This window comes from Comamonas sediminis, assembly GCF_041107495.1.
Taxonomy (GTDB): Bacteria; Pseudomonadota; Gammaproteobacteria; order Burkholderiales; family Burkholderiaceae_C; genus Comamonas; species Comamonas sediminis.
In genome coordinates, this window is record NZ_JBGBDC010000001.1 from 459559 (window position 1) to 514666 (window position 55108).

Consider the following 55108-nt stretch of genomic DNA (forward strand, 5'->3'; position numbering starts at 1 on the left):
CGCAGTACCTGGCCGACTACCTGGCCGCCATCCGCCAGGCCTACCCGGCGCTGCCCAGCGGTACGGTGCTGCTGCCCTTCCCCCGGATCTTTATCGTCGCCACCCGCTAGGGATCCTCTGCACAACTCCCTGCCGTGGTCTGAACGCGGTCTCGGGCGATCCGCTGCGTTGTCTTCCTTGTCAATAGCTACGGCTCGACTGCAAAAGACGCCTTGCGTCTCATCCCGATCCACGTCCATCCCATTGGGCGAGGGTCATGCAGAGGACCCCTGTCCACGTCTTGGCCATCAAGCCTTGGGCAGTTGCGGCGGTGTGACCAGGTCTTCCAGGCTCAGGCCTTTCTCGCGCAGCAGGGCTTCGAGCAGGGGCTTGAGTTGGCCCAGGCTCTCGTCCACTGCCTCGCGCACGGTGTCCACCACCACCTGGGTACTGCGCTCGATCTCGATGTTCAGGCGGTCACCGGCGCGCTTGTCACCAAACACGGTCATGCGCAAGGTCTCGGGGATGAGCCAGACCTCGAACCAGCCTTCCTGGCGGTTGACCTCGGCAACAGTCAGGCTGGCGCCATTGATGGCGATATAGCCCTTGGCGAATACATAGCGGCGAAAGGCCTCGGGCACTGCGACCCGCATCACATGGTTGTTGTCGAACTGGCGCACCTGCATCAAGGTGCCGGTAAAGTCCACATGGCCCGAGAGCGGGTGGCCGCCAATCTCGGCGCCATCCTTGGCCGCGCGCTCCACATTCACTGGTGAGCCCAGCGCCAGCGCACCCAGGGTGGTGATGTTCAGGCTCTGCTGCATCACATCAAAGCGCGCGTGCGTGGGGTCCAGCAGCTCGGTCACCGTCAGGCATACGCCGTCGTGCGACACACTGGCCCCTATCGCCAGGTCATCGCAAAAGCCATCGGGAAAGGCCACGGTAAAGCTCCGCAGCCCCGGTTGGTCGTCAATCGCGCTGATGCGCGCCACAGCCTGAATAATGCCGGTAAACACAGCCCACTCCTTACAGCGCCGGCCCGCTTTGGCCGGCTGCCCAGTCAAAAAATAAAACCCGCCCGCCGCCCCTGGATTGGATGGCTCTGAGCGGGCTGGATGCCATTGAGCGGCGAGGGATCAGGACCCTGCCACCTTCATGCGGTTGATCAGGATACTGCCCAAGGTCTTGGAGCCGGCGTTGTAGGCATCGGCGCCCACGGCCTCGATGCCCTTGAACATGTCCTTGAGGTTGCCGGCGATCGTGATCTCTTCGACCGGAAAGGCGATCTGGCCGTTTTCCACCCAGAAACCACTGGCGCCGCGTGAATAATCGCCGGTGACCGGGTTCACGCCCTGGCCCATCAGCTCGATGACGAACAGACCCGTGCCCAGCTTTTGCAGCATGGCGTTGAGGTCGTCCGATGGGCGGGTCTTGGTCGAGTAGAAATGCAGGTTGTGGGCGCCGCCGGCATTGCCGGTGGTGCGCATACTCAGCTTGCGGGCCGAATAGGTGGACAGGAAATAGCCGGCCACCTTGCCGTCTTCGATCACCGAACGCCTGGACACGCGCACGCCTTCGTCGTCATAAGGCGCACTGCCCTTGCCGCCGATGATGAAGGGGTCTTCGACCAGCTGGATGTGCTTGGGGAACACCTTCTTGCCCAGCGAATGCAGCAAAAAGGAGCTTCGGCGGTAGAGCGCGCCGCCGCTGATGGCCTGCACCAGCGAGCCCACCAGGCCGGCGGCCAGCGGGGCATCGAACAGCACCGGGCATTCGGTCGTGGCAATCTTGCGGGCGCCCAGGCGCGATAGTGCGCGCTCGGCAGCATACCGGCCTACCACGGCAGGATCGGCCAAGTCGCTGGCGCGGCGCATGCTGCTGTACCAGGCATCGCGCTGCATGTCGGCGCCTTTGCCGGCAATCGGCGCCACCGACAGGCTGTGGCGCGAGCTGGCATAACCGCCGGCGAAACCGTTGGTGTGGGCGCTGTAGAAATGGCTTTGCTGGGCCGACACACCGGCGCCTTCGCTGTTGGTGATGCGCTTGTCGGTGGCAAAGGCCGCCGCCTCGCACTGCAGGGCCAATTGGGCCGCCGCTCCGCTGTCAATGGCCCAAGGATGGAATAGCTCCAGTTCGCGGTGCTCGGCTGCTGGCACAATATCGGCTGCGTCGGGCAGACCTGCGATAGGGTCCTCGGCGGTGAAGCGTGCAATGTCATAGGCCGCCTGCACGGTGCGCTGCACTGCTTCGGCAGAGAAGTCGGACGTGCTGGCATTGCCACGGCGCTTGCCCAGATACACCGTCACTCCCAGTGATTTGTCCCGGTTGCGCTCCACCGTCTCCAGCTCGCCCTTGCGCACACTCACCGACAGACCGGAGCCTTCGGAGGCATCGGCCCCGGCATCGGTCGCACCGAGTTTTTTGGCATGCGAGAGCGCCTGCTCGACGAGATCTTTGAAAAATGCGCGGCTGTAACTGAAGCCGGACTCAGCCTTGGCATCGCCTTGGCTGTTGGAGCTGGATACGGATTTATTCATACTGCCCGCTATGATACTGATAACCGCCATCGCCCAGGCACTGCGCCGGGCGATGGCCTTTTGAACAAAAGCATTTAACCATGTCACGCAAACCCAAAAAAGGCTATTTCGTTCGCGGCAAGTTCGTGGCCGAAGGCAGCGAGCTCGATATCGAACTCAAGGCCGAGCTCAAAGGCACCACCGAGTCGAGCAAGTCCGACCTGAAAAAGGAAATGGATGACCTGCAAGACCTGGGCAAGGAACTGCTGACCCTGCGCAGCGACCTCTTCAAGCGCCTGGAATTGCCTGAAATCCTGAGCAATGCGCTGGCCGAGGCCAAGCGCATCACCAATTTCGAAGGCAAGCGCCGCCAGATGCAGTACATCGGCAAGCTGATGCGCAAGCTCGAAGACAGCGAAATCGCCGCGGTCAAGGCAGCCCTGTCCGAGCAAAAGGAAGGCTCCAGCCTGGAAAAGGCCCTGCTGCATGCCGCCGAGCAGTGGCGCGACCGCATGATCGTCAGCGACGATGCGGTGGCCCAGTGGATCAACGAAGCCCCCGATACCGACATCCAGCAACTGCGCTCCCTGGTGCGCCAGGCCCGCAAGGACATGCCAGGCGCCCACGAAGCCCACGTGCAGGAATCCACCGGCCAGGCGCCCCGCAAGGGCCGTGCCTACCGCGAGCTGTTCCAGCTGGTGCGTGACCATGTGATGGCCGCCCACAGCGCCAGCCGCAGCAGCAGCGATACGGCTGCAGACGGCGAAGACGACGATGACCAGGCCTGATGGCAGCGCAACAGGGCAAGCGATGAGCAGCACGTACGACACCGTCAAGATAGGCCTCGTTTCGATCAGCGACCGCGCCAGCACCGGCGTCTATGAAGACAAGGGCCTGCCTGCCTTGCAGGACTGGCTGGGCCGCGCGCTGCGCAACCCGCTGCAGTACGAGACCCGGCTGATTGCCGACGACGAGGCACTGATCAGCCAGACCCTCATCGAGCTGGTGGACCTTGGCTGCGCGCTGGTGCTGACCACCGGCGGCACCGGCCCTGCACCGCGCGATGTGACGCCCGAAGCAACTCTGGCCATCGCAGATAAGGTAATGCCCGGCTTTGGCGAACAGATGCGCCAGATCAGCCTGCAGTTTGTACCGACCGCGATTCTGTCGCGCCAGGTGGCCGTCATCCGGGGCCGCAGCCTGGTCATCAACCTGCCCGGCCAGCCCAAGGCGATTGCCCAGACCCTGGAAGGCCTGAAGGACGCCGAAGGCCAGCAGCAGGTGCCGGGCATCTTTGCCGCGGTACCCTACTGCGTGGACCTGATCGGCGGCCCCTATCTGCAAACCGACGAAGCCGTTTGCAAGGCATTTCGCCCCAAGGGCGCCGAGCGGCCCAGCGCGGGCTAGGCGTTCCACACCGCTGATAACCGCCCAGAGCGCGAAATGTGTACACAGTTTCGCGCTCTTTGCATTGCGGGCAGCCAATGTCCCAGCGCGTTTTGGCGGCGCGGGCCGTTGGCACAGGCAGCGGCAATTTTTGGTTAAATGCCTGCTTGCCGCCTAGCCTCAGCCATCTTCAGAGGGGCGGTGGTTCTTCATTTCGGCGCCCTCGCCCCCACCCGCTTCTTCCTCCATCCAAGCCATGGGCCCGCAGGGCCTAGCAGCGCTTGGTGATCGCGGCCCGGGCAGCGCGCCCAGCGTCCCATGCAAAAGTCACCCGTTACGCTCACCCTGCTGTTTGCCCTGTGCACCATGATTGGTCCGCTGGGCATCGATACCTACCTGCCTTCATTCCATGCCATCGGGCAGGAGTTTGGCGCCTCACCCATTGCAGTTCAGCAAACCCTGAGCGTCTACGTGTTTGCGATGGCCAGCACCATGCTGTTCTACGGCACGCTCAGCGATACCTTCGGCCGCCGCCGCGTGTTGATGGTCTCGGCCATCGGCTACGGCATCACCTCGCTGGCAGCGGCCTTTGCCGGCTCGATTGAATCGCTGGTGCTGATGCGCCTGGTGCAGGGCCTGTGCGCCGGCTCGGGCATGGTCATCGTGCGCGCGATGGTGCAAGACCAGCACCAGGGTGCCGAGGCGCAGCGCATGATGGCGCTGGTGATGATGGTGTTTGGCCTGGCCCCTGCGCTGGCGCCCGTGCTGGGCGGCTGGCTGCAAAGCCATGGCGGCTGGCGCTACAGCTTCTATTTCCTGTCGGGCTTTGGCGTCTTGCTGGCGCTGCTGATCTGGCGCCAGTTGCCCGAAACCCTGCCGCCCGAGCGCCGCACGCCGCTGAAGCTGCGCATCATTGCCGGCAACTACCTGCAGGCACTGCGCAACCGCAAGTTCCGCACCATGCTGATCGGCCTGGCGCTGATGGCCGGTGCCAACTCGATCTACATCAGCTCAGCCGCCGAGTTTGTGATGACCATCCTCGGCATGGACGAAACCGCGCTGGGCTGGCTGTTCATCCCGCTGATCGCCGGCACCATGCTGGGCTCAGCCATCTCCAGCGTGTTTGCCCGCCGCATTCCGTCCGCCGTGCAAAAACGCATCGGCTACGCCTGCCTGCTGGTCGCCTGCGCCTGCAACCTGCTCTACAACAGCCTGACCCAGCAACCCACCGTCCCCTGGGCCGTCCTGCCGATCACGCTCTACACCTTTGGCATCTCGCAGCTGATGCCCATCCTGACGCTGGAAGCCATGGGCCAGTTCCCCCAGATGCGCGGCCTGGCTTCTTCGTTGCAGGGCTTTAGCCAGATGATGGTCTTCACCATCATCTCCGGCCTCGTGGCGCCGCAGCTCTTCCACAGTGGCCTGCTGCTGGCGCTGGGCCTGGCGGTGACGGTGCTGCTGGGGATGGCGGTGTTCGCCTGGGCATCGCGCATGCCGGATGCACGGGGGGTGGGGCAGGTGGCTTGAGGGGTGGAGTCGGAACCCCATTCCTGCTGAAGTAGCTTCAGCTGCTTCAACTTATGGGATTCACATGAAGATCTACAACTTGCACCACTTCCAGGCTTCCCACCTTCCGTCCGCCCTCCATAAAATAGCCACGCGTACCGATCTTGATGCGTCCTTGATGGACCGATGCTCTCATCTCTGGAGACAAAATAAACATCGATGCCCTTCCGTCTAAACAGACAGGGATTCCTTCTTTGATCGGTTGGCCATCCTTTCCGAGAAATTCGGGATAGATCATGAAAATGCCATCAGTAGCGATGTCATATCCGTCGTAGCTGAAGTCGCAGCGAAGGTGCTGAAAAGTGACCTTTCTGCCGCCCTCAGAAGGTGCGTAGAGGTGATAGCTAACGATGAAGTCTGCTGGGTGCCCCTTGAGTTCCTCGTAAGTACGCATAGGATTAAAACGTTTCCCAAAAAATTAAGCCGCCCAACAAGGCGCCATGCGGCGCCTGGCTTTCACCAGCCTGTCGAATGAAATGGGAGCGAGACGCTTCTCACCATACAAGCAAACCGCTTTGTAATCAAAAAAACCGCCAGGGCACCCCAAGGCACCACTGGCGGTCAACTACCTATCCAAGACTACAGCACTAGATCAAACCTGCCCCTCGCGCTTGCGGCGCCAGGCCAGCAGGCCCATGCCGCCCGACAGCAGCGCGAGTGCTGCATGGCCCAAGGTAGGCACGGGGGTGGCGGTAGCGCCAGGGGTGCCAGGTGTGCCTGGGTCATCGGCCAGCACGGCCACACCGCCCGGATCGCGGATGACGCCGTTGGCCTGCAGGTCGTCATCGCCGGTCTGGCCGTCGGTCAGGGTCAGGACCACCTTGTTGCCGCTGATGCTGGCATTCGGGTAGACATACCAGTGGGGCTGGTTGTTGTCGGCGGTCTTGCCGTACTTGTAGTACTTGGCGTTGGCGGGCAAGGCTTGCGGGTAGGTCATCTCCACCGTGGCGCTCTGCCCTGCCTGGCCGCCGGTCAGCTGCAGGCTGACGACGCCAAACGGAAAGCTCACGCCGCTGGGCGCCGCTGCTGCAGGGCTCACGGCCACCGCTTGCGCGGCATCGAAAGCCCAGAGACCGGTGCCGCCGCCGCGCACGGTGGCTTGCATCTCGCCTTGCTTGCCGACAGGCGCCAAGGATGCGCTGGCGGGCTTGGCTTCAAAGTCAAAGCGTAGCTGGCATTGCGCGGAGATCGTGCCGGTGGTGTAGGCCGTTTGATCGGCATTCCATTGGCCTGCCGGGCAGCTGCTGTCTGCAGCCAGGCCCACCAGCTGGTAGCCGGGTTGGGGCACGACCGCGCAGGTGCTGGTCTGGCCGGGCACCGCGCTGCTGCAGCTCACCTGGCCGGCTGCCGGTGCATTGGGGGTGCCTACCACGCCGTCGCTGCCATCGCCCACCACCAGGGTCACCGGTTGGCCCATGATCACGTAGCTGTAGGTGGCATCCATCTGGTGGCGGTAGCCGGGCATGACGATGGCGGTGCCGGCACTGCTGAAGCTGAGCGCCCCATTGCTACCGGGTACCGCGGTCGCAGTGCCGCCCAGGTAGACCAGCTCCGTGGCAACGGCATCGCGCTGTGCGCGCAGTTGGGTGGTCAGTGTCACACCCAGGCTCAGTGGCACATTCAAAGCCAGCGCAGCAGTTTGCGGCTTGGCCGCAATCTCTACGGGGAAGTTGCTGGCCAGGTAGGCATCGTTGGTGGTGATGCCATGGGTTCCCCAGCTGTAGTACTTGTAGAAGGTGGCCGGGTCGTTCACCGTCCAGGGCCAGAAGGTCACGCCACGGTGCTTGGCTGCTTCCATCGTGCTTTGGCGAATGGCGCCGTAGCTGGGATTGAAGGTGGAGGAGTTGGCCTGTGTGGCCTCCAGCACATTGCGCACGCTGGCGGGCACATCGGCGCTGTCGGCGATGCTGTTGAGGAAGCCCCCTGTCAGCTCGGGCATCTGCTCGCCGCTGCGCTTGAGCTGGTCGGCAATGAAGGAGATGGCCACAGACTGGTCCGCCACGCCCTCTTCGGCCATTTCCTTCTTGAGCTGGGCAATGATGCGCGGGTTGCTGCTCTTGAGCTCGATCACATGGGTGATGGGATCGTTCTTGAACGCCTGGAAGTACTCACGCATCGTGGGCACCTTGTAGCCCTTGGTCTTGCTGGCGAGGGCCTTGACCTGTGCCAGGGTCATGCTCTCGATGGTGCCGGTGCCATTGGTGGTGCGGTCCACGGTGTCGTCATGCATGATGACCAGATGGTCGTCTGTGGTGATGTAGATGTCGTTCTCCACGGCATCGGCTCCCACCGCCACCGCCGCCTTGGCGCTCTCCAGCGTGTTCTCGTCCTCGCGGCTGGGCATGCCCCGGTGGCCGATCACCAGCGGCTTGCGCAGCAAGGTGTTGGCAGGCAGCTTGCGCAGCAACTCGGCATAGGCCGCGCTGTTGGCAGAGACGACGCCGTTGACACCGCTGACCAGCACCTTCGCCGCTTGCTCAGGCGTTGCAGCCTCGGCATTGGTCCACACCGTGATCAGCAGGCGCTGCAGATGGGCCACAAACGCGCGGTCGGTCAGGCGCTCGGGCAGGATGGCGATCTTGGCGCCTGCCCGGTTGGTATCGCCCACAATGGTCAGCAGATCGGCCTTGGACGTGGTCAGATTGCGCTCGCTGAAATCCACCGCAGTGCGCAGCTTGGGCAACGCGGCACGGGCTTGCTTGAGCAGCGCCACATCGCTGGACAACAAGGTCAGGTCGGCCAGATTGTGCACCTGGTCGGAGAAGGTCACCAACGCGTTCAAGGTGGCCTCGTCCTGGATGCGCAGCAGCGGAATGGTATTGCGCTTGGGCTGGGCAAAGTAGGCGGCGAGCGTGCCCACGTCGGCCCCGCTGGCATCGCGCAGATGCAGGCTGCTATCCAGCGTCCACAGTGCATTGCTGGCGCCGCTGCCGTCCAGCGATTGCAGGCCTTCTGCGGCCTGCACCAGTGTAGGTGCCATTGCAGCAGGGCTGCCAGCGTCCTGCACCACCACGGGCATGTCCAACTCGGGCAGCGGCGTGATCTGCTCGGTCACCTTGATGCTTTTGACGCGCATGATCAGGCCTGCGGTCTGCATGCCGATCCCGCCCTTGGCCAGGTCTGCGCTCAGCAGGGCATCGTGCAACAGCACGCCATCGAGGTATTGGCGCACACGGTTGCCATGCACCACCACGCTGGCGACGTAGGTCTTGGTGGCACTGATGGCCTCGGTATAGGGCTTGGTGCCCTGCACCGACCAGCCACCGCCACTGCGGTACGCAAACTCCGTGCCGTTGTTGGCAGTGGCGGTCTGGCGGATCGCGAACTGGTAGTAGGGCTCATGCGCCGGCGTGGCGCTGGACGGCGACGTGCGGTACATCACGCTGCCCCAACGGGCCGAGTTGTTCGGCTGCTCGAAGCTGAACGCCATGTCCACACGGTAGTTGGAGAGGTTCTCGAACTCCGCAGGCAGAAGCACGGCAGTCATCGCAGTGCTGTCCGCCTTGCCATTGATCAGCAGATTGCCGGTGCTGGCCTCGATGGAGGCCGTGCCCTTGTTCCATGCAGCGGTGCGCCAGCCCGCAGGCAGGGTGGTCGCAGCCGTGTCGTTGAAGACATGCTCGACGTAGACCTGGCCCTGGGGATCGGCAGCAGCCAGCTTGGCTTCCAGCGCCTGGCGTGCGGGGGTATGGGTGGCCTGGTCGGCCGCCAAGGTGGTGTGTGTCGTGAGGATCAGCAAAGAGGCCATGGCGGCCACAAGGGGTAAGCGTCGCATAGGGTTCCCAAAAGAAAGGCGGAAGTGTTGCAACTGCAGGTGACAGCCTGATGAAAAAACGTGACTTCCCCTCTGCATCTGAGCGTGTCTCCTGGGCCGAAATCTCTGTTTGTTATTTGAAATTTGTTTTTATTTATCTATTTATTAAATGCGCTTCGGCGCCACGGGCTCGGTAACGTGGGTGACAGACGCCGTGTGCTTGGGCGGTTTGCCCGCTGTCGCCCGGCAGCATCTGCTCTTAGCATGGGCTTTGCTGAACTCAGGCAAGCCACATAACAAAGGAGTCAACATGCCCCAGCCCTTTTCCCAGCGCCGCCGCGTACATGCTCTCAGCGCCTGCGCGCTGGCTTGCAGCGCCATTGCCGGCGTTGCCCATGCACAGGCACCCGCCCCCGTGCGCCTGGGTTTTCTGACCGATATGTCCAGCCAGTATTCGGACGGCGATGGCAAGGGCGGTGTGACCGCCATCCAGATGGCCATCGAGGACTTTGGCGGCAAACTGCTGGGCCGGCCGATCGAGCTGCTGTCAGCCGACCACCAGAACAAGGCCGATATCGCCTCGACCAAGTCGCGCGAATGGGTCGACACCCAGGATGTGCAGCTGCTGATTGCCGGCACCAACACCGCGACAGCGCTGGCCATGGGCCAGGTGGCCAATGAGAAAAAACGCGTGCTGCTGATCAACGGCGCCTACTCCTCGAACCTGACGGGCAGCCAGTGCTCGCCGTACTGGGTGCACTACAACAGCGACACCACGGCGATTGCGCGCGGCACGGGCCGGGCGGTGTCCGAGCAAGGCGCCAAGACCTGGGCGCTGCTGGTGGCCGATTACACCTTTGGCCACACCTTGGAGGCCGATGTGACCCAGGTGGTGCAGGCCCAGGGCGGCCAGATCGTCAAATCGGTGCGTGCGCCTTTCCATGCGAATGATTTTTCGTCCTACCTCGTGCAGGTGCAGGCCAGCAAGGCCGAGATCCTGGGCCTGGCCAATGCGGGTGGCGACTTCATGAACTCGCTCAAGGCCGCGCGGGAGTTTGGCGTCACGCCCAAGATGAAGCCGGTGGCGCTGATGGTGTTCGCCAACGAGGTCGAGAGCCTGGGCCTCAAGCTCGCCGGTGGCCTGATGTTCACCGACAGCTGGTACTGGGACCGCTCGCCCGAAGCCCGTGCCTGGACCGACCGCTACTACGCCCGCACCAAGAAGATGCCCACCTCGCTGCAGGCCTCCGACTACTCCTCGGCGATGAGCTACTTCAAGGCCGTGGAAAAGGCGCAGAGCCTGGATGCCGACAAGGTGATGCAGACCCTCAAATCGATGCCGCTGAACGACATGTTCGGCAAGGGCAAGATCGAGCCCAACGGCCGCTATGTGCACGACATGTACCTGCTGCAGGTCAAGACGCCCGAAGAGTCCAAGGGCAAGCATGACGCGTTCAAGCTGATCAAGGCACTGCCGGGCGAGACGCTGTTTGCCAGCAAGCAAGAGGCCCAGTGCCCAATCTGGAAGTGAGCCTCTGAACCGGGGAGGCAGCCCGCAGCCGGGCTGCGCCAATCCTTGGCAAGGTCTGAGGAATAAGGGTTAGCCCTATATTGCAGGGCTATCTCGCCTTTGCCAGGGCCTGGGGCGCATGCACGGCGCCCAAGCTGGCAGGACTCTTGCTTGCCCTTTCCCCATGACCCGATACCGCCTCTCCGCCAGCGCAGGCTTTGCGCGCGTGACCCAACTGACCTCCGGCAAATTCCGCTGGGCACTCAAGACCGGCTCCTCCGGCCATTCCTGGCTGGAGGATGGCATCGCGATGGCGGTCGGCATCTTGCTGATCTCCACCGCCTTGGTGCTGTACAAAAGCGCGGGGCTGCTGACGGGGGGCATTGCCGGTATTGCGCTGCTGGGGCACTACGCCACCGGCACGGATCTGGGCCTGCTGTTCTTCTGCCTGAACCTGCCCTTCTACTGGCTGGCGGCCAAGCGCATGGGCACCGCCTTCGTGGTCAAGACCTTTATCGCGGTGGTGGCCACGTCCTGGCTCACCGGGCTGCTGCCGGCGCTGCTGTCCATCGCTTATGTGTCCCAGCCACTGGCGGCCATTCTCGGCGGTGTGCTGTTGGGCACGGGCTTTTTGATTCTGTTCCGCCACCGGGTCAGCCTGGGCGGCTTCGGTATTCTGGCGCTCTACCTGCAGGAGCGCCGAGGCTGGTCGGCTGGTAAGGTGCAGATGGGGCTGGACTGCACCATTGTGGCCTTTGCGCTGTGGCTGGTGCCGGCCGTGTCGGTCGCCTGGTCGATTGCCGGGGCGGTGATCCTGAACCTGATTGTGGCGATGAACCACCGCAAGGACCGCTATATCGCGGTCTGACCCCGTGGTTGAAAAGCCTTAGTCAAACCCGCGCATCTGCGCCCAGTCGCCAAAGGGCGCGCGGTCGGCACGCAGGCTGTTGATCGGCGCAGACGGGTCTTCGTACCCCAGCGCAATACCATAGGCCACCTTGTAAGGCTCAGGGGCCTTGAGCACCCGCTCCACGGTGTCACCATAGCGGCGCCAGTAGCCCTGGGCACAGGTGGCCAGGCCGCGCTCGGTGGCCAGCAGCATCAGGGACTGCAGGTAAATGCCCAGGTCCACCCACTGCGCATAGCCCATGCGCTCGTCGGCAAACACCAGCAGACCCACCGGCGCACCAAAGAAACGGCCATTCTTGGCCAGCTGCTCCAGGCGCGCGGCCTTGTCCTCGCGCGGAATGTCGATGGTCTTGTACAGGTCCTCGCCATTCTTGAAGCGGCGCGTGCGGTACGGCTCCCAGAGATTGGGCGGGTAGGTGTAGTTGTTGCCGCCCTCGGGCAGCGGCTGCGCGTCCGCGATCGCATCGGTCAGCTCCTGCAAGGCATGGCCCGCCAGCGCCACCACCCGCCAGGGCTGCAGATTACCGCCCGATGCCGCCTGGGCCGCGTCGGCAATCAGGCTGTGGACTGCCTGGGCAGACGGTGTTTTGGGCAAAAAGGCGCGCACAGAGCGGCGCTCTTTCATGGCTTGCGTAACGTTCATGGCAAAGGGCTTTCTGGCGTGGAACGGGGCTGACACATTGCAGCCCGAAGTTTAGTGCAGCGCAGCAAACATCGCTGACACCGACGCGCCAATGCGGCCGCTGGGTGGCGGCCGCATCGTGCGTCAAGCGCTGCCTGCCCTTACCTGGCCGTGGTGTCGCTGGCGATCGGGATGTAGAAATCCCCCCCTGCCCGGTTGAACTCCTCGGCCTTGGCCTGCATGCCCAACGCAATGCCCTGCTCCTCGGCCACGCCCTGGTGCTTGGCGAACTCGCGCACCTCCTGCGTGATCTTCATCGAGCAGAACTTGGGCCCGCACATCGAGCAGAAATGCGCCACCTTGGCACTGTCCTTGGGCAGGGTTTCGTCATGGAAGGCGCGGGCCGTGTCCGGGTCCAGCCCCAGGTTGAACTGGTCCTCCCAGCGGAAATCGAAACGCGCCTGGCTCAATGCATCGTCACGCGCGCGCGCACCGGGGTGGCCCTTGGCCACATCGGCCGCATGCGCGGCAATCTTGTAGGCAATGATGCCCTGCTTGACGTCATCGCGGTCGGGCAGGCCCAGGTGCTCCTTCGGCGTCACATAGCAGAGCATGGCGGTGCCAAACCAGCCGATCATCGCCGCACCAATGGCACTGGCAATATGGTCGTAGCCCGGGGCGATGTCGATGGTCAGTGGGCCCAGGGTGTAGAACGGCGCCTCGTGGCAGTGCTTGAGCTGCTCGGTCATGTTCGCCTGGATCATGTGCATCGGCACATGGCCCGGGCCTTCGATCATGGTCTGCACATCGTGCTTCCAGGCCAGCTGGGTCAGCTCGCCCAGCGTCGCCAGCTCGGCAAACTGGGCTTCGTCATTGGCGTCCGAGGCGCAGCCCGGGCGCAGGCCGTCGCCCAGCGAAAAGCTCACGTCGTACTGCTTCATGATGTCGCAGATGTCTTCGAAATGTTCGTAGAGGAAGCTCTCGCGGTGGTGGGCCATGCACCACTTGGCCATGATGGAGCCGCCGCGCGAGACAATGCCGGTGCGGCGCTGGGCCGTCAGGTGGATATAGGCCAGGCGCACGCCGGCATGGATCGTGAAATAGTCCACGCCCTGCTCGGCCTGCTCCACCAGCGTGTCGCGGAAGATCTCCCAGGTCAGGTCCTCGGCAATGCCGCCCACCTTCTCCAGCGCCTGGTAGATCGGCACGGTGCCAATGGGCACTGGCGAATTGCGCACGATCCAGTCGCGCGTGGTGTGGATGTTCTTGCCGGTGGACAGGTCCATCACATTGTCGGCCCCCCAGCGGATGGCCCAGACCAGTTTCTCGACCTCTTCCTCGATGCTGGAGGTCACCGCCGAGTTGCCGATGTTGGCATTGATCTTGACCTTGAAGTTGCGGCCAATGGCCATCGGCTCGATCTCGGGGTGGTTGATGTTGGCCGGGATGATGGCCCGGCCCCGCGCCACCTCGTCGCGCACAAACTCCGGCGTGATGATCTTGGGGATCGCCGCGCCCAGGCTGTTGCCCGCCAGGCGGGCCTCGCGCGCGGCATCGCGCTGGTACTCGGCCATCCATTCGCGGCGGCCGTTCTCGCGCAGCGCGACGTATTCCATCTCGGGGGTGATGATGCCCTTGCGTGCATAGTGCATCTGGGTCACGTTGGCGCCGCTCTTGGCGCGGCGCGGCTGGCGCTGCAGTGCGGCGGCCTCGGCACGCAGTTGGGCCACGCGCAGGTCTTCTTCGCCGCGCTTGCCGCCATCGTCGAGGGCCACACGCGGGCGCCCCACGTAGTATTCGCTGTCAGTGCGCGCGGCAATCCATTCGGCGCGCAGCGCGGGCAGGCCCTGGCGCACATCGATGGCCACGGCCGGGTCGGTGTAGGGCCCGGAGGTGTCGTAGACGCTGACCCGCTCCCCGTTGGTCAGTGCAATATCGCGCACCGGCACCTGCAGCTGCGGGTGGATGGCACCGGCCAGATAGGATTTGGTCGACGCAGGAAAAGGCTGGCGCGATCGGGCCAGCAGTTCGCTAAAGCGGGCGGCATCGGGGGCATCACCGGTGGCGGGGATGAACAGGGACTCAGGGGCGTTCATGGCAGTCTCCTCAAAGCGGTTGATTTCATCGAACGCTCCGGGACGTGCCGGCCCTGCTCTGTTGCAACACGCCCATCGACTGCACCCCGGCCCGGCCGTGCTGTGCGTTGCGCCAGGGCCGCTGTGGGGTGGCCATGGCGGCACCTGTTGCGCGCTGACAGGTGCCGTCCCCAAAAAAGACAAAACCCCAGTGCGCGAGGCGCCTGGGGTGTGCGTGGCGGAGGGCTGCAAGCGCGTGCCATGCAACGCTGCCTGCCTTCCACCGCTGTGCTTTCAGGGTCCCGCTCTTCTTCCGCCGGCATGAACCGGATCAAGTTCGTCGGGTTCGCTAATCAGCAGTCTTGCCACTACCTTTCGCATCTCAGCGCTTTCGCACACCCCGGAGCTGCGAGCAGTATAGCCGGTTCGTGCCGCGCCTGCAGACGCGTTTTTGCCGCGCTCTGGTGCTTACCCCAGTAGGCGCGCGCGAAGCAGCCTGCAACCATCGGGGCGCAGCCGCCCACCGGTGCGCCGCACCTGGCCGTCACGCTGTACGCCTGTCTATTTGAACAAGGAGACCTCCCGATGCAAGTTCCTGCAATGCCCTCTTTGCGTTCTGCCCGGCCGCACCGGCGACGAGCGATTGCGGCCGCTGCCGCTGGCTGCATGCTGGCCCTGCTCGGCCAAGGCGCGCTGGCGCAAGACAAGGTGCGGATCGGCTTCATCACCGACATGTCCAGCGTCTACGCCGATGTCGATGGCAAGGGCGGGGCCCTGGCCTTGCAGATGGCGATTGACGACTTTGGCGGCAAGCTGCTGGGCAAGCCGGTGGAGCTGATGGTGGCCGACCACCAGAACAAGGCCGACCTGGCCGCATCGAAGGCCCGCGAGTGGTTCGACCAGCGCGATATGCAGATGCTGGTGGGCGGCACCACCTCCAGCACCGGCCTGGCGATGGCCAAGGTGGCCGAGGAGAAAAAGCGCCTCATCATCGTGAACGGCTCGGGCACCTCGGCGCTGACCAACGACCAGTGCAGCCCCTACACCGTGCACTACGCCTACGACACCGTGGCACTGGCCAAGGGCACGGGCGGCGCGATTGTGGGCCTGGGCGACAAGGACTGGTTCTTTCTGACGGCCGACTACGCCTTTGGCCATGCGCTGGAGGCCGATACCACCAAGGTCATCAAGGCCGCCGGCGGCCGCGTGGTGGGCGCCGTGCGCCACCCGATCAATGCCTCGGATTTCTCATCCTTCCTGCTGCAGGCGCAGAACTCCAAGGCGCAGATTCTGGCCATGGCCAACGCGGGCGGCGACACCATCAACACCATCAAGGCTGCGCGCGAGTTTGGTGTCACCAAGACGATGAAACTGGCTGGCCTGCTGCTGTTCAGCTCGGACATCCACAGCCTGGGGCTCAAGCAGACTGAAGGCCTGATGTTCACCGACAGCTGGCATTGGGATTTGAATCCCGAGAGCCGCAAGTTCTCGGACCGCTTCTTCGAAAAGTTCAAGAAGATGCCGACCTCGCTGCAGGCGGCCGATTACTCGGCGATGATGACTTACCTGAAGACAGCGGACCGCATCAAGTCGACCGATTCGGACAAGGTGGTGGCTGCGCTGAAGGCCGAGCCACTGTCCGACTTTTATGCCAAGGGCGTTGTCCGCCCCGATGGCCGGTATGCGCATGAGATGTACCTGATGCAGGTGAAGACCCCGGCCGAATCCAAAGGCGCCTGGGATTATTTCAAGGTGCTCAAGACGCTCAGCCCCGGTGAGGTCTGGACCACCAAGGCCGAAAGCACCTGCAAGCTCTGGAAGTAAATCCTCCCGCTGCTGCCCAAAAAACAAAGGCCTGCGCAATGCAGGCCTTTGACTTGGACGGGTCTGCGACCCTCCGCTATTTCTTCTTACGGTCCATGAAGGCGATCAACTCGCCCATGATGCCGCGGCGGAATGCCAGCACACAGATCACAAAAATCAGGCCGGTCACGATCGTCACCGACTCACCCAAGGTGTTGAACCATTCGACGCCCGTCAAGCGCGACAGCCAGGTGCCGATATCGCCGATCTTGTTCTCCAGCGCGACGATCACCGCCGAGCCGACGATCGGGCCGGACAGCAGGCCCAGGCCGCCCACCAAGGTCATCAGGATGACCTGGCCGGATGCCGTCCAGTGCACGTCCGTCAACGTGGCGAAGCCCAGCACCACCGTCTTGAGCGAGCCCGCCAGGCCCGCCAGCGCGGCCGAGATGACAAAGGCCAGCAGCTTGAAGCGGTTGACGTCGTAGCCCAGCGAGATGGCACGTGGCTCGTTCTCTTTCAGGGCCTTGAGCACCTGGCCGAAAGGCGAATGCACCGTGCGCATGATCAGCAGGAAGGCCAGCACCACGATGACCAGCGCCACGTAGTACATCGTCCAGTCGCTCTCCAGGCTCAGCAGGCCAAACAGCTTGCCGCGCGGCACCGCCTGCAGGCCGTCCTCACCCCCGGTAAAGGGCATTTGCAGGCAGGCGAAGAACAGCATCTGCGCGAGCGCCAACGTGATCATCGAGAAATAAATCCCCTGGCGGCGAATGGCCAGCCAGCCGAACACCACGCCCAGCAATGCGCCGAACACCACACCGAACAAAATGCCCAGCTCCGGCGTCAGGTGCCAGACCTTGATCGCATGGCCGGTCACATAGGCCGCGCCACCAAAAAAGGCGGCATGGCCAAAGGACAGCAGACCGGTGTAGCCCAGCAGCAGATTGAAGGCGCAGGCAAACAGTGCAAAGCACATCAGCTTCATCACGAACACCGGATAGGCCCCCATGAACGGCGCCGCAATCAGGCCGAGCAGCAGCAAGCCGTATCCCAGTTTGGCAAACTTCTTGGAATTCATCCCCTCACCTCACTTCGCTTTGCCAAACAGGCCAGCCGGGCGTACCAGCAGCACGATGACCATGATCACAAACACGACGGTGGCCGAGGCCTCCGGGTAGAAGACCTTGGTCAGCCCTTCGATCACGCCCAGTGCCAGACCGGTGATGATGGCGCCCATGATGGAGCCCATGCCGCCGATCACGACTACCGCGAACACAGTGATGATCAGGTTCTGTCCCATCAGCGGCGTGACCTGGTAGACCGGAGCGGCCAGCACGCCGGCAAAGGCGGCCAGGCCCACGCCAAAGGCATAGGTCAGCATGATCATCAGCGGCACGTTGACACCGAAGGCCTCGACCAGACGGGGGTTCTCGGTGCCGGCGCGCAGGTAGGCACCCAGGCGGGTCTTCTCGATCACGAACCAGGTGGCAAAGCAGACGACCAGCGAGGCTGCGACGACCCACATGCGGTAGTTGGGCAGAAGCATCACGCCGACATTGGTGGCGCCTTCGAGCAGCTCTGGCGTGTCGTAACCCAGGCCGGAGACACCATAGATCGAGCGGAACACACCTTCGATCAGCAACGACAGGCCCAGGGTCAGCAGCAGGCCGTAGAGGTGGTCGAGCTTGTAGATATGGCGCAGCAGGAAGCGCTCTATCAGCACCCCGATGATGCCCACCAGAATCGGTGACAGCAGCAGCATCACCCAGTAGTTGATCTGGAAGTAGGAGGCCGCCATCCAGGTGAACATGGCCCCCAGCATGAACAAAGCGCCGTGGGCGAAATTGATCACGTTGAGCAGGCCGAAGATCACGGCCAATCCCAGACTGAGAATGGCATAGAACGAGCCATTGACCAGACCCAGCAGCAGCTGGCTCATCAAGGCCGGTAATGAGATACCAAAGATTTCCATGAAAGGCTCACGAGTCGGTGAATGAACACAACACGCCTGGCGCCATGCCAATGCTGCTTTTGGCACCCGGCCCATCAGCGATGGACGGGTGCCGCAGCAGGCGGCAAGGACGCAGGTTACGTGTGAGCGGTGCTTACTTCCAGAGCGCGCACTTGGATTCGGCCTTGGTCGTCCAGACCTGGTCTGCAGGCAAGGTGGACAGAACCTTCAGGTAATCCCAGGGCTTCTTGGATTCGGCGGGCGACTTGGCTTCGACCAGGTACATGTCGTGCGCGTAGCGGCCATCGGGACGGATGACACCCTTGCCGTAGAAATCGTTCAGTGGCGTGCTCTTGAGGTACGCCATGACCTTGTCGGCATCGGTGGTCTTGACGGCTTCAACGGCCTTCAGGTAGTTCATCGTGGCCGAGTAGTCCGCCGCATGCAGATCGGTCGGCATGCGCTTGGTCTTGGCAAAGAACTTGTCGGCGAACTTGCGTGTCTCGTCGTTCAGGTCCCAGTACCAGCTGGTGGTGTGCAGCAGGCCTTCGGTGTTCTTCAGGCCCATGCTGTGGATGTCGGACAGGAAGACCAGCAAGCCAGCGGTCTTCATGCTCTTGTTGATGCCGAATTCACGTGCAGCCTTGATGGCATTGATGGTGTCGCCGCCGGCATTGGCCAGACCCAGGATCTGGGCCTTGGAGCTTTGCGCCTGCAGCAGGAAGGACGAGAAGTCGGAAGCGTTGAGCGGATGGCGCACCGAGCCGACAACCTGTCCGCCCTTGGCCTTGATGACGGCCGTGGTATCTGCCTCCAGCGAGTGGCCGAATGCGTAGTCTGCCGTTAGGAAGAACCAGGACTTGCCACCACGGTCCACCACGGCGCCGCCGGTGCCCTTGGCCAGGGCCACGGTGTCATAGGCGTAGTGCACTGTGTAGGGGCTGCATTGCTCATTGGTCAGCGCCGACGAGCCCGCGCCGCTGTTGAAGTAGACGCGCTTTTTCTCCTGGGCCACCTTCGCAGCGGCCAGCGCCGTGCCGGAGTTGGTGCCGCCAAACAGCATCGTCACGCCGGCGGTGTCGATCCACTCGCGCGCCTTGGAGGCGGCAATGTCGGCCTTGTTCTGGTGGTCGGCCGAGACCATCTCGATAGGCTGACCCAGCACCTTGCCACCGAAGTCGTCGATGGCCATCTGGATGGCGACAGCGCCGTTCTTGCCTTCCACGTCGGCGTAGAGGCTGGACATGTCCGTGATGAAGCCGATCTTCACCTTCTCCTGTGCCTGGGCAGCGCCTGCGGACAGGGCGACCAAACATGCCACTTGGGCAATGGCTTTGAGCTTTGCTTTCATCTTGTCTCCTAAAAAATATCTGTTCTCAATTCATGGCGGCAGTCTGCGCTGTGCCAGCGTTGCAAAAAAAGTGGGAGGCTAGACCCCCAGCAAGGTGTTGAGCAAAGGCATCTTGCCTTCGAGCTCGTCGGCACTGAACTGTTCGACGATCTGGCCGTGTTCCATCACATAGAGGCGATCGGCCAGCGGCGCAGCAAAGCGGAAGTTCTGTTCGACCATCACCACGGTGTAGCCCTTGGTACGCAGGCTCACGATCATGCGGGCCAGCGCCTGAACGATGACCGGTGCCAGGCCCTCGGAGATTTCATCGAGCAGCAGCAGCTTGGCGCCGGTGCGCAGAATGCGGGCCACCGCCAGCATCTGCTGCTCGCCGCCCGACAGGCGCGTGCCCTGGCTGTGGCGGCGCTCGGCCAGGTTGGGGAACATCTCGTAGATCTCTTCGACCGACATGCCGGCCGAGCCGGTTTTCAGGTCCGGCGGCAGCATCAGGTTTTCTTCGCAGGAGAGGCTGGCAAAGATGCCGCGCTCTTCCGGGCAGTAACCCAGGCCCAGATGCGCAATCTTGTGCGTAGGCATCTGGATGGTCTCGACGCCGTTGATCTTGATCGAGCCCTTGCGCGACCCCGTCAGGCCCATGACGGCACGCATCGTCGAGGTGCGGCCTGCGCCATTGCGGCCCAGCAGGGTCACGACCTCGCCCGGCATCACGCGCATGTTCACGCCATGCAGCACATGCGATTCGCCATACCAGGCGTGCAGATCGCTGATCTCCAGTGCTGGCACTCCGTTTTTCTCATTCATGTCAGTGCGCTCCCTGCAGCTGGCCGTCGGTGGTTCCCATATACGCTTCCATCACCTGGGGGTTCTGCGACACCGTCTGGTAGTCGCCCTCGGCCAGGATGGCCCCGCGCTGCAGCACCGTGATGCGGTCCGCAATCGTCGAGATGACCTTCATGTTGTGTTCGACCATCAAGATGGTGCGGCCAGCCGACACCTTCTTGATCAGCTGGGTGACGCGCTCGACGTCCTCATGGCCCATGCCCTGGGTGGGCTCGTCAAGCAGCATCAGCTCGGGCTCCATCGCCAACGTGGTCGCGATCTCCAGCGCACGCTTTTGGCCGTAGGGCAGGTTCAGGGTGATCTCGTCGGCCAGATGGGCCAGGCCCACTTCTTCGAGCAAGGCCACCGCGCGGCCGTTGAGCTTGTCCAGCGTGCGCTCGCTGCTCCAGAAGTGGAAGGACGTGCCCAGCTTGCGCTGCAAGGCGATGCGCACGTTCTCCATCAGGCTCAGGTGCGGGAACACCGCCGAGATCTGGAACGAGCGGATCACCCCACGGCGGGCAATCTGCGCCGGCTCCTCGCTGGTGATGTCGGTGCCGTTGAAATGGATGATGCCCTTGGTGGGCGTCAGGAACTTGGTCAGCAGGTTGAAGCATGTCGTCTTGCCGGCACCATTGGGGCCGATCAGCGCATGGATCGAGCCCCGCTGCACCGACAGATTGACATTGCTGACTGCTGTGAATCCCCGAAACTCCTTGGTGAGATCTCGGGTTTGAAGAATGACATCACTCATGGGCACCGCACCGCTTCGCTGGAAAAAAGCGCGGCGCCTATTCCGGGTTGGAAATGCACGCCGCTTCGATGCTGCCAATACTAGGAAAGAATACTGCGATGCAACACTGGGGAAAGCCTGTAGGTGAGGCTGCGTACGCGTTAACCCGTGGGCTTTATGCGCTCACTTTTTGATAGTCGCCTGAGGGACAAGCGGCCGTCTTTTTGTCATCAGAATCAAAGACGGACGACAATGCAGACGCCCTGCCCTCAGCCATCGATAGGGGCTGTGCATCCTCAGTGCGGCAGCATGCAAGCCCACCCGGGCTGCTGCCAAGGCGACAGAAGCGCCCTATTGCAGGCGGTGCTTGCTGGCTTCGGGCAGCAGCAGCGGCAGTACATCGATGCCTTCATCGGCCAGCGCGCGCTGCTCTTGCGGGGTGGCGGTGCCCCGGATGGGCCGGACATCGACCTCACCCTCGTGCATCTGCCGGGCCAGGTCGGCAAAGTCACTGCCTACATCGTCGGTGTTGGCAATGACCTGGCGCGACAGCTCCAGCCAGGCCTGTTGCAGTCGCTGGGCATCACTGAGCGGGTGGGAAGCCTGGGAAGGCGGGGCGGAGCTCGGCGCGCTGCCGGACTGTGCGGCGGCTGCGGCCGATGAGGCCGGCGTGGCGGGCACCGCTGCGGGGATGGAATTGGATTTGCGTGCCAGATGCGGGGCGCTCAGACCTTTGACGATCTCGCGCGAATTGCACATCGGGCAACTGAGCCAGCCTTGGCTCTGCTGCTGCTCCAATGCGGCATCGGAGGCAAACCAGCCTTCAAAGACATGGCCCAACGGGCAGCGCAGGTTGAAAACCTTCACAGGCTCACCCCGCTCGGCTCACCTTGCGCAGCAGGTACTGGTAGGCAAAACCGGGGAAGGCAAAGGTCAGGAACAAGGTGCCGGTGACGGCATAGAACTCCCAACCCTGGCTGCTGCGCTGGCCGGCACGGCCTTCAAGCAGCATCGCAAAGGCCCCGATGAGGAAGTACAACACGACCAGCTCGACCAAGCGGATCCACAGTGCCTTGCTGGCACTGCCGCTGTCATGGCATACCGGCCCAGCGGCCAGAATGCGTTGGTTCAGAAACGGCAGATTGGCCGCAACAAAGCCCGCCACGATCACCAGCCAGATGGATGCGGTGATAGACATGCGGGCTTTGCAGAGTTGGAGGGCAGATGGTTTAGCTGGCGAGCGCGCGCAGGACGGCGTCAGAGCACAGCTTCATCAGACCGCCGGGCATGATACCCAGGATCAGCACCAGCGCGCCATTGACGACCAGCACGGCACGCACGTCCAGCGGTGCGTGCACCTTGGCGGCAGTGATGGGCTTGTCGAAGTACATGACCTTGACCACGCGCAGGTAGTAGAAGGCGCCGATCAGCGACATGACCACTGCGAACACGGCCAGCGCAATGTACAGGCCACTGCCCGATGCCACCAGTGCTTGCAGCACGGCCAGCTTCGAGTAGAAGCCCACCAGCGGAGGAATACCAGCCATCGAGAACAGGCAGATCGCCATCACGCCGGCGTACAGCGGGCTGCGCTGGTTCAGACCGGCGAAGTCAGCGATCTCTTCGCTCTCGAAGCCTTCGCGGGCCAGCAGCAGCACCACACCGAAGGTGGCCAACGTGGTCAGCACATAGCTCACCACGTAGAACATCGATGCGCTGTAGGCGTTGCCAGCCGTTGCGGCTTCCACATTGCCATTGACCACGCCAGACATCAGACCCAGCAGCACAAAGCCCATTTGCGAGATGGTCGAGTAGGCCAGCATGCGCTTGATATTGGTCTGTGCAATAGCGGCCAGGTTACCGATCAGCAGCGACAGGATGGCCAGCACGGCCAGCATCTGTTGCCAGTCGATGGCCAGCGGCAGCAGGCCGTCGACCAGCAGGCGGATCACGATCGCGAAAGCTGCCAGCTTGGGCGCGCCGCCGACGATCATCGTGATGGCGGTTGGTGCGCCTTGGTAGACGTCAGGCACCCACATGTGGAAAGGCACCACACCCAGTTTGAACGCGAGGCCCGCCACCACAAACACCAGACCAAACACCAGCACCTGGTGGCGGATCAGGCCGGAGTTGACCGCCTTGAACACTTCACCGATGTCCAGCGAGCCAGTGGCACCGTAGATCATCGACAGGCCGTACAGCAGGAAACCCGACGCCATCGCGCCCAGCACGAAGTACTTCATGCCCGCTTCCACCGCAGCAGTGTTGTCACGGCGCAGGCAGACCAGCGCGTAGCTCGACAGGGTCAACAGCTCCAGGCCCAGGTAGATGATCAGGAAGTTGTTGCCCGCGATCATCACGTTCATGCCCAGCAGTGCCAGCAGCGACAGGATGAAGTACTCGCCGCCCTTGAGCATGCCACGGTCACGCGAGTAGCCACGGCCATACACCAGGGTGACGGCCATGGCGATGGCCGCCGCACACTTGAGCCAGTTGCCCATGGCGTCGGAGACGACCATGTTGCCGAAGGCGTAGAAGGTATTGCCATTGCTGGCGTAGATACCGGTGATCACCGCCACGACCACCAGGGTCAGCAGCGACAGAATGTAGGTGAGCGTGCGCCCTGCGCTCTTGACGCCCAGGTCCACGAGGGTGATGACGCAAGCCATCACCAACAGCACGATTTCAGGATAGATAGCCAGCCAGCTGATGTTATCAATCATCTCAAGTCTCTCAATTCTGTCCGACCATCACAGCTTGGACGCAGCGACATGCTTGAGCAGGTCGGCCACCGAGGCACCCATCACATCGGTGAACGGTGCGGGGTAGACACCCATGATCAGCACGGCAGCAGCCAAGATGCCCAGGATTAGGAATTCGCGGCAACCGATGTCCTTGAGCTCACGCACATGGTCATTGGTCACGGGGCCGAAGTACACGCGCTTGTACATCCACAGCGTGTAGGCCGCACCCAGAATCAGCGCGGTGGCCGACAGCACACCAATCCAGAAGTTGAACTTCGTGGCGCCCAGGATCACCATCCACTCGCCGATGAAACCGGCGGTGCCTGGCAGGCCGCAGTTGGCCATCGCAAACAGCAGTGCAAAGGCAGCAAACTTGGGCATGGTGTTGACCACACCGCCGTAGGCAGCGATGTCACGCGAATGCACACGGTCATACAGCACGCCGATGCACAGGAACATCGCGCCCGAGACGAAGCCGTGGGCAATCATCTGCACCAGGCCACCCATGACACCGATGTCATTGAAGATGAAGAAGCCCAGGGTCACAAAGCCCATGTGTGCGACGGACGAGTATGCCACCAGCTTCTTCATGTCCTTCTGCACAATCGCCACCAGACCCACATAGATCACGGCGATCAGCGACAGCGCGATGATGAGCCAGGCCCATTCATGCGACGCATCGGGAGCGATCGGCATCGAGAAACGCAGGAAACCATAGGCACCCAGCTTCAGCATGATCGCGGCCAGCACCGCAGAGCCACCGGTAGGCGCTTCGACGTGCACGTCGGGCAGCCAGGTGTGGACCGGGAACATCGGCACCTTCACAGCAAACGCAGCGAAGAAGGCAAAGAAGATCAAGGTCTGCTCGGTCATCGTCAGCGGCAGCTGGTGCCAGGCCAGAATCTCGAAGCTGCCCGACTTGCTGTACAGGTACAGCAGCGCGATCAAAGTCAGCAGCGAACCCATCAGCGTGTACAGGAAGAACTTGAACGCTGCGTAGATGCGGTTCGGGCCACCCCAGATACCGATGATCAGGTACATCGGAATCAGGGTCGCTTCAAAGAACACGTAGAACAGCAGGCCGTCCAGTGCGGAGAACACACCGATCATCAGACCCGACAGGATCAGGAATGCGCCCATGTACTGGTTCACGCGCTCGGTGATCGACTCCCAGGAAGCCAGCACCACGATCACCGTGATGAAAGCGGTCAGCGGCACGAACCAGAAGGAGATGCCATCGACGCCCAGGTAGTAGTTGATACCGAAGCGTGGAATCCAGGACGCCTTCTCGACGAACTGCATCGCCGACGTACCCAGCTGGAAGCCGGTGTACAGCGGCAAGGTGACCAGGAGGCCTATCAGCGCACCGACCAGTGCGATCCAGCGCACCATCTTGGCTTGCTCCTGCTTGCCAAAGGCCAGCAGGACCGTACCAAAGACGATGGGCGTCCAAATTGCAAGACTCAACAATCCCATTTTTCTTCTTCCTTACTTGTTGAGCAGCACGAAGTACGTCATGGCCAGGAAGATACCCAGAATCATGACCAATGCGTAGTGGTACACATAACCCGTCTGCAGCCAGCGCACCAGCGCGGAGATGCGGCCAACCACCTTCCAGGAACCATTGACGATCAGACCGTCGATCAGGCCTTGGTCGCCCACCTTCCAGAACAGGCTGCCCAGCACGCGCGAGCCGCGGGCGAAGATGTTTTCATAGACCCAGTCCACACCGTACTTGCCCTCCAGCACCTGGTACAGGCCGACCTTTTCACTGACACGCTTGATCGCAGCAGGAATTTCGGGCTTGAGCATGTAGAACACGTAGGAGGTCACCACACCGGCCAGGGCCAGCCAGAACGGCGCAGCGGTGAAGCCGTGCAGTGCCATCGGAATCCAGCCGTGGATCTTCTCGGCCAGCTCGGCCATTGCGCCGTGCTTGCTGCCATCGACATAGATGACGCCCTTGAAGAAGTCACCGAACAGCATCGGCATCAGCGCAATCGCACCGATCACCACCGAAGGAATGGCCAGCAGCACTAGCGGCAGGGTCACCACCCATGGCGACTCATGCGGCTTGGCATCGTGGCCATGGCCGTGGTGGTCGTCGTGAGCATGGTGGTCGTCGTGGTGGGCATCGGGGTTCTGGTCGTAGCGCTCTTTACCGTGGAACACGATGAAGTACAGGCGGAACGAGTAGAACGCGGTGATGAACACACCCGCCAGCACGGCAAAGTTGGCAAAGCCGGCGGCAGGCAGGTTCGAGGCATGCACCGCTTCGATGATCGCATCCTTCGAGTAGAAGCCCGAGAAGAACGGCGTACCGATCAGCGCCAGGTTGCCCAACAGGAAGGTGATCCAGGTGATGGGCATGTACTTGCGCACGCCACCCATCCAGCGGATGTCCTGGTTGTGGTGCATGCCCATGATGACCGAGCCCGCGCCGAGGAACAGCAGCGCCTTGAAGAACGCGTGCGTCATCAGGTGGAACACCGACACCGAGTAGGCCGACACGCCCAGCGCGATGGTCATGTAACCGAGCTGCGACAACGTGGAGTACGCGATCACGCGCTTGATGTCGTTCTGGATGATGCCCAGGATACCCATGAACAGCGCGGTGATCGAGCCAATCACGAGGATGAAGTTCAGCGCTGCGTCGGACAGCTCATAGAGCGGCGACATGCGTGAAACCATGAAGATACCGGCGGTCACCATGGTAGCCGCGTGGATCAGTGCCGAGATGGGGGTAGGACCTTCCATCGAATCGGGCAGCCAGGCGTGCAGCGGGAACTGGGCCGACTTGCCCATCGCACCGATGAACAGGCAGATGCAGATCACCGTCATCAGCGACCAGGTCGAGCCTGGCAGGGTCATGCCGCTCAGCTCCTGGGTCTTGGCGAAGATTTCGGTGTAGTTCAAGGTGCCGGTGTAGGCGGCGATCAGGCCGATACCCAGGATGAAGCCGAAGTCACCGACACGGTTGACCACGAAGGCCTTCATGTTGGCGAAGATCGCGGTTTCCTTCTTGAAGTAGAAACCGATCAGCAGGTACGACACCAGGCCCACCGCTTCCCAGCCGAAGAACAGCTGCAGCAGGTTGTTGCTCATCACCAGCATCAGCATCGAGAAGGTGAACAGCGAGATGTACGAGAAGAAACGGTCATAGCCGTCGTCTTCCGCCATGTAGCCGATGGTGTAGATGTGCACCATCAGCGACACGAAGGTCACCACGCACATCATCATCGCGGTGATGGAGTCGATCATGAAACCGATCTCCATCTTCAGCGACCCGACGGTCATCCAGGTGTAGAGCGTCTGGTTGAAGGTCGCGCCTTCAAACACCACGCTCTGGAACGTCATCGCAGAGATGACGAAGGCAATGAACACACCCAGGATGGTGAGCGTGCGGCTGCCAACGCGGCCGATGCGGTTGCCGCCCAGGGCGGTACCGAAAATGCCTGCCAGCAAAGATCCTGCCAGGGGCGCCAGAGGCACCGCCAACAGTGTTGAAGCAGAAAGGGTTTGACTCATTCTTCTTAACCTTGCAAGTATTGGTCCCTCAACCCTTCAGGGAGTTGAGATCTTCCGCATCGATGGTGGACTTGTTACGGAACAGCAACACCAGGATTGCCAGACCAATGGCCGACTCTGCCGCAGCGACGGTCAGGATGAAGAACACGAAAATCTGGCCGTGCATGTCTCCCAGGTAATGGGAGAACGCGACAAAGTTCGTGTTCACTGCCAGCAGCATCAACTCGATGGCCATCAGCAGCACAATCAGATTGCGGCGGTTCAAGAAGATCCCGACCACGGACAGGGCGAACAGCATCGCGCCCAACGTCAGAAAATGACCCAGAGTGAGCGTCATACCTTCTTCTCCTCAGCAGCAGCCGGTGGCACCACAGGTGCGGGGGGCTTGCTGGCCTCGACTTTGACCAATTGCAGGCGATCCGAAGCACGCACGCGCACTTGCAGGGATGCATCGATGGCCTTGGAATCCTTGCGCTGGCGCAGGGTCAGGGCAATCGCGGCAATCATCGCCACCAGCAAGATGACCGCAGCCACTTGCACAGGGAACAGATACTCGGTGTAGAGCATGGTGCCCAGCGCCTTGACGTTGCTGTAGGGCACTACCTTACCGGCCGCATCCACCACCGCCGGGATGGCCTTGGGCGCATCGATGGCGCTGAAGCCGCCGATCAGCACGACACCCATCTCGAATGCAACGATGGCAAAAATCACCGCAGCGAGCGGGAAGTTCTTCCAGAAGCTCTTGCGCAGCTGGTCGATGCGGATATCCAGCATCATCACCACGAAGAGGAACAGCACCATCACGGCGCCCAGGTAGACCATCACCAGCACGATGGCCAGGAACTCAGCCTTGAGCAGCAACCAGATACCGGCTGCCTGAGAGAACGCCAACATCAGGTGCAGCACAGCGTGCACCGGATTTGGAGCAGTAACCACTCGGAATGCCGCATACAGCAGCACTACCGAGAACAGATAGAAAAAACCAGTTGTGACATCCATGTGGGGCTCTTTTCGATCAGTCTCCAAGTGCCGCGTTAGCGGTACTTTGCGTCCGCAGCCTTGGCTGCAGCAATTTCAGGTTCGTAACGGTCGCCCACGGCCAGCAGCATTTCCTTGGTGAAGTACAGGTCGCCGCGCTTTTCCCCGTGGTATTCCAGAATCTGGGTTTCCACGATGGAATCAACCGGGCAGCTTTCTTCACAGAAGCCACAGAAAATGCACTTGGTCAGATCGATGTCGTAACGGGTGGTGCGGCGCGAGCCGTCATCACGCACATCCGACTCGATCGTGATCGCCATGGCAGGGCAGACGGCTTCGCACAGCTTGCAGGCGATGCAACGCTCTTCACCGTTTTCGTAGCGGCGCAGCGCGTGCAGGCCACGGAAACGCGGCGACAGCGGCGTCTTCTCTTCGGGGAACTGGACCGTGATCTTGCGCGCAAACGTGTAGCGGCCGGTCAGGGCCATGCCCTTCATCAATTCCCAGAGCATGAAGCTCTTGAAGAAATCCTTCACCGAGAAAGAGCGGGGAGAAACTGCAGTAGTCATGTTGTATTCCTCCGCTTATTTCCAGATGTTCCATGGCGACAGCAGCCAGCCGCCGACAAAGACCAGGTACACCAGAGTCACGGGGATGAAGATCTTCCAGCCCAGACGCATGATCTGGTCATAGCGGAAACGTGGGAAAGTAGCGCGAATCCAGATGAACATCGACACCACCAGGAAGGTCTTGGCTGCCAGCCAGATCCAGCCCGGAATGAAGGACAGGAAATCGAATGGTGGCAACCAGCCGCCCATGAACATGATCACGGCCAGGATGGACACCAGCCACATGCTCGCGTACTCCGCCAGGAAGAACACGGCAAAGCCCATGCCCGAATATTCCACCATGTGACCGGCCACGATTTCCGCTTCGCCTTCGACGACGTCGAAGGGGTGGCGGTTGGTCTCAGCCACGGCCGAGATCAGGTAGACGATGAACATCGGCAGCAGTGGCAACCAGTTCCACGACAGGATGCTGGCACCCGACGATGCCATCATGCCCTTGCCCTGGGCCAGCACGATCTCGGTCAGGTTCATGCTGCCGGTGACCATGATCACCACCAGGAAGCAGAAGCCCATCGCGATTTCATAGCTCACCATCTGGGCCGATGCGCGCAGCGCGCCCAGGAAGGCGTACTTGGAGTTCGATGCCCAGCCGGCGATGATCACACCATAGACTTCGATCGACGTGATGGCCATCACCAGCAGCAGGCCGACGTTCACGTTTGCCAGCGCCACATCGGGGCCGAAGGGGATGACCACCCAGGCTGCCAGCGCAGGCATGATGGCCATGATCGGGCCCAGGCGGTAGAGGCCCGAGCTCGCCGCCGTCGGCGTGATGATTTCCTTGGTCATCAGCTTGAGGCCGTCGGCCAGAGGCTGTAGCAGACCGAAGGGGCCGACCCGGTTGGGGCCGTAACGCACTTGCATGAAGCCCAGGAGCTTGCGCTCCCACAGGGTCAGGTAAGCCACCGCGCCCATCAGAGGCAGAACGATGCACAGGATCTTGATCAGGTTCCAGATCACCGGCCAGACCAGGGTCGCCCACCAGTCGGCTGCGATCAGGGTCAGACCGCCGTTGTAGATTGCGTCGATCATGCTGCAACCACCTCCGAGGATTGGCGGGCATCCGCCGTCATTTGCAACGAAGGCGCGCGACGCACGATGCCATCGAGTTGGTAGATGCTGGCCACCACCGGCTCCTGGCTTGCAGGCGCCGACACAGCCATGTTGGTCTTGGTGCTGTTGGACAGCAGCTCGGCAGGCACCTGGCCTTGCGAGCCCGTGGCCACGGCCAGCACATCCTGCGAGGAGTCAAAGGCCATGCCTGGCACATCCAGCAGGTTGCCCAGCACGCGCAGCACCTTCCAGCCCGGACGGGTATCGCCCAGTGGCTTGACCACGGCGTGGAAGCTCTGCACACGGCCTTCGGCATTCACGAACGAGCCCGAGGTCTCGGTGAACGGCGCGATCGGCAGCAGCACATCGGCGATGTCCATGTTGGCCTTGAACGGGCTCAGGCTCACCACCATCTCGCAGCCTTGCAGCGCCTGGCTGCCAGCGGCCGTGTCGAATGCGGGTTCGCAGTTGAGCAAGATGGCAGCCTTGACGCCACCGGCGAGCATCTCGCCAGCGTGCATGCCATGGGCCTGGGGCACAGCGCCCACCCATTGCGCGCCCACGGTGTTGGCCGCTTCGGTCAGGAAGCCCACGGTCGCACCGGTCTGCGCGCCAATCCAGTTGGCGATCGACAGCAAGGTGCTCGCTTGTGCATGGTGCGCCACGGCATTGCCCAGCAGGATGGCCTTTTGCTCGCCGTTTTGCAGCGCGCGGGCAATCTCGATGGACTCAGGCGTCACCGTACCGGCATTGTTGGGCGCTTCCACACCCTTGGACTGGGCGATGGCCGCTGCCACGGAGGACAGCGTATAGGCCCACTGCGCAGCAGGTGCGATCAGCTGGTGGGCCAGCGGAATCGCCAGATCAAAAGCCTTGGACTGGATGGCCGTCACCACCGCGCCCTTGCGGGCGGCCTGGCGGATACGCTGGGCAAACAGCGGATGCTCCTTGCGCACGTTCGAGCCGACGATCAAAGCGGTGTTCAGGTCCGACAGCGAGGCGATCGAGCGGCCCAGCCAGCGCACACCTTCTGCCTTGGCAAAATCGGCATTGCGCAGGCGGTAGTCCACGTTCTGGCTGCCCAGCGAGCGCACCAGTTCGCCCGCCAGGAACAGCTCCTCAAGGGTGCTGTGCGGGCTGACCAGCGCACCGACGGCGCTGGCGCCGTGGTCGCGTTGCACGCTCTTGATGCCATTGGCCACGTATTCCAGCGCAGCTTGCCAGCTCACTTCGAGCCACTGGCCGCCTTGCTTGATCATCGGCGCGGTCAGGCGCTCTTCGCCGTTGAGCGCTTCGTAGGAGAAGCGGTCGCGGTCGGCAATCCAGCATTCGTTGACAGCCTCGTTCTCGAAAGGCACAACGCGCATCACCTTGTTGTTCTTGACCTGAACGATCAAGTTGGCACCGGTGGAGTCATGCGGCGAGACCGACTTGCGGCGCGACAGCTCCCAGGTGCGGGCGCTGTAGCGGAAAGGCTTGCTCGTCAATGCGCCCACGGGGCAGATGTCGATCATGTTGCCCGACAGTTCCGAGTCCACCGTATCGCCCACGACCGTGGTGATTTCGGCGTGCTCGCCGCGGTTGACCATGCCCAGCTCCATGATGCCCGAGACTTCTTGACCGAAGCGCACGCAACGGGTGCAGTGGATGCAACGGCTCATCTCTTCCATCGAGATCAGCGGGCCCACGTTTTTGTGGAAGACCACGCGCTTTTCTTCTTCGTAGCGCGAGCTGCTGGCACCGTAGCCCACAGCCAAGTCCTGCAACTGGCATTCACCGCCCTGGTCGCAGATCGGGCAATCCAGCGGGTGGTTGATGAGCAAGAACTCCATCACCGATTGCTGGGCCTTGACCGCCTTGTCCGAGGTGGTGCGCACAATCATGCCTTGGGTCACCGGCGTGGCGCAGGCGGGCATCGCCTTGGGCGCCTTCTCGACATCCACCAGGCACATACGGCAGTTCGCCGCGATCGACAGTTTCTTGTGGTAGCAGAAGTGAGGGATGTACTTGCCCGCCGCATCGGCCGCGTGCATGACCATGCTGCCTTCCGCGACCTCGACCTTCTGACCGTCTATTTCAATTTCAACCATATGCTCACTCGCGATCAGGAAGAAGCAGCGGTCTGCTTTTCAGCAGCGTTGATCTTTGCTTCGAATTCATGGCGGAAATGCTTGATCATCGCGCGCACCGGCATCGCTGCCGCATCGCCCAATGCGCAAATCGTGCGCCCCATGATGTTGCCGGCTACCGAGTCCAGCTTGTCCAGATCCTCGGCGCGGCCATGGCCGTGCTGGATGCGGTCAACCATGCGCCACAGCCAGCCCGTGCCTTCGCGGCAAGGGGTGCACTGTCCGCAGGACTCGTGCTGGTAGAAGTAGGACAGGCGCAGCAGGCTCTCGACCATGTCGCGCGAGTCGTCCATCACGATGACGGCACCCGAGCCGAGCATCGAGCCGGCCTTGGAGATGGAGTCATAGTCCATCGTGCAGGCCATCATGATGTCGGCAGGCAGCACAGGGGCCGACGATCCGCCAGGGATCACGGCCTTGAGCTTGCGGCCGGTGCGCACACCGCCCGCCAGCTCCAGCAACGTGGAGAACGGCGTACCCATCGGCACTTCGTAGTTGCCGGGCTTGTTCACGTCACCGCTGACCGAGAAGATCTTGGTGCCGCCGTTGTTGGGCTTGCCGCATTCCAGATACGCCTGGCCACCGTTGCGGATGATCCAGGGAACGGCCGCAAAGGTTTCGGTGTTGTTGATCGTCGTGGGCTTGCCATACAGACCAAAGCTGGCCGGGAATGGCGGCTTGAAGCGGGGCTGGCCCTTCTTGCCTTCGAGCGATTCGAGCAAGGCGGTTTCCTCGCCGCAGATGTAGGCGCCAAAACCATGGTGGGCATGCAGCTCGAAGCTGAAGTTGCTGCCCATGATGTTGTCACCCAGATAGCCCGCAGCACGCGCCTCTTCCAGCGCTGCCTCGAAGCGTTCGTAGACCTGGAAGATTTCGCCGTGGATGTAGTTGTAACCCAGCGAGATGCCCATCGCATACGCGGCGATGGCCATGCCTTCGATCACGATGTGCGGGTTGAACATCAGGATGTCGCGGTCCTTGCAGGTGCCAGGCTCGCCCTCGTCCGAATTGCACACCAGGTGCTTTTGGCCGGGGAAGTTGCGGGGCATGAAGCTCCACTTCAGACCGGTGGGGAAGCCGGCGCCGCCACGGCCGCGCAGGCCCGATTCCTTCATCGTGGCAATGACCTGGTCCTGGGTCAGACCCTCGCCACCGTCCTTGCCCAGCAGCTTGCGCAGGGCCTGGTAGCCACCGCGAGCCTCGTAGTCCTTGATCGACCAGTTCGTGCCGTCCAGACCTGCATAGATCTGGGGCTCGATGTGGCGGTCGTGGAAGCAGGTTTCCACGCCGGTGGCCTGGAACTGCGACAGAATTTGAGCGGCTGTAGTCACTTGGTGTCCTCCGCTGCGCGCAAGCCGGTCACCAGCTGGTCCAGCTTTTCGTTGTCCATGAAGCTGCACATGTGGCGGTCATTGACCAGCAGCACAGGTGCATCGGCGCAGGCACCCAGGCATTCCGATTGCTCGATGGTGAACACGCCATCGGCGGTGGTATCACCCATCTTGATGCCCAGCTTGTCTTCCAGGTGCTTGAGCGCCTCGCGGCCACGGCGCAGCTGGCAAGGCAGGTTGGTGCACACGCTCAACTTGTACTTGCCCACCGGATGCTGGTTGTACATGTTGTAGAAGGTGGTCACTTCATGCACGGCGATCTCGGGCATCTCCAGGTACTCGGCTATCACCGCCTCGCTCTCCTGGCTCACCCAGCCCTGCTCCTGCTGCACGATAGACAGGCAAGCCATCACGGCCGACTGCTTCTGCTCTGCCGGATACTTGGCAACTTCGCGGGCAAAGCGTGCTTTTGTTGCTTCGGTAATCATCGGTCAACGTCTCCAAACACGATGTCCAAGGTGCTCAGCACCATCACGGCATCGGCCAGCATGTGGCCACGGCTCATTTCATCGAGCGCCGAGAGATGCACAAAACCTGGTGGACGAATCTTCAGGCGGTACGGCTTGTTGGCACCATCGCTGATCAGGTAGATGCCGAACTCGCCCTTGGGGTGCTCCACCGATGCGTAAGCCTCGCCCTCGGGCACTTTGAAGCCTTCGGTGAACAGCTTGAAGTGGTGGATCAGCTCTTCCATGTTGGACTTCATGGCTTCGCGATCGGGAGGCGCCACCTTGTGGTTGTCGGTGATGACCGGACCGGGGTTGGCACGCAGCCAGTCCACGCATTGCTTGATGATGCGGTTGGACTGGCGCATCTCGGCAATGCGCACCAGGTAGCGGTCATAGCAATCGCCGGTCTTGCCCACGGGAATGTCGAAATCCATGCGGTCATAGACTTCGTAGGGCTGCGACTTGCGCATGTCCCAGGCCAGACCCGAGCCGCGCAGCATCGGGCCCGTCAGGCCCAGGTTCATCGCACGGTCGATATCGACCACGCCGATACCCACGTTGCGCTGCTTCCAGATGCGGTTGTCCGTCAGCAGGGTTTCGTATTCGTCCACGCACTTGGGAAAGCGCGCGGTGAAGTCATCGATGAAGTCGATGAGCGAACCTTGGCGGTTGCGGTTCATCTGCTCGATGGCCTTGGCATTGCGCACCTTGCTGGCCTTGTACTGCGGCATGGTTTCGGGCAGGTCGCGGTACACGCCGCCAGGACGGAAGTACGCCGCGTGCATGCGCGCGCCGGAGACGGCTTCGTACATGTCCATCAGGTCTTCACGCTCGCGGAAGCTGTAGATCAGAATGGTCGAGCTGCCGCCGTCATTGCCCGACGAGCCCAGCCACATCAGGTGGTTCATGATGCGGGTGATCTCGGAATACATCACGCGGATGTATTGCGCGCGGATCGGCACTTCCAGGCCCAGCAGCTTTTCGATAGCCAGGCAGTAGGCGTGCTCGTTGCTCATCATCGAGCAGTAGTCCAGCCGATCCATATAGGGCAGCGACTGGATGAAGGTCTTGCTCTCCGCCAGCTTCTCGGTGGCGCGGTGCAGCAGGCCGATATGCGGGTCTGCACGTTGCACCACTTCGCCATCGAGCTCCAGCACCAAACGCAGCACGCCGTGTGCTGCAGGATGCTGGGGACCGAAGTTGAGTGTGTAGTTTTTGATTTCAGCCATGGTTCTTCATCGTGAGGTCAGAGCGCCTCAGTGCAGGCCTCCGTAATGGTCTTCACGAATAATGCGGGGCGTGATCTCGCGCGGCTCGATCGTCACGGGCTCATAGATCACGCGTGCCTGCTCGGCGTCGTAGCGCATTTCCACATGGCCCGTCAGCGGGAAATCCTTGCGGAAGGGGTGACCGATAAAGCCATAGTCGGTCAGAATGCGGCGCAGGTCGTCATGGCCTTCAAAGACGATGCCGAACAGGTCAAATGCTTCACGCTCCAACCAGTTGGCCGAGGCCCACAGCTGGCTGAGGGTGTCGAGCACCGGGAAATCATCGTCCTGGCAGAACACGCGCACGCGCACGCGCTGGTTCAGGCTGATCGACAACAAGTGGGAGACCACGGCAAAACGTGGGCCATCGGTGCCCACGTCCTTGTATGCGGAGTAATCCACGCCGCACAGGTCCATCAGCATCTCGAACTTGCATTCGGGCGCATCGCGCAGCAGCTGCATGGCCTGCAGGTAGTTCGAGGCCGAGACTTCAACGGTCACTTCACCCAGCGCCAGGGTTACCGAGCGCGCCTTGTCGCCCAGCACGCGGGCGATCGTCTCTTGCAGCACGCTAGGCTGTATCAGTTCTACACTCATTCCAACTCCTAGGCGCGCGCGATCGTGTGGGTGCGGCGGATTTTCTGCTGCAGCTGGATGATGCCGTAGATCAGTGCTTCTGCCGTGGGCGGGCAGCCTGGCACATACACGTCCACCGGCACGATGCGGTCGCAGCCGCGCACCACCGAATAGCTGTAGTGGTAGTAACCACCACCGTTGGCGCAGGATCCCATCGAGATCACCCAACGCGGCTCAGCCATCTGGTCATACACCTTGCGCATGGCCGGGGCCATTTTGTTGCACAGGGTACCGGCCACAATCATCAAGTCAGCCTGGCGCGGGCTGGCACGAAAGACTTCGGCGCCGAAACGGCCGATGTCATAACGCGCAGCGGCTGCGTGCATCATCTCGACGGCGCAGCATGCCAAACCAAAAGTCATGGGCCAGATCGACCCGGTCTTGGCCCAGTTCACCACCGAGTCGTAGCTCGTGGTGACAAAGCCTTTCTCCAACACACCTTCAATCATCGTGTACCTTTTTGATTTCCGGTTATTCCCAGGTCAGCGCGCCCTTTTTCCATTCATAGGCGAAACCCACCACCAGAATGGCCAAGAACACGAGAACCGCGATAAAACCAGGCATTCCCACTTCATGCAGCGAAACCGCCCATGGGAAGAGGAACGCAATTTCCAAGTCGAAGAGAATGAAAAGAATGGCGACGAGGTAGTAGCGCACGTCGAACTTCATGCGCGCGTCTTCAAAGGCCTCAAAGCCGCATTCGTAAGGGGAGTTTTTCGCCGCGTTCGGGCGATTGGGTCCGAGGATGTAGCCTATGACCAGTGGGCCAAGGCCAACGCCTGCCCCCACCAGGATAAACAAAAGGACCGGGAGGTATTGTTCGAGGCTCATCTTGATGTCTACTCACCGCAGGAGCCAACCCAGGTAAGCACAAGACGCGACCCAGGCAGGCCTTTTATTGTGTTGGTGCCGTCGGCGAGACTCGAACTCGCACAGCTTTCGCCACTACCCCCTCAAGATAGCGTGTCTACCAATTTCACCACGACGGCTGATTTGACTTATCTGGCAAGCACCGATTGCTTTTACTTGCAATCTGCTCACCAGACAGACTCAGATTCTACTCTGGAAAAACCCTGCCTCCAGGGATTCCTTTCAAATAGTTGAGTTATTTGCCAGCAGGCTGCGCTGGCTCAGCAGGGGCGGCGGGAGCCGCTGCAGGCACGGACGCATCGGCAGCGGGAGCGGCAGCAGGCGCAGCAGCACCTGCGGCAGGCACCGAGGCATCAGCGCCAGCGGCGGGAGCGGCAGGGGCGGCAGCCGGTGCAGGCGTCGAAGCAGGAGGAATGGTCGCGTCCACCGGGGCACTCGACTGCGGGATCGCCGCAGCAGGGCCTTCGAGCACGCTACCGGCCGAAGTCGGGCGGGCATTGCCCAGATAGGCCAGACCCAGGGTCGTGACAAAGAACACCGCCGCCAGCACGCCAGTGCTGCGCGAGAGGAAGTTGGCGCTACCGGAAGCACCGAACAGGCTGCCAGCGCTGCTGCCGCTGCCAAAGGCAGCGCCCGCATCGGCACCCTTGCCATGCTGCACCAGCACCAGGCCAATCATGACCAGTGCTGCCAGCATTTGAATCGTCAACAGAATCGTTACCATCATCTACCCTTTTATCAAACTTGGTCGTCGCCAGCAGCCGCTTGTCTATCAAGCAGCTGCAGCAATAATTTTCAGAAAATCCTGGGCCTTCAAGGAAGCGCCACCGATCAGTCCACCATCAATATCGGGCTGGGCCAGCAGCTGCTCGGCGTTGCCCGCATTCATGCTGCCACCATACAGCACCGGCACCTTCGCCGCCTGCGTACTGGCTGCCGCCAGTTGCGCGCGCAATACAGCATGTACCGATTGCGCCTGCTCGGGGCTGGCCGTCTTGCCCGTACCAATCGCCCACACAGGCTCATAGGCCACGACGATTTCCGTCACGCAGGCGCCGACCGCATGGATCACTGCAGCGAGCTGGCGCTTGACCACCGCTTCGGTCTGGCCGGCTTCACGCTCCGCCAAGGTCTCGCCGACACAGACAATCGGCGTGATGCCGGCAGCCAGCGCCTTTTGCGCCTTCGTAGCCACCAGCGCGTCGGTTTCGCCATGGTACTGGCGGCGCTCGGAGTGGCCGACCAGTGCGTAGCGCACCCCAAAGTCGCGCAGCATCGCAGCCGACACCTCACCGGTGTAGGCCCCGGCGTCGTGCGCCGACACATCCTGCGCAGCCAGCGCGATCGCCGAGCCCTGCAGCAATGCCTGCACCTGACCCACATAGACAGCAGGCACCGCCACGGCCACATCGCAGCCCGGCTGGCCCAGGCCTTGCAGCAGCTCGCCCAGCAAGGCTTCATTGGCAGCCAGGCTGCCGTTCATCTTCCAGTTTCCAGCAATCAGTTTTTTCACAATTGATCCCAGGTCAGCACGATCTTGCCGATATGTTGGTTGGATTCCATCAGTGCATGGGCCTGACTGGCGTGGGCAGCCGTGAACTGGCTGTGGATGATGGGACGCACCTTGCCCGCTGCCAGCAGCGGCCAGACCTTGGCCTGCAAAGCCTGGGCAATCGCTGCCTTGAAGGCCACCGGACGCGGACGCAGGGTCGAGCCCGTGATCTGCAGACGGCGGCGCAGCACCAGACCGGCATTGAACTCGGCCTTGATACCCCCTTGCACGGCAATGATGACCAGACGGCCATCCTCGGCCAGCGCCTCGACCTCGCGGGCCACATAGTCGCCCGCCACCATGTCCAGGATCACATCCACACCCTTGCCAGCGGTGATGCGAGCCACTTCGGCGACAAAATCCTGGCTGCGGTAGTTGATCGCCTCGTCAGCACCCAAGGCCAGGCAAGCCTGGCACTTTTCATCCGAACCTGCGGTCACGATGACCTTGGCGCCAAAGGCCTTGGCCAGCTGGATCGCCGTCACACCAATGCCGCTGCTGCCACCCTGGATCAACAAGGTCTCACCGGCTTGCAACGCACCCCGGTCAAACACATTGCTCCAGACGGTAAAGAAGGTCTCGGGCAGGCAAGCGGCCTCGACATCCGACAAGCCCTCGGGCACCGGCAGGCACTGGGCCACCGGGGCCACGCAGTACTCGGCATAGCCACCTCCAGCGACCAGCGCGCATACGCGGTCGCCCAGCTTCAGGCCCTGCCCGGCCATCGCCACGGCGTCCCCCGCTACCACCACACCAGCCACTTCCAGACCGGGCAGGTCCGAAGCACCCGGCGGCGGCGCGTAATGGCCCTTGCGCTGGATCACATCGGGGCGGTTCACGCCACTGGCAACCACACGAATGCACAACTCGCCCTGCCCCGCCTGCGGCACAGCGCGCTCTCCCAGCTTCAATACCTGCGGATCACCAAAGGCGGTGATCTCGACTGCACGCATCTTGTCCACGCTTGTTTCCTCAGCCAATCACAATCAGCACACGCTTTTCAGCAGAAAAACGCACCCAGCGCCAGGCGCATGGGTGCGTCACACAGCAGATTATTGCTGTTGTTGTTGCTGCTGGTCGGCAGCACCGTCCACGCGGGGCTCGCGTGGTTCGCGGTGCTGGCGAGGCGCGCGATCGCCGCGGTCACCCCGATCGCCGCGTGGCTCACGGAACTCGCGTGGCTCACGCTCGGGCATGCCGGCTGGACGGTCCAGCAGCGCCTTCATCGACAGCTTGACACGGCCCTTTTCGTCCGTCTCCAGCACCTTGACCTTGACGACCTGGCCTTCGCTCAGGTAGTCGGTCACCTTTTCCACGCGCTCGTGGGCGATCTGGCTGATGTGCAGCAGACCGTCCTTGCCGGGCAGCAGGTTCACCAGTGCACCGAATTCCAGGATCTTGACGATCGGGCCTTCGTAAATCTTGCCGATTTCGACTTCGGCGGTGATCTCTTCGATGCGGCGCTTGGCTTCGTCCGCCTTGGCCCCATCGGTGGCGGCGATGGTGATGGTGCCATCTTCCTCGATGTTGATCTGGGTGCCGGTCTCTTCGGTCAGCGCACGGATGGTGGCGCCGCCCTTGCCGATCACATCACGGATCTTCTCGGGGTTGATCTTCATCGTGTACAGCTTGGGCGCAAACGACGAGACTTCCGCCTTGGCTTCGCCCATCGCTTCTTGCATCTTGCCCAGGATGTGCATGCGCGCTTCCTTGGCTTGCGCCAGTGCCACTTGCATGATTTCCTTGGTGATGCCCTGGATCTTGATGTCCATCTGCAGCGCGGTGATGCCGTTGGTGGTACCGGCCACCTTGAAGTCCATGTCACCCAGATGATCTTCGTCACCCAGGATGTCGGTCAGCACGGCAAACTTGTTGTCTTCCTTGATCAGACCCATGGCGATACCGGCCACGTGGGCCTTCATCGGCACGCCGGCGTCCATCATCGACAGACAGCCGCCGCAGACCGAAGCCATCGACGAGGAACCGTTCGATTCGGTGATTTCCGACACCACGCGGATGGTGTAGGGGAACTCTTCCTTCGACGGCAGGCACGCGGCCAGCGCGCGCTTGGCCAGACGGCCGTGGCCGATTTCGCGGCGCTTGGTCGAGCCCATGCGGCCCACTTCGCCGGTGGCAAAGGGAGGCATGTTGTAGTGGAACAGGAAGCGGTCTTCAAACTCGCCAGCCAGGGCGTCGATACGCTGTGCATCGCGCTCGGTGCCCAGGGTGGAGATCACCAGCGCCTGGGTTTCACCACGGGTGAACAGGGCCGAGCCGTGGGTGCGTGGCAGCACCGACGAGCGGATCTCGATAGGACGCACGGTGCGGGTATCGCGGCCATCGATACGGGGCTCACCCGCCAGAATCTGCGAGCGCACGATGCGCGCTTCGATGTCGAACAGCATGCCGTCGACCTTGACGCCGTCAAAGGCCACGCCTTGCTCGGTCAGGCCAGCCTTCACAGCGGCGTAAGCCTGGCGGCAGGCCAGCGTACGGGCTTGCTTGTTGCGCAGCTGGTAAGCGTCGCGCAGGGCGGCATCGCCCAGCTCGCCCACCTTGGCGATCAGCGCTTCGTCCTTGGCAGGAGCAGCCCAGTCCCATGCGGGCTTGCCGGCTTCGCGCACCAGTTCGTGGATGGCGTTGATCGCGATCTGGCCTTGCTCGTGGCCATAGACCACGGCGCCGAGCATCACTTCTTCAGGCAGTTGCTGGGCTTCGGATTCGACCATCAGCACAGCAGCTTCGGTGCCTGCCACCACCAGATCCATCAGCGAATCCTTGCGCTGAGTCTGACCGGGGTTGAGCACGTATTCGCCGTTGATGTAACCCACGCGGGCAGCACCGATAGGGCCGTTGAAAGGAATGCCCGAGATGGACAGTGCAGCGGACACGGCGATCATCGCAGCGATGTCGGCATCCACTTCAGGGTTCAGCGAGATGGTGTGGATGACCACATGCACGTCGTTGTAGAAACCTTCGGGGAACAGCGGACGGATCGGGCGGTCGATCAGACGGCTGGTCAGGGTTTCGAGTTCGCTGGGCTTGGCTTCGCGCTTGAAGAAGCTGCCAGGGATCTTGCCTGCAGCGTAGGTCTTCTCGATGTAGTCAACGGTCAGCGGGAAAAAGTCCTGACCGGCCTTGGCGATCTTGGAGCCCACCACGGTAGCCAGCACCACGGTGTCGTCGATGTTGACCAGCACCGCGCCGGAAGCCTGGCGGGCGATTTCACCGGTTTCCATGGTGACCGTGTGCTGGCCCCACTGGAAAGTCTTGGTGACCTTGTTGAATATGGACATAGATTGCTCCTGGTTAAACAGCCAAAAACCTGTCGGTTTTCAGCAGGAGCCGGCATGCAGAACACGATGCCATTCCAGGGAGGCTGAAGGCCTGGAACCCGGGGTTCAGCCCCCTTGGAATGACACAGCTTCGCTCTGTTTGCGCGGCGTTGAAGTAAAAAACGCCTGAGCTAGCGGACTAACTCAGGCGTCTCCATCTCACCCTGGGCTTACTTACGCAGGCCCAGCTTAGCGATCAGTGCAGTGTAACGGTCAGCGTCCTTGGACTTGAGGTAGTCCAACAGCTTACGACGACGGCTCACCATGCGCAGCAGGCCGCGGCGACCGTGGTGGTCCTTGGCGTGCGTCTTGAAGTGAGGGGTCAGTTCGTTGATGCGGGCGGTCAGCAGAGCCACTTGGACTTCTGGGCTGCCCGTATCGGTAGCGGAACGTGCGTTGGCCTTTACAACTTCGGCCTTGATAGATGCGGCGATCATGTGTTTTCCTTCATAGGAACACCGGCTTGCGCTGGCATTCTGGTTACTTGCGCCGCAGCCGGAAAAGCTTGCGACGTGCGTCTTGCACCATGCAAAACCCTGCAATTATACCCAATAACTTCTTTTAGGTTTTTAGCCCCAAAACCGCACCAAGGCCGATGCCGCCGCGCCCAGCACCACTACCAGCAAAAATGGCGCGCGCAGCGCCAGCGCGATGATGGCCACCGCCAGCGCAGCCAGGCGGGCATCCAGCACCAGTTGCTGGCCGCTGACGAGGGTGTTCATGGCGGTCAGGGCGGCCAGCAGCGCAATCGTCAGCGCGCCGGCTACCCGGGCCATGCGCGGGTGGCGCAGCCAGTGCGCCGGCACACTGTAGCCCAGCAGCTTGGTGCCATAGGTCACGGCGCTGGCCAGCAGCACCCAGATCCACCAGTGGTTGCCCATGTCTGCCATCACGTTCATCGTGCGGCCTCCTGCGTACCGGCGCCCTGCCCTGCGGGGCCGCTACTGCGCGAATGGTAGCCCCAGACGGCGCCCACCACCGCTGCAATCAAGATAGGCACGCCCGGCGCCACCCAGGGCACCGCCAGCATCGCAATGCTGGCAGCCACCACTGCCAGCGCAATGGGCTCCCTGTGCGTCAGGCGCGGCCACAGCAGGCCCATGAAGGCGGCCACTGCTGCACCGTCCAGCCCCCAGCGCCCCGGGTCGCCCAGGGCATTGCCCAGCAAGGCGCCCGCAGCGGTGAACAGGTTCCACAGCAGGTAGACGCCCACGCCGGCGGTCCAGAAGCCCCGCTTCTGCTCGTCCTTGTCCGCCTGCCCCAGCGCGGTGGCAGCCGATTCATCAATCGTCAGCTGCGCCGACAGCAGGCGCGCCAGGCCGCGCGGGCCCAGCAAGGCGGCCATCTGCATGCCGTAGACCGCATTGCGCACCCCCAGCAGGCTGGCCGCGCCCAGGGCTGCAGCGCCCGCGCCGCCGCCTGCAACCACGCCGACAAACGCAAACTGCGAGCCGCCGGTAAACATCAGCAGGCTCAAGGCGCAGGTCTGCCAGACCGACAGGCCCGCCGCCACCCCCAGCGCGCCAAAGGAGATGCCATATAAACCGGTTGCCACGCTGATCGACACGCCCATGCGCACGGCAGGCGAGGACCACAACCCTGAACTGTTAGAAGCCATGGGCGGCGATTTTAGAGCGTGTTGTGTCTGGCGCGCGCCACTGCCAGTACTTTGCGGCACATAGGCGCATAAAAGCCCGCAGGGCCAGGGGCCTTGCGGGCTTCGGTATTGCCAAGGCGGCGCTCAGACGCTTTGCAGGCTGGCGCTGTCAATGCCACGCGCCGCCTCGCGGGCGCTTTCACGGGCCGAAGCCAGTGCCGGCACGCAGACGCCGGCCACCAGGTGGATCAGCGCCTCGGGCACATCGTTGTAGGCGCCGCGCGGGCCCAGGATATTGATGGAGCCCAGCACCTCACCGCCATACCAGACGGGAATGTTCAGCACCGCATGCAGGCCCCGGGCGACCAGGTCCTCGGCTTCGGAGAAGACGGTGCGGATGTCGGCCTCGTCCCGCCCGATATAGGGCAGGCCCTGGTCCAGCACCCGGTCCGACCAGGGGCCCTTGCCGGTGGCCTTGAAGCCGCCCAGCGGGCTGATGGCCTCGTTGGACGAATAGATGCGGCGCATCAGCTTTTCCTGCTGCAGATAAACCAGGCCAGTCAGCAGGCCGTAGCCAAACAGCTGCTGGCAGGTCTCGGCAATCGCGGCCCAGTGGTGCCCGGCATCGCTGCTCTGGCCCAGGGTATGGGCCAGGCGGCCCAGGACATGGGTGGTGCTCATTGCTGAATTCCTTCCAGTGACACGCCATGGGTGTTCTTGCCGAACAGCAGGATGCCCATGCCGCCGACAAACAGCACGCCGGTCATCAGCGCAAACACGCCGCCAAAGCCCAGCACCGGATAGGCGGCCCCCACGATGGTGGGCGAGGCAATCGAGCCAATCCGCGCCAGCGCCGAGGCCGTTCCCATGCCGGTGGCACGGATCGAGGTCGGGTAGATCTCCGAGGTGTAGGTGTACTGGCCGGCGATCACGCCGTTCATGCCAAAGGACAGCAGCATGCTCAGCAGGATGATCTCCTGGTCGGCACCGGCAAAGGCCAGGCCCAGCGCTGCCAGGCAGGATACGAGCATGTAGGCCAGGATGGTGTACTTGCGGCCGATCTTGTCATTCAGGTAGGCAGCCGAGTAGTAGCCTGGAATCTGCGCCAGGTAGATCAGGATGGTGAAGGAAAAGCTCTTGGTCACCGCAAAGCCACGCGCCACCAGCAGGCTCGGAATCCAGACCAGGAAGGCGTAGTAGCAGAACATCACCGTGATCCAGAACACCCAGACCACCAAGGTGGTTTGCAGGTACTGGGGCTTGACCAACGTGGCCAGCTTGGCCCATGCGCCTTGCACGGCGGAGTCAGCTGCTTTTGCAGCCAGGCTCATCTTCACCGGTTCGGGCAGCGGCTTGCCGCTGCTGCGTTGGACCTGCGCTTCAATGGCAGTACAGATCCGGCTGGCCTCTTCACGGCGGCCCATCTCTTCCAGCCAGCGGGGCGATTCGAACAGCGCCCGGCGCATCCACAGCAGAAACACCACCGGCACCGAGGCGATGACCATGATCCAGCGCCAGCCATCGGCACTCATCGGCACGATGAAGTAACCCAGCAGTGCCGACATCACAAACCCAAAGGAGAAAAAACCCGCCAGCGCGCCGGTGAAGCGGCCCCGGTAGCGGCTGCTGACAAACTCCGCCAGGTAGGGGGCGACGATGGCACCCTCGGCGCCCATGCCCACACCGGCAATCATGCGCAAGATGTAGAACTCATGGAAATTGGTGGCAAAGGCATTGATGAAGGTGGCCACGCAGAACAGCACCAGCGCCCACATCATCACGACCTTGCGGCCAAAGCGGTCGCCCAGCATGCCCGACAGCAGCGCCCCCACCAGAAAGCCCACGTAGGTGCTGCTGGCAATCCAGCCTGCCTGGATGCCGGTCAACCCCCATTGTTCGCGCAGCGACGGCAGGATGAAGGCGATGATGCCCGCATCCAGCGCCTCGAAGGCCAGGCCCAGGCCGCCAATGATGAGCAAGATGAAATGGAAGCGGCTGAAAGGCAGCCGCTCCAGACGTTCGGAAGCGTTATACATAGAGTGGTGCTCGCTCAAAGGCCCATCAGCAGGCGTTCTTGTGGATGAAGCCGTCGCGCATGATCAGCTTGATCGCCGTGTCATGCCGGGTCAGCACCGATACATCCTCCAGCGGGTTGCCATCGACCAGCAGCAAATCGGCATAGGCGTTCTCCACCACTTCGCCCAGCAGGCCTTCGTGGTTCAGAATCTCGGCGCCGATGAGCGTTGCCTGCTGCACCACCTTGGCATGGCCCAGCACCTTGGCGCGCAGCACCAGTTCGTCCGATTGCATGTAGTGCGTCTCGCCCAGCAGATCGCTGCCAAAACCCATCTTCACGCCGGCGGCGTCCAGCACTTCCAGCGCCTTGAGGCCGTTGGTGCGCACCTTGGCAATCTTTTGCACCGACTCGTCGGGCAGACCGTACTTGGCGCCGTCGTTGGCCAGGCCTTCGTAGGTGATCAGGGTCGGCACCATGTAGGCACCCTTTTCCTGCATCAGCTTGGCGGTGGGTGCATCGACCAGGTTGCCGTGCTCGATGGTGCGCACGCCGCACTCGATGGCACGGGTGATGGCCTGGGGCGTATAGGCATGGGCCATCACATAGGTGTTCGCATTGTGGGCCTCTTCGACGATGGCGGTCAGCTCCGACACCGAAAAGCCCAGGTTGTTGATCGGATCGTTGGGCGACGCCACACCGCCCGAGGCCATCACCTTGATCTGGGTGGCACCCTTCAGAATCTCTTCGCGCACCGCCAGGCGGCAGGCGTCAACGCCATCAACCACCTTGCCGATATTGCCGATCTTGTAGGCGCAGGAGCAGGGGTCGAGCGTGTCATTGCGCGCCCGGAAATCGCCATGGCCGCCGGTTTGCGACAGCGCCTTGCCGGCGCAGAACAAGCGCGGGCCGGCCACCTGGCGGGTACGCACGCCTTCGGCCAGCGCCCAGTCGGCACCACCGGCATCGCGCACCGAGGTAAAGCCCCGGTCGATCATGCCTTTCATGATGGGCAGCGCGCGCAGCAGCGCCAGCGCATTGGGCAGATTGGCAACCGCACCCAGGTTGAAGCCCGAGGCCATCACGTGCACGTGGCAGTCGATCAGGCCGGGCATCAGGGTCATCCCCTTGGCATCGATGACGGTGGCATCGGCCACCTCGAAGTCTTCGGCACTGATCCTTTCGATCAGACCGTTGCGCACCCAAATGGTATGAGTAGAAGTCAATACGAGATGCCTGGTGTCGAGAATCTTGGCATTGCGGATCAGGGTGGATTGCATAATCGGATTTGGCGTTCACAGCGCCATGGTTGCCTCTAATGCCCCGAACTCTAGCCAAGCTGCAACAATATGTGGCAATGACATGAGGTCATGCATCTGCCAATTTTTTCTACCGTCATGAGTGGAGCTCATACCCCATGCGCCGTCGCTGCCCCACGATCTCCGAGCTGAACGCCTTCCTGCTGTCGGCGCAGCACCTGTCGTTTTCCAAGGCCGCCAAAGAGCTGTTCGTCACGCAAAGCGCCATCAGCCGCCACATTGCGGGCCTGGAGGCCTACCTGGGCCATCCGCTGTTCATGCGCCGCAGCCATGGGCTGGCGCTGACCCATATTGGCGAGAACTACCTCAAGCTCGTGCGCCCAGCGATGGAATCGCTCGAACGCGCCACCACCCAGGTCATCTCCACGGCGCAGAACGCCCATCTGCTCAGCCTGTCGGTCGCGCCCACCTTTGCGGCCAACTGGCTGTTTCCCCGGCTGGAGAGCTTTCGCGCCAGCAACCCGCACATCGCCATCCACTTTGTGCGCTACAGCACCACCGACAGCGCCGAGACCGTCGATGGCTTCGATGCCTCCATCCAGTACGGCTACGGCGACTGGCCGATTGCCGATGCCCAGTACCTGATCGGGCGCGAGACCAGCATCGTCTGCTCGCCCAGCTACCTGCAGCAGCACCCGATCGTGCATTTCAGCGACCTCAAGCAGTGCAGCCTGCTGCAGCACATCGAGCTGCCCACCTCCTGGGACGACTGGTTCACCGCCTATGCCGGCCCCTATGAAGGGGCACGCATCGGCCCCGGCTTCAACCTCTTTACCCTCATCATCCAGGCGGCCATTGGCGGCCTGGGCGTGGCTTTGGTGCCCAGCTGCCTGCTGCAGGAGCCGCTGGCATCGCACAAACTGGTCGAGCCCTTTGGCCAGCGCTTTGAAAGCCCGCTGGGCTACTACCTCTGCGCGCCCACCTGGCGCAGCGACATGGAGAGCTACCAGCGCTTTGGCGAATGGCTGCAGCAGGAATGCCGCCGCCCTCCTACAGCCACTTGATCTGCTGAGGCAGCCTCGCCCCAGCCGCTTGGTTCTATGCTGGTCGCCATCTGCGATCGAAGGAGTTCTCCCATGAAAACCAAGCATTCCGCCTTCAACAAAATTGCCCGCGCCGTCGCCAAGTTCAGTGGCCGGCCGGTGTGCTTTGTCGGTGCTGTCCTGGTGATTGTGCTGTGGGCGGTCAGCGGTCCGTTTTTCGGCTTCAATGACACCTGGCAGCTGGTGATCAACACCGGCACAACCATCGTCACCTTCTTGATGGTGTTCCTGATCCAGTCCACCCAGAACAGCGACACCGAGGCCATGCAGATCAAACTGGATGAACTGATCCGCGCCATCGAGCCGGCCCGCAACTGCATGCTGTCGCTCGAAGAGCTGGACGAAGAGGAGCTGGACGCCTTGCGCAAGGAGTTCGACATCCTGGCCGAAAAAGCGCGCCAGAAACAGGATGCACAGCAGCATCCCAGCGCTGGCTGATATCCCCGCCCTGCGCTACGCAGGGCGGTGAGCGGCCTGCATTCGTCGCTTCCGCTGCGCGCATGGGCCGCGGCCCATGCAAAGCCTGGGCGTCTCAGCGCTTGTGCTTGTTCTTTGCCCCACCCTGGCGCGCCTTGAAGCGGGGGTTGGACTTGCAAATGACATAGATGCGGCCACGCCGCTTGACCACCTGGCAATCACGGTGGCGCTTCTTGGCTTCCTTGAGGGACGACAGAACTTGCATGCAGTGCTTCTCCAAAACGGCAACAGATGCTTAAATGATAATGCATTCTCATTATCAATTCAAGCATCCGTGTCTTGGAACAAGCAAGCGCCACCAGGTGCCTGCGCCAACACCTGGGCCAACACCAGGTCGGGTGCAGGCCAACAGGTTGCCAGCGATCCTGCGCCCGTGGTCAGGATGCACCCACGCTGCCCGTTACCGGCAGCACAATGCCTGAGATATAGCTGGAGCACACCTGCGACGCGAGAAACACATAGGCGGGTGCCAGCTCCTCGGGCTGCGCGGGGCGGCCCATCTGGGTGTCGGCACCAAACTCGCGCAGGTCCTCCGCATCCTTGTCGGCCGGGTTCAAGGGCGTCCACACGGGGCCAGGAGCCACCGCATTCACGCGGATGCCGCGCTCCATCAGGTTCTGGGCCAGCGCCTTGGTGAACGCATGGATGGCACCCTTGGTTGCGGAGTAGTCCAGCAACTCCTTGCTGCCGCTCAGACCCGTGACCGAGCCGGTGTTCACGATGGCATCACCCCGCTGCAGATAAGGAATGCTCGCCTTGACCATGTGGAAGTAGCCAAAGATATTGGTGCGGAAGGTCTCGTCCAGCCGCTCGATGTTCAGGTCTTCAATGTCGGCCGCATGCTGCTGGAATGCCGCGTTGTTGACCAGTACATTGAGCGCACCAAATTTCTTCAGCACCTGCTTGACCGCCTGCTCGCAAAATTGCGGGTCCTGCACATTGCCGGAAATCGCCAGACTCTGCTGGCCCTCCTCCTCGATCAGGCGGCAGGTTTCCTTGGCATCGTCGTGCTCGTTCAGGTAGAGGATCGCCACATTGGCGCCCTCGCGCGCAAACAGCACCGCCACCGCCCGGCCAATGCCCGAGTCTCCGCCGGTGATGACCGCCGTCTTGCCCTCCAGCTTGCCGCTGCCCCGGTAGTTTTCTGCCAGATAGAGCGGCTGCAGATCCAGCGCTTTCTCAAGGCCGGGCTTGGCCAGCTTTTTGCCGGGCATCGGTGGCGTGGGCACCTCATGGCCGGGGCCGGGTGCGGTCTTTTTGCTGGTTTTATCGTCCTTGCTGCTCTTGGCTTTTTTGGACGCTTTGGCCGCCTTGTCCCGCGCGTCGTTTTGGCCTTGCTCTTGCTGGATGCGCTGCTGCGCAGCCACCACTTCCTCGACCGAGCGCTTTTCTGGCGAAGGCTTCTTGCTGACGCTCTTTTGGGATGGACTGTTGGATGGGCTCATGCTGAAACTCCTTGGATCTTGAACTTGGAAAAAATGAAACGGCATCGCGCAGCGGCAGACCACTGCAACATCAACCTCGACAGCCCTACATGCACTTACCCGCTGACAAGCTTGTCCGACATACGGCCGCCACACCGCGCAGTACAAAGAAGGCAGAAAGGAGGCCGCCATGCCAACCCCTACCACGCCCCCTCAGCCGCCGGTGGCGCCACCACCGCCGGATCTGCCCAAGCCCGAGCCCATCGATCCGCCCGACAGCACCTTGCCTATCGAGGAACCCGGGCATGAGCCACCGGTGAAGGATCCGGAACCGGTCTAGACCGGCAACGCAACAGGCCAGCACACCACCCGGTGGCTGGCCTGTTCTTATTTCTTCTTGGCAGCGGCGTTGCGCTTGCGGGTGGCCGCTGCTTTTTTAGCCGATGCGGATCGAGCCTCGGGGCTGCGGCTGGCGGCGGCTTTCTTGGCAGCAGCCGAGCGCGCGGCTGCGAGCTGCGAGCCCGGCCCTGTTGCCTTGCCCCGGCCGGATCCGGAGCGCTTGCCGCCACCGGTTTCCTTGTTCACCGTGGCCCAGGCGCGTGAGGCAGCCTCGTCTTCCGAGACGCCTTTTTTCTCGTAGCTTTTCTCGATATGGCGAGCCATGCGTTTTTGCTTATCGGTATAAGCGGATTTATCTCCTTGGGGCATCACAAAACTCCTTGGGTGGGTGCAGGCAGGGATGAGGGCGGAGGCGGTATGGGGCGGTCCGTGGTCATGGCCCCACCGCGTTGCCGGGCTCCGTCATTGGGAAGGATCACCATCGGCGGGCGGGCCACCGCCGCCTGGCCGTGGCTTCTTGGGGGTGGTGGGAACGGGCTTCTGGGCCTGGGCCCCTACCAGGGCGAGAAACATGGGGTGCAGGTGGCGCATGGCGTCCTCCAATCGCTGAACAGGCTTTCAGAGTAGCCCTGGCGCACAGCGCTGCATGTCGGAAAAACGCTTCCCAATACATTGTTCCGCTTCACACATGGCGTAACGGCACTGGGCGTACCCCCGCGCGCTACGCAGACCTACACGGCCTGGCCCCTGCGCTTGCAACACTGGGCTTTTGCCCCATGCTGAATCCAGCCGTATGCGCCGGTGCGCCAGCGGCTCCACCAGCTGCACCAGGAGAGCCACCATGCCCCAACCCTACGAGCCCAGTCCGTCCCCTGCCCAGCCCCCCATTCCCGGCCAGCCGCAGCCGGCGCCTGGTGAGCCGGGCACGTATGAGCCCAGCCCTTTGCACCCCTACCCGGGCAACCCGCAGCACCCCTATCCCAGTGAGCCGGCACACCCCTACCCCGGCAACCCCGAGCACCCTTACCCCGGCACGCAGCCAGAGCCAGTGCCCGATACGACGACGAGCCAGTCAGTGTGAGTGGATGCAGCGCTGTAGTGGCTGCGGGCTTACTTCTGCGTGGCCTGCAGCAGGTCCAGGCGGCGCTGCACCTGGTCGGCCAGTGCCGTATCGCCCAACGCGCGCGCCAGGCGCTGCTGGTTGATCAGCCAGGCCATCACGGCACGGCGCCAGCCTTGGGCCGAGGCGGTATCGACCGCCTGGGTGACGACCGCCATCGGCACCGGTCCGCGCACCGCCAGCACGCCGGCCGCGACCAGGCGCGAGAGCGGGTCTTCCATAGCGGCCAGCGCAGCGGCTGCTTGCTCCGGTGCCAGCGGCGCCACTGCCTGCTGGGCCTTGGGCAGCAGCGCCACATCGCCAGCAGCCAACTGGCCCTGCAGATAGCGGGCATAGGCTTGCTCGGCATCGGCAGCATCCTGGGCCACGGCCTCAAAGCCCGTGCAAGGGGCAGCCTCCAAGGCAGCCACCTGCGCAGCGCAGCGCGCCAGCTCCAGCCGGGCCAGCAGATCGGGCCGGGCCGTGCGGCTTACCTCGTCACGCGCACGCCGCCATTCGGCCTCTGCCACCCGTTGGTTGCCTGACAGGTAGGCATCGGTCGCGCGTTCGGCAGCGCCTTGTTCGTTGATCGCCCAGTCGGGCGCCTTCTTGCCGCTGGCGCAGCCGCCCAACACAGCGGCGGCCAGCAAGGCTGCGGCCAGGCGGGCGGTGATGGCAAGCACGGTACTCATGGCAGTCGCACCTCGGCATCCTTTTTGGCAAACGGCCATTTGCGGTTCAACTCGGTCAGCATGCCTTCGACCTTGCGCAGATTGGCCTCCACATCGGCACGCAAATCACCCAGCTGGCTGGTGGCATCCTTGGCATTGGCGCCCACGGCCTGGGCCTCCACCAGCACCGCATCCACCTTCTTCAGGCTGCCGCGCACATCGCCGAGCACGGCATTGAGTTGCTGCACCGTGGCGCGCACTTCGGGCATCACGCCATCGGCCCCAAACACCTGCTTGTCGGCATTCTTGGCCAGGCCATCGAGGCGCGCCAGCAGCTGGTTGGTGCGGTCCAGGGTCTGCGATATCTTGCGCGCCTCGGCATCCCCACCCATCACCACGCCCAGCGCGCCGCTGGGGCCGTTGAGCTTGGTGCTCAGGTCACGCAGCTGCTCCAGGGTGCCACCCAAGGCCGAGCCGGCCGAGGTCATCATGTTCAGGTTCTCCAGCAGCTGGCGTGCATTGCTCATCAGCTGCGGCAGCTCGGCCGTCGCATCGCCCGACAGCACCGCGCGCACGGCGCCATCCTCCAGCTGCGGGTCGTCCAGAATGCCCGAATAGGCCTTGATCGTCGTGCCCCCCACCAGGCCCTTGACCAGCGTGAACACGCTGCTGCTGCGCAACCAGTGCGCATCTTTCTCGGGCACATCCACATGGATGCGCACCGTGCCATCGGGCGCCAGCTCGATCTTGCTGACCTTGCCAATCGCAAAGCCGGAGAAAGTCATGTCCAGACCGATGGAGACACCCTCGGAATCATCGGCCGTCAGGATCAGCGACTGCTTGGGCTCGAAGACGCCGCGCGCATACATCAGATAAAAGGCCGAGCCCAGGATCAGCAGCAGGGTAAACAACAGCAATGCCCCGGCCTTGCGCTCCAGATGCGGCACTGGCGTCAGGCCATCGACGGCCACCCCATCGACCACCGCCGCACGCCGTGCAGAGGCGGCAGAAGACGGCGGCGCAGGGCGGTCGGCAGAGTCGTGGGGTTCTGGTATTTGCATGTACCGCGATCTTACCCGGGCTGGCTGTCAGCTTCAAAAGAAAGCTGCAGGGGGTTGTTTTGAAAGGCAGACACTCACTTTCCAGCCCAGTCGCCCGCGGCTTGCCCGGCGCTTGTTACACATTGCCGCTGCGCTAGCTCTTATACTGTACATATATACAGTTAGTTGCCATGCCCAAACTCGATGCCCTGTCCTTGCCGCCCGCGGTGAACGTCCAGCTCTGGCGGGGCGATCACATGGTGCGCGCGCCGATGGCGGGCATCCCCACCGGCTGGGATGCACTCGATGCCGAGCTGCCTGGCAAGGGCTGGCCCAGCCAGTGCCTGACCGAGGTGCTGCAGCCCCAGGCCGGCACCTTGGAGTGGCGCCTGACCGGCCGAGGCCTGCAGCAGTGCCCAGCGCACAAGCCCGTCATCGCGCTGGGCCCGCCACTGCCGCCCCACGCCAGCGGGCTGGCCCAGAGCGGCCTGGCGCCCGGGCAGCTGGTATGGATACACAGCAGCCGCCCGCAAGACCAGCTCTGGGCGCTGGAGCAACTGCTCAAAGCCAATGCCGCAGCGGCCTTGCTGGCCTGGCTGCCCCAGGTGCAGCCCGAGCAGATACGCCGCCTGCAAATCAGTGCCCAGCAGTTTGAAGGGCCCGTCTTTGTCTTTCGACCCGAGAGCAGCCAGCACCAGGCCTCCGCCGCCCCGTTGCGGCTGCTGGTGCGCAGCAGCCAGCCGTGGTCACTGCAGCTGCAGCTGCTCAAACGCCGGGGCCCCGTGCACCAGGGCACGCTGGAGCTGCCTGCCGTGCCGCCCAGCCTGCAAGCCGTGCTGCCCGCCCGGCTGTGGCCTGGCACCGTGCCGCTGCCCCAACCGGCCACCGCTGCCGTTTCCGTCTCATCCTCCAACACTGCCCTTAGCTTGCCATACCATGACACCGATCTGGGCCGCCCTGCTGCCCCACTTCCCCTGCCCCGCAGCCAGCGCGCGCGCCAGTCCAGCCTGCTCCACTGAAGCTGCCCACGCCACGCCCTTGGCCGATATGCAAGGCCTGGCGCTGTGGGCGCAGCAGTTCACGCCGCGCCTGGCCTGCGTGCCATCGGACACGGTTTTTGGCGATGCACTGGTGCTGGAGCTGTCAGCCAGCGAGCGCCTGTTTGGCGGCCGCCAGCCACTGGCCCGGCGCCTGCTGCGCGAGAGCCGCGAGCTGGGCGTGCAAGCCATCAGTTGGGCCCCCACCAGCCTGGCCGCGATTGCGCTGGCGCGCTGCGGTATCCGCCACGGCATGGGCCAGCCGCTGCCGCAGGTGCTGGCCCCTTTGCCGCTGCATGCCATCGATGCAGTGGCCCGGCATGCCGAGCTGCTGAGCCAGCTGGGCTGCCAGAGCCTGGGCGCCGTCCATGCACTGCCCCGGGGGGCGCTGGCCCGGCGCATGGATACCGGCATCCTGACCGCCCTCGACCAGGCCCATGGCCTGCTGCCCGACCGCTACTCCTGGATCAGCCTGCCTGCCCGTTTCGATGCCCGGCTGGAGCTGCCCATGCGCATCGACCAGGCCGATGCGCTGATGCAGGGTGCGCGCCACCTGCTGCTGCAGCTGTGCGGCTGGCTGGCGGCGCAGCGTGCAGGCGTGCGCAGCTTCCGGCTGCGCTGGTGCCACGATGCGATGCGCTCCCGCCATGTGGGCGATGGCGGCGAGCTGACCATCCACACCGCCAGCACCACGCGCGATCTGCAGCACCTGTGCCGCCTGCTGCAGGAGCACCTGGCCCATGTGGAACTGCAAGCCCCGGTGGGCGAGTTGAGCCTGCATGCCGATACGCCCGAAGCGCTGCAAGAGCGCAGCGCCAGCCTGCTGCCTGACAAAACCGCCGATGGCGAAAGCCTGGAGCAGGTGCTGGAACGCATCACCGCCCGCCTGGGTGCCGACCAGGTGCAGCGCCCGCTCTTGCGGCCCGACCACCGCCCCGAGTGGCAGGTGCAGTGGCTGCCCGCGCAACCCGCCGGCAAGGCCAAGGCCGCCCCACCCGCTGCACAGCCCCATGTACCACTCCATGTGCCGCCCCTTGCCCAACCCAGCTTCTTGCTACCCACGCCGCTGCAACTGCTGCAGGACAAGCAGAGCCGGCCGCTCTACCACGGCCCCTTGCAATTGCTGCTGGGCCCGCAACGCATTGAAGGCGGCTGGTGGCACCGCAGCCCCGGCTTTTTGCCGGTGAGCGGTGCGGATGGAGACACCCACATCGACGAGGCGGCCCCCGGCAGCGACCACCGCGATCACCGAAATGACCGCGAAAGCCCGCCCAAACCCGCCCCCATCACCCAAACCGCCCACACCGCGCTGCGCGATTACTGGGTCGCCCACAGCCCACATGCCGGCTTGCTGTGGATCTTCCACACCCGCTTGTCCGCCAACAGCGGTGCCTGGTTTCTGCATGGCCGTTTTGCCTGAGCAGCGCCGCACCCGTCTAGAGCCATGGCCACGCGTCCCAAACTCACCATCCCCCACTACGCCGAGCTGTGGTGCCTGAGCAATTTCAG

57 protein-coding genes, 1 tRNA gene and 1 riboswitch (2 of these 59 running past the window's edge) are annotated in these 55108 nt (G+C 62.8%); of the genes, 14 read left to right on the forward strand and 44 right to left on the reverse strand.

The genetic code is table 11. The features are described 5' to 3' along the window. Nucleotides 1–110, forward strand: partial view of a trans-aconitate 2-methyltransferase gene (tam, locus tag AB7A72_RS01955; RefSeq protein WP_369458863.1) — the 3' portion only. The gene continues 652 nt to the left of window position 1, outside the view; the window shows 110 of its 762 coding nt (coding positions 653–762); its start codon lies off the left edge, out of view; the stop codon is at nucleotides 108–110. A gap of 177 nt (nucleotides 111–287) precedes the next feature. On the opposite strand, the gene AB7A72_RS01960 is transcribed toward tam, so the two are convergent. Then, nucleotides 288–995, reverse strand: a complete 708-nt coding sequence (locus tag AB7A72_RS01960; RefSeq protein WP_369458864.1) for a riboflavin synthase subunit alpha — start codon at nucleotides 993–995, stop codon at nucleotides 288–290. Nucleotides 996–1115: 120 nt separating this feature from the next. Further along, on the reverse strand, nucleotides 1116–2516 hold the full coding sequence (gene pmbA / locus AB7A72_RS01965) for a metalloprotease PmbA (protein WP_369458865.1): 1401 nt from the start codon (nucleotides 2514–2516) through the stop codon (nucleotides 1116–1118). A gap of 80 nt (nucleotides 2517–2596) precedes the next feature. Here pmbA and yjgA point away from each other — a divergent pair, with 80 nt between their 5' ends. The 3 genes from yjgA (at nucleotide 2597) to AB7A72_RS01980 (ending at nucleotide 5408) form a co-directional block, all read left to right on the forward strand. Beyond that, the gene (gene yjgA, locus AB7A72_RS01970) at nucleotides 2597–3283 is read left to right on the forward strand and encodes a ribosome biogenesis factor YjgA (RefSeq protein WP_369458866.1); all 687 of its coding nucleotides are present in this window, start codon (nucleotides 2597–2599) and stop codon (nucleotides 3281–3283) included. A gap of 22 nt (nucleotides 3284–3305) precedes the next feature. Next, entirely contained in the window at nucleotides 3306–3902 is a 597-nt protein-coding gene (gene mog, locus AB7A72_RS01975; protein WP_312458796.1) for a molybdopterin adenylyltransferase, read from the forward strand. 297 nt (nucleotides 3903–4199) lie between these two features. Next, complete coding sequence (locus AB7A72_RS01980; protein ID WP_369458867.1) at nucleotides 4200–5408, forward strand: multidrug effflux MFS transporter; 1209 nt, start codon at nucleotides 4200–4202, stop codon at nucleotides 5406–5408. A 46-nt stretch (nucleotides 5409–5454) separates the two neighbouring features. Here AB7A72_RS01980 and AB7A72_RS01985 read toward each other — a convergent pair whose 3' ends face one another. Both AB7A72_RS01985 and AB7A72_RS01990 read right to left on the reverse strand, forming a co-directional pair. After that, nucleotides 5455–5841: a hypothetical protein gene (locus tag AB7A72_RS01985; protein WP_369458868.1), complete on the reverse strand. Its 387-nt coding sequence runs from the start codon at nucleotides 5839–5841 to the stop codon at nucleotides 5455–5457. Between the two features lie 198 nt (nucleotides 5842–6039). Beyond that, the gene (locus AB7A72_RS01990; RefSeq protein ID WP_369458869.1) at nucleotides 6040–9222 is read right to left on the reverse strand and encodes an IPTL-CTERM sorting domain-containing protein; all 3183 of its coding nucleotides are present in this window, start codon (nucleotides 9220–9222) and stop codon (nucleotides 6040–6042) included. Nucleotides 9223–9511: 289 nt separating this feature from the next. Between AB7A72_RS01990 and AB7A72_RS01995 the strand changes: the two genes are divergently transcribed. Both AB7A72_RS01995 and AB7A72_RS02000 read left to right on the forward strand, forming a co-directional pair. Further along, complete coding sequence (locus AB7A72_RS01995; protein WP_312458821.1) at nucleotides 9512–10732, forward strand: ABC transporter substrate-binding protein; 1221 nt, start codon at nucleotides 9512–9514, stop codon at nucleotides 10730–10732. A gap of 163 nt (nucleotides 10733–10895) precedes the next feature. After that, nucleotides 10896–11579 carry a YitT family protein gene (locus tag AB7A72_RS02000; protein WP_312409836.1) on the forward strand — a complete coding sequence of 228 codons (684 nt, stop codon included), beginning with the start codon at nucleotides 10896–10898 and terminating at the stop codon, nucleotides 11577–11579. Between the two features lie 18 nt (nucleotides 11580–11597). Here AB7A72_RS02000 and AB7A72_RS02005 read toward each other — a convergent pair whose 3' ends face one another. Both AB7A72_RS02005 and thiC read right to left on the reverse strand, forming a co-directional pair. After that, complete coding sequence (locus AB7A72_RS02005) at nucleotides 11598–12263, reverse strand: nitroreductase (protein WP_369458870.1); 666 nt, start codon at nucleotides 12261–12263, stop codon at nucleotides 11598–11600. A 140-nt stretch (nucleotides 12264–12403) separates the two neighbouring features. Then, nucleotides 12404–14338, reverse strand: a complete 1935-nt coding sequence (gene thiC, locus AB7A72_RS02010; protein ID WP_369458871.1) for a phosphomethylpyrimidine synthase ThiC — start codon at nucleotides 14336–14338, stop codon at nucleotides 12404–12406. A gap of 270 nt (nucleotides 14339–14608) precedes the next feature. Beyond that, nucleotides 14609–14730, reverse strand: a riboswitch (TPP riboswitch). A gap of 253 nt (nucleotides 14731–14983) precedes the next feature. Between thiC and AB7A72_RS02015 the strand changes: the two genes are divergently transcribed. Further along, the gene (locus AB7A72_RS02015; protein ID WP_369459096.1) at nucleotides 14984–16141 is read left to right on the forward strand and encodes an ABC transporter substrate-binding protein; all 1158 of its coding nucleotides are present in this window, start codon (nucleotides 14984–14986) and stop codon (nucleotides 16139–16141) included. A gap of 76 nt (nucleotides 16142–16217) precedes the next feature. Here AB7A72_RS02015 and AB7A72_RS02020 read toward each other — a convergent pair whose 3' ends face one another. The 32 genes from AB7A72_RS02020 to AB7A72_RS02175 form a co-directional block, all read right to left on the reverse strand. Continuing rightward, nucleotides 16218–17201 (reverse strand): branched-chain amino acid ABC transporter permease, encoded by a 984-nt coding sequence (locus tag AB7A72_RS02020; protein WP_312409845.1) that lies wholly within the window; start codon nucleotides 17199–17201, stop codon nucleotides 16218–16220. A gap of 9 nt (nucleotides 17202–17210) precedes the next feature. After that, nucleotides 17211–18095 (reverse strand): branched-chain amino acid ABC transporter permease, encoded by an 885-nt coding sequence (locus AB7A72_RS02025; protein WP_239811301.1) that lies wholly within the window; start codon nucleotides 18093–18095, stop codon nucleotides 17211–17213. Nucleotides 18096–18228: 133 nt separating this feature from the next. After that, entirely contained in the window at nucleotides 18229–19425 is a 1197-nt protein-coding gene (locus tag AB7A72_RS02030; RefSeq protein ID WP_230771658.1) for an ABC transporter substrate-binding protein, read from the reverse strand. A gap of 78 nt (nucleotides 19426–19503) precedes the next feature. Next, complete coding sequence (locus tag AB7A72_RS02035) at nucleotides 19504–20226, reverse strand: ABC transporter ATP-binding protein (protein WP_369458872.1); 723 nt, start codon at nucleotides 20224–20226, stop codon at nucleotides 19504–19506. A 1-nt stretch (nucleotide 20227) separates the two neighbouring features. Continuing rightward, nucleotides 20228–20998: an ABC transporter ATP-binding protein gene (locus AB7A72_RS02040; RefSeq protein ID WP_021028573.1), complete on the reverse strand. Its 771-nt coding sequence runs from the start codon at nucleotides 20996–20998 to the stop codon at nucleotides 20228–20230. A 330-nt stretch (nucleotides 20999–21328) separates the two neighbouring features. Continuing rightward, nucleotides 21329–21844: a DUF1178 family protein gene (locus tag AB7A72_RS02045; RefSeq protein WP_369458873.1), complete on the reverse strand. Its 516-nt coding sequence runs from the start codon at nucleotides 21842–21844 to the stop codon at nucleotides 21329–21331. A gap of 4 nt (nucleotides 21845–21848) precedes the next feature. Further along, nucleotides 21849–22175: a DUF2818 family protein gene (locus tag AB7A72_RS02050; protein ID WP_312458850.1), complete on the reverse strand. Its 327-nt coding sequence runs from the start codon at nucleotides 22173–22175 to the stop codon at nucleotides 21849–21851. 31 nt (nucleotides 22176–22206) lie between these two features. After that, a complete protein-coding gene (gene nuoN, locus AB7A72_RS02055) occupies nucleotides 22207–23700 on the reverse strand; it encodes an NADH-quinone oxidoreductase subunit NuoN (protein ID WP_239811297.1) in 1494 nt (497 codons plus the stop codon). A gap of 27 nt (nucleotides 23701–23727) precedes the next feature. After that, complete coding sequence (locus tag AB7A72_RS02060; protein ID WP_239811296.1) at nucleotides 23728–25197, reverse strand: NADH-quinone oxidoreductase subunit M; 1470 nt, start codon at nucleotides 25195–25197, stop codon at nucleotides 23728–23730. 12 nt (nucleotides 25198–25209) lie between these two features. After that, on the reverse strand, nucleotides 25210–27249 hold the full coding sequence (gene nuoL, locus AB7A72_RS02065) for an NADH-quinone oxidoreductase subunit L (RefSeq protein ID WP_312409876.1): 2040 nt from the start codon (nucleotides 27247–27249) through the stop codon (nucleotides 25210–25212). Nucleotides 27250–27277: 28 nt separating this feature from the next. After that, entirely contained in the window at nucleotides 27278–27586 is a 309-nt protein-coding gene (gene nuoK, locus AB7A72_RS02070) for an NADH-quinone oxidoreductase subunit NuoK (protein WP_021028567.1), read from the reverse strand. Further along, nucleotides 27583–28248 carry an NADH-quinone oxidoreductase subunit J gene (locus AB7A72_RS02075; protein ID WP_239811294.1) on the reverse strand — a complete coding sequence of 222 codons (666 nt, stop codon included), beginning with the start codon at nucleotides 28246–28248 and terminating at the stop codon, nucleotides 27583–27585. Before AB7A72_RS02075 ends, nuoK begins: the two co-directional genes overlap by 4 nt. Nucleotides 28249–28283: 35 nt before the next feature. Continuing rightward, nucleotides 28284–28796 carry an NADH-quinone oxidoreductase subunit NuoI gene (gene nuoI, locus AB7A72_RS02080; protein WP_021028565.1) on the reverse strand — a complete coding sequence of 171 codons (513 nt, stop codon included), beginning with the start codon at nucleotides 28794–28796 and terminating at the stop codon, nucleotides 28284–28286. Nucleotides 28797–28811: 15 nt separating this feature from the next. After that, nucleotides 28812–29888 carry an NADH-quinone oxidoreductase subunit NuoH gene (gene nuoH / locus AB7A72_RS02085; protein WP_239811293.1) on the reverse strand — a complete coding sequence of 359 codons (1077 nt, stop codon included), beginning with the start codon at nucleotides 29886–29888 and terminating at the stop codon, nucleotides 28812–28814. Next, a complete protein-coding gene (nuoG, locus tag AB7A72_RS02090; RefSeq protein ID WP_239811292.1) occupies nucleotides 29885–31999 on the reverse strand; it encodes an NADH-quinone oxidoreductase subunit NuoG in 2115 nt (704 codons plus the stop codon). Before nuoG ends, nuoH begins: the two co-directional genes overlap by 4 nt. A 14-nt stretch (nucleotides 32000–32013) precedes the next feature. Continuing rightward, a complete protein-coding gene (gene nuoF, locus AB7A72_RS02095; RefSeq protein ID WP_133854618.1) occupies nucleotides 32014–33369 on the reverse strand; it encodes an NADH-quinone oxidoreductase subunit NuoF in 1356 nt (451 codons plus the stop codon). After that, a complete protein-coding gene (nuoE, locus tag AB7A72_RS02100; RefSeq protein WP_230771676.1) occupies nucleotides 33366–33857 on the reverse strand; it encodes an NADH-quinone oxidoreductase subunit NuoE in 492 nt (163 codons plus the stop codon). Before nuoE ends, nuoF begins: the two co-directional genes overlap by 4 nt. Then, nucleotides 33854–35107 carry an NADH-quinone oxidoreductase subunit D gene (locus AB7A72_RS02105; RefSeq protein WP_239811290.1) on the reverse strand — a complete coding sequence of 418 codons (1254 nt, stop codon included), beginning with the start codon at nucleotides 35105–35107 and terminating at the stop codon, nucleotides 33854–33856. The genes nuoE and AB7A72_RS02105 overlap by 4 nt, the downstream gene beginning before the upstream one ends. Nucleotides 35108–35134: 27 nt before the next feature. Next, nucleotides 35135–35743: an NADH-quinone oxidoreductase subunit C gene (locus tag AB7A72_RS02110; protein ID WP_239811289.1), complete on the reverse strand. Its 609-nt coding sequence runs from the start codon at nucleotides 35741–35743 to the stop codon at nucleotides 35135–35137. Between the two features lie 8 nt (nucleotides 35744–35751). Continuing rightward, complete coding sequence (locus AB7A72_RS02115) at nucleotides 35752–36231, reverse strand: NuoB/complex I 20 kDa subunit family protein (protein WP_021028558.1); 480 nt, start codon at nucleotides 36229–36231, stop codon at nucleotides 35752–35754. A 22-nt stretch (nucleotides 36232–36253) separates the two neighbouring features. Further along, nucleotides 36254–36613 carry an NADH-quinone oxidoreductase subunit A gene (locus AB7A72_RS02120; RefSeq protein WP_021028557.1) on the reverse strand — a complete coding sequence of 120 codons (360 nt, stop codon included), beginning with the start codon at nucleotides 36611–36613 and terminating at the stop codon, nucleotides 36254–36256. Between the two features lie 73 nt (nucleotides 36614–36686). Beyond that, nucleotides 36687–36771: transfer RNA gene (locus tag AB7A72_RS02125), tRNA-Leu, on the reverse strand. 116 nt (nucleotides 36772–36887) lie between these two features. Beyond that, nucleotides 36888–37379, reverse strand: a complete 492-nt coding sequence (gene secG / locus AB7A72_RS02130) for a preprotein translocase subunit SecG (protein WP_312807374.1) — start codon at nucleotides 37377–37379, stop codon at nucleotides 36888–36890. Nucleotides 37380–37424: 45 nt separating this feature from the next. Further along, nucleotides 37425–38168: a triose-phosphate isomerase gene (tpiA, locus tag AB7A72_RS02135; protein WP_256460979.1), complete on the reverse strand. Its 744-nt coding sequence runs from the start codon at nucleotides 38166–38168 to the stop codon at nucleotides 37425–37427. Beyond that, a complete protein-coding gene (locus tag AB7A72_RS02140) occupies nucleotides 38162–39157 on the reverse strand; it encodes an NAD(P)H-quinone oxidoreductase (RefSeq protein WP_313329942.1) in 996 nt (331 codons plus the stop codon). The genes tpiA and AB7A72_RS02140 overlap by 7 nt, the downstream gene beginning before the upstream one ends. 99 nt (nucleotides 39158–39256) lie before the next feature. Then, on the reverse strand, nucleotides 39257–41500 hold the full coding sequence (gene pnp, locus AB7A72_RS02145) for a polyribonucleotide nucleotidyltransferase (RefSeq protein ID WP_239811287.1): 2244 nt from the start codon (nucleotides 41498–41500) through the stop codon (nucleotides 39257–39259). A 209-nt stretch (nucleotides 41501–41709) separates the two neighbouring features. Continuing rightward, nucleotides 41710–41976, reverse strand: coding sequence for a 30S ribosomal protein S15 (gene rpsO / locus AB7A72_RS02150; protein ID WP_116925902.1), 267 nt, complete (start codon nucleotides 41974–41976; stop codon nucleotides 41710–41712). Nucleotides 41977–42108: 132 nt separating this feature from the next. Then, nucleotides 42109–42438 (reverse strand): AzlD domain-containing protein, encoded by a 330-nt coding sequence (locus tag AB7A72_RS02155; RefSeq protein ID WP_239811286.1) that lies wholly within the window; start codon nucleotides 42436–42438, stop codon nucleotides 42109–42111. Beyond that, on the reverse strand, nucleotides 42435–43157 hold the full coding sequence (locus AB7A72_RS02160) for an AzlC family ABC transporter permease (RefSeq protein WP_369458874.1): 723 nt from the start codon (nucleotides 43155–43157) through the stop codon (nucleotides 42435–42437). The genes AB7A72_RS02155 and AB7A72_RS02160 overlap by 4 nt, the downstream gene beginning before the upstream one ends. A gap of 123 nt (nucleotides 43158–43280) precedes the next feature. Further along, nucleotides 43281–43817 carry a GAF domain-containing protein gene (locus AB7A72_RS02165; protein ID WP_239811284.1) on the reverse strand — a complete coding sequence of 179 codons (537 nt, stop codon included), beginning with the start codon at nucleotides 43815–43817 and terminating at the stop codon, nucleotides 43281–43283. After that, a complete protein-coding gene (locus tag AB7A72_RS02170; protein WP_369458875.1) occupies nucleotides 43814–45172 on the reverse strand; it encodes an MFS transporter in 1359 nt (452 codons plus the stop codon). The genes AB7A72_RS02165 and AB7A72_RS02170 overlap by 4 nt, the downstream gene beginning before the upstream one ends. Nucleotides 45173–45197: 25 nt before the next feature. Beyond that, a complete protein-coding gene (locus tag AB7A72_RS02175; RefSeq protein ID WP_369458876.1) occupies nucleotides 45198–46430 on the reverse strand; it encodes a metal-dependent hydrolase family protein in 1233 nt (410 codons plus the stop codon). 137 nt (nucleotides 46431–46567) lie between these two features. On the opposite strand from AB7A72_RS02175, the gene AB7A72_RS02180 reads away from it, so the two are divergent. Beyond that, the gene (locus tag AB7A72_RS02180) at nucleotides 46568–47473 is read left to right on the forward strand and encodes a LysR substrate-binding domain-containing protein (RefSeq protein WP_369458877.1); all 906 of its coding nucleotides are present in this window, start codon (nucleotides 46568–46570) and stop codon (nucleotides 47471–47473) included. Between the two features lie 72 nt (nucleotides 47474–47545). Beyond that, on the forward strand, nucleotides 47546–47950 hold the full coding sequence (locus AB7A72_RS02185; protein ID WP_239811280.1) for a low affinity iron permease family protein: 405 nt from the start codon (nucleotides 47546–47548) through the stop codon (nucleotides 47948–47950). Between the two features lie 94 nt (nucleotides 47951–48044). Here the strand turns inward: AB7A72_RS02185 and ykgO are convergent, their stop codons facing one another. Beyond that, entirely contained in the window at nucleotides 48045–48194 is a 150-nt protein-coding gene (ykgO, locus tag AB7A72_RS02190; RefSeq protein ID WP_116925897.1) for a type B 50S ribosomal protein L36, read from the reverse strand. Between the two features lie 172 nt (nucleotides 48195–48366). Further along, the gene (locus AB7A72_RS02195; RefSeq protein WP_239811279.1) at nucleotides 48367–49434 is read right to left on the reverse strand and encodes an SDR family oxidoreductase; all 1068 of its coding nucleotides are present in this window, start codon (nucleotides 49432–49434) and stop codon (nucleotides 48367–48369) included. Between the two features lie 169 nt (nucleotides 49435–49603). Here AB7A72_RS02195 and AB7A72_RS02200 point away from each other — a divergent pair, with 169 nt between their 5' ends. Then, the gene (locus AB7A72_RS02200) at nucleotides 49604–49753 is read left to right on the forward strand and encodes a hypothetical protein (protein WP_165841178.1); all 150 of its coding nucleotides are present in this window, start codon (nucleotides 49604–49606) and stop codon (nucleotides 49751–49753) included. Between the two features lie 47 nt (nucleotides 49754–49800). On the opposite strand, the gene AB7A72_RS02205 is transcribed toward AB7A72_RS02200, so the two are convergent. Next, nucleotides 49801–50121, reverse strand: coding sequence for a plasmid stabilization protein (locus AB7A72_RS02205; protein ID WP_369458878.1), 321 nt, complete (start codon nucleotides 50119–50121; stop codon nucleotides 49801–49803). A 93-nt stretch (nucleotides 50122–50214) separates the two neighbouring features. Continuing rightward, nucleotides 50215–50343 carry a hypothetical protein gene (locus tag AB7A72_RS02210; RefSeq protein ID WP_256460959.1) on the reverse strand — a complete coding sequence of 43 codons (129 nt, stop codon included), beginning with the start codon at nucleotides 50341–50343 and terminating at the stop codon, nucleotides 50215–50217. A gap of 250 nt (nucleotides 50344–50593) precedes the next feature. On the opposite strand from AB7A72_RS02210, the gene AB7A72_RS02215 reads away from it, so the two are divergent. Further along, on the forward strand, nucleotides 50594–50833 hold the full coding sequence (locus AB7A72_RS02215) for a hypothetical protein (RefSeq protein ID WP_312409930.1): 240 nt from the start codon (nucleotides 50594–50596) through the stop codon (nucleotides 50831–50833). Between the two features lie 29 nt (nucleotides 50834–50862). On the opposite strand, the gene AB7A72_RS02220 is transcribed toward AB7A72_RS02215, so the two are convergent. Together AB7A72_RS02220 and AB7A72_RS02225 are read right to left on the reverse strand one after the other, a co-directional pair. Beyond that, nucleotides 50863–51543: a hypothetical protein gene (locus tag AB7A72_RS02220; RefSeq protein WP_369458879.1), complete on the reverse strand. Its 681-nt coding sequence runs from the start codon at nucleotides 51541–51543 to the stop codon at nucleotides 50863–50865. Then, on the reverse strand, nucleotides 51540–52583 hold the full coding sequence (locus AB7A72_RS02225; protein WP_239811275.1) for an MlaD family protein: 1044 nt from the start codon (nucleotides 52581–52583) through the stop codon (nucleotides 51540–51542). The genes AB7A72_RS02220 and AB7A72_RS02225 overlap by 4 nt, the downstream gene beginning before the upstream one ends. Before the next feature lie 170 nt (nucleotides 52584–52753). Between AB7A72_RS02225 and imuA the strand changes: the two genes are divergently transcribed. The 3 genes in view from imuA to AB7A72_RS02240 are tightly spaced (at most 28 nt apart) and all read left to right on the forward strand, a layout consistent with a single transcriptional unit that may run on beyond the window. Next, nucleotides 52754–53581: a translesion DNA synthesis-associated protein ImuA gene (gene imuA, locus AB7A72_RS02230; protein ID WP_369458880.1), complete on the forward strand. Its 828-nt coding sequence runs from the start codon at nucleotides 52754–52756 to the stop codon at nucleotides 53579–53581. A gap of 28 nt (nucleotides 53582–53609) precedes the next feature. After that, nucleotides 53610–55019 carry a Y-family DNA polymerase gene (locus tag AB7A72_RS02235; protein WP_369459097.1) on the forward strand — a complete coding sequence of 470 codons (1410 nt, stop codon included), beginning with the start codon at nucleotides 53610–53612 and terminating at the stop codon, nucleotides 55017–55019. 24 nt (nucleotides 55020–55043) lie between these two features. After that, a protein-coding gene (locus AB7A72_RS02240; protein WP_369458881.1) for an error-prone DNA polymerase crosses the window boundary here: on the forward strand, nucleotides 55044–55108 show its start. Its footprint extends 3064 nt past the window's final position; the window shows 65 of its 3129 coding nt (coding positions 1–65); the start codon lies at nucleotides 55044–55046; its stop codon lies beyond the right edge, outside the window.

Excerpts from the sequence above, each read along its gene's own strand:
- AB7A72_RS02050 (WP_312458850.1), bottom strand. The coding sequence starts at position 22,175 with ATGTCTATCACCGCATCCATCTGGCTGGTGATCGTGGCGGGCTTTGTT.
- AB7A72_RS01985 (WP_369458868.1), bottom strand. The coding sequence starts at position 5,841 with ATGCGTACTTACGAGGAACTCAAGGGGCACCCAGCAGACTTCATCGTT.
- AB7A72_RS02185 (WP_239811280.1), top strand. The coding sequence starts at position 47,546 with ATGAAAACCAAGCATTCCGCCTTCAACAAAATTGCCCGCGCCGTCGCC.
- nuoK (WP_021028567.1), bottom strand. The coding sequence starts at position 27,586 with ATGACGCTCACTCTGGGTCATTTTCTGACGTTGGGCGCGATGCTGTTC.
- AB7A72_RS02195 (WP_239811279.1), bottom strand. The coding sequence starts at position 49,434 with ATGAGCCCATCCAACAGTCCATCCCAAAAGAGCGTCAGCAAGAAGCCT.
- AB7A72_RS02205 (WP_369458878.1), bottom strand. The coding sequence starts at position 50,121 with ATGCCCCAAGGAGATAAATCCGCTTATACCGATAAGCAAAAACGCATG.
- AB7A72_RS02140 (WP_313329942.1), bottom strand. The coding sequence starts at position 39,157 with ATGCGTGCAGTCGAGATCACCGCCTTTGGTGATCCGCAGGTATTGAAG.
- AB7A72_RS02075 (WP_239811294.1), bottom strand. The coding sequence starts at position 28,248 with ATGGATGTCACAACTGGTTTTTTCTATCTGTTCTCGGTAGTGCTGCTG.
- secG (WP_312807374.1), bottom strand. The coding sequence starts at position 37,379 with ATGATGGTAACGATTCTGTTGACGATTCAAATGCTGGCAGCACTGGTC.
- AB7A72_RS02220 (WP_369458879.1), bottom strand. The coding sequence starts at position 51,543 with ATGAGTACCGTGCTTGCCATCACCGCCCGCCTGGCCGCAGCCTTGCTG.
- mog (WP_312458796.1), top strand. The coding sequence starts at position 3,306 with ATGAGCAGCACGTACGACACCGTCAAGATAGGCCTCGTTTCGATCAGC.
- AB7A72_RS02105 (WP_239811290.1), bottom strand. The coding sequence starts at position 35,107 with ATGGCTGAAATCAAAAACTACACACTCAACTTCGGTCCCCAGCATCCT.
- ykgO (WP_116925897.1), bottom strand. The coding sequence starts at position 48,194 with ATGCAAGTTCTGTCGTCCCTCAAGGAAGCCAAGAAGCGCCACCGTGAT.
- AB7A72_RS02115 (WP_021028558.1), bottom strand. The coding sequence starts at position 36,231 with ATGATTGAAGGTGTGTTGGAGAAAGGCTTTGTCACCACGAGCTACGAC.
- AB7A72_RS02180 (WP_369458877.1), top strand. The coding sequence starts at position 46,568 with ATGCGCCGTCGCTGCCCCACGATCTCCGAGCTGAACGCCTTCCTGCTG.
- AB7A72_RS02040 (WP_021028573.1), bottom strand. The coding sequence starts at position 20,998 with ATGAGTGATGTCATTCTTCAAACCCGAGATCTCACCAAGGAGTTTCGG.
- AB7A72_RS01995 (WP_312458821.1), top strand. The coding sequence starts at position 9,512 with ATGCCCCAGCCCTTTTCCCAGCGCCGCCGCGTACATGCTCTCAGCGCC.
- AB7A72_RS02005 (WP_369458870.1), bottom strand. The coding sequence starts at position 12,263 with ATGAACGTTACGCAAGCCATGAAAGAGCGCCGCTCTGTGCGCGCCTTT.
- AB7A72_RS02155 (WP_239811286.1), bottom strand. The coding sequence starts at position 42,438 with ATGAACGTGATGGCAGACATGGGCAACCACTGGTGGATCTGGGTGCTG.
- AB7A72_RS01990 (WP_369458869.1), bottom strand. The coding sequence starts at position 9,222 with ATGCGACGCTTACCCCTTGTGGCCGCCATGGCCTCTTTGCTGATCCTC.
- nuoL (WP_312409876.1), bottom strand. The coding sequence starts at position 27,249 with ATGAGTCAAACCCTTTCTGCTTCAACACTGTTGGCGGTGCCTCTGGCG.
- imuA (WP_369458880.1), top strand. The coding sequence starts at position 52,754 with ATGCCCAAACTCGATGCCCTGTCCTTGCCGCCCGCGGTGAACGTCCAG.
- AB7A72_RS02225 (WP_239811275.1), bottom strand. The coding sequence starts at position 52,583 with ATGCAAATACCAGAACCCCACGACTCTGCCGACCGCCCTGCGCCGCCG.
- nuoN (WP_239811297.1), bottom strand. The coding sequence starts at position 23,700 with ATGATTGATAACATCAGCTGGCTGGCTATCTATCCTGAAATCGTGCTG.
- AB7A72_RS02015 (WP_369459096.1), top strand. The coding sequence starts at position 14,984 with ATGCTGGCCCTGCTCGGCCAAGGCGCGCTGGCGCAAGACAAGGTGCGG.
- AB7A72_RS02060 (WP_239811296.1), bottom strand. The coding sequence starts at position 25,197 with ATGGGATTGTTGAGTCTTGCAATTTGGACGCCCATCGTCTTTGGTACG.
- nuoE (WP_230771676.1), bottom strand. The coding sequence starts at position 33,857 with ATGATTACCGAAGCAACAAAAGCACGCTTTGCCCGCGAAGTTGCCAAG.
- AB7A72_RS02165 (WP_239811284.1), bottom strand. The coding sequence starts at position 43,817 with ATGAGCACCACCCATGTCCTGGGCCGCCTGGCCCATACCCTGGGCCAG.
- rpsO (WP_116925902.1), bottom strand. The coding sequence starts at position 41,976 with ATGATCGCCGCATCTATCAAGGCCGAAGTTGTAAAGGCCAACGCACGT.
- AB7A72_RS02120 (WP_021028557.1), bottom strand. The coding sequence starts at position 36,613 with ATGAGCCTCGAACAATACCTCCCGGTCCTTTTGTTTATCCTGGTGGGG.
- AB7A72_RS01980 (WP_369458867.1), top strand. The coding sequence starts at position 4,200 with ATGCAAAAGTCACCCGTTACGCTCACCCTGCTGTTTGCCCTGTGCACC.
- nuoI (WP_021028565.1), bottom strand. The coding sequence starts at position 28,796 with ATGACTACTGCAGTTTCTCCCCGCTCTTTCTCGGTGAAGGATTTCTTC.
- pnp (WP_239811287.1), bottom strand. The coding sequence starts at position 41,500 with ATGTCCATATTCAACAAGGTCACCAAGACTTTCCAGTGGGGCCAGCAC.
- pmbA (WP_369458865.1), bottom strand. The coding sequence starts at position 2,516 with ATGAATAAATCCGTATCCAGCTCCAACAGCCAAGGCGATGCCAAGGCT.
- AB7A72_RS02025 (WP_239811301.1), bottom strand. The coding sequence starts at position 18,095 with ATGGAAATCTTTGGTATCTCATTACCGGCCTTGATGAGCCAGCTGCTG.
- AB7A72_RS02000 (WP_312409836.1), top strand. The coding sequence starts at position 10,896 with ATGACCCGATACCGCCTCTCCGCCAGCGCAGGCTTTGCGCGCGTGACC.
- AB7A72_RS02020 (WP_312409845.1), bottom strand. The coding sequence starts at position 17,201 with ATGAATTCCAAGAAGTTTGCCAAACTGGGATACGGCTTGCTGCTGCTC.
- AB7A72_RS02160 (WP_369458874.1), bottom strand. The coding sequence starts at position 43,157 with ATGGCTTCTAACAGTTCAGGGTTGTGGTCCTCGCCTGCCGTGCGCATG.
- AB7A72_RS02215 (WP_312409930.1), top strand. The coding sequence starts at position 50,594 with ATGCCCCAACCCTACGAGCCCAGTCCGTCCCCTGCCCAGCCCCCCATT.
- AB7A72_RS02235 (WP_369459097.1), top strand. The coding sequence starts at position 53,610 with ATGCAAGGCCTGGCGCTGTGGGCGCAGCAGTTCACGCCGCGCCTGGCC.
- AB7A72_RS02035 (WP_369458872.1), bottom strand. The coding sequence starts at position 20,226 with ATGAATGAGAAAAACGGAGTGCCAGCACTGGAGATCAGCGATCTGCAC.
- AB7A72_RS02170 (WP_369458875.1), bottom strand. The coding sequence starts at position 45,172 with ATGTATAACGCTTCCGAACGTCTGGAGCGGCTGCCTTTCAGCCGCTTC.
- nuoH (WP_239811293.1), bottom strand. The coding sequence starts at position 29,888 with ATGATCGACGCAATCTACAACGGCGGTCTGACCCTGATCGCAGCCGAC.
- AB7A72_RS02200 (WP_165841178.1), top strand. The coding sequence starts at position 49,604 with ATGCCAACCCCTACCACGCCCCCTCAGCCGCCGGTGGCGCCACCACCG.
- thiC (WP_369458871.1), bottom strand. The coding sequence starts at position 14,338 with ATGAACGCCCCTGAGTCCCTGTTCATCCCCGCCACCGGTGATGCCCCC.
- yjgA (WP_369458866.1), top strand. The coding sequence starts at position 2,597 with ATGTCACGCAAACCCAAAAAAGGCTATTTCGTTCGCGGCAAGTTCGTG.
- nuoG (WP_239811292.1), bottom strand. The coding sequence starts at position 31,999 with ATGGTTGAAATTGAAATAGACGGTCAGAAGGTCGAGGTCGCGGAAGGC.
- AB7A72_RS02110 (WP_239811289.1), bottom strand. The coding sequence starts at position 35,743 with ATGAGTGTAGAACTGATACAGCCTAGCGTGCTGCAAGAGACGATCGCC.
- AB7A72_RS02030 (WP_230771658.1), bottom strand. The coding sequence starts at position 19,425 with ATGAAAGCAAAGCTCAAAGCCATTGCCCAAGTGGCATGTTTGGTCGCC.
- AB7A72_RS02175 (WP_369458876.1), bottom strand. The coding sequence starts at position 46,430 with ATGCAATCCACCCTGATCCGCAATGCCAAGATTCTCGACACCAGGCAT.
- AB7A72_RS02210 (WP_256460959.1), bottom strand. The coding sequence starts at position 50,343 with ATGCGCCACCTGCACCCCATGTTTCTCGCCCTGGTAGGGGCCCAGGCC.